This is a genomic window from Mesorhizobium sp. YC-39, assembly GCF_025753795.1.
Taxonomy (GTDB): Bacteria; Pseudomonadota; Alphaproteobacteria; order Rhizobiales; family Rhizobiaceae; genus Mesorhizobium.
In genome coordinates, this window is sequence record NZ_JAOWPS010000003.1 from 773,300 (window position 1) to 826,994 (window position 53,695).

The 53,695-nt window shown below is 63.3% G+C and carries 60 protein-coding genes, 3 tRNA genes and 1 pseudogene (2 of these 64 cut by a window edge); 29 read left to right on the forward strand and 35 right to left on the reverse strand.

What is annotated here, in order from left to right; all coding sequences use genetic code 11:
- Positions 1-108 carry the 5' portion of an anion transporter gene (locus OHD62_RS20560; protein WP_263785857.1) on the reverse strand. The gene continues 1,119 nt to the left of window position 1, outside the view, so the window shows 108 of its 1,227 coding nt (coding positions 1-108); the start codon lies at positions 106-108; its stop codon lies off the left edge, out of view.
- Between the two features lie 224 nt (positions 109-332).
- A tRNA-Gln gene (locus tag OHD62_RS20565) sits at positions 333-411 on the reverse strand.
- Between the two features lie 99 nt (positions 412-510).
- Here OHD62_RS20565 and OHD62_RS20570 point away from each other — a divergent pair.
- On the forward strand, positions 511-843 hold the full coding sequence (locus tag OHD62_RS20570) for a hypothetical protein (protein WP_263785859.1): 333 nt from the start codon (positions 511-513) through the stop codon (positions 841-843).
- A gap of 136 nt (positions 844-979) precedes the next feature.
- On the opposite strand, the gene OHD62_RS20575 is transcribed toward OHD62_RS20570, so the two are convergent.
- Together OHD62_RS20575 and OHD62_RS20580 are read right to left on the reverse strand one after the other, a co-directional pair.
- A tRNA-Arg gene (locus OHD62_RS20575) sits at positions 980-1,056 on the reverse strand.
- A 62-nt stretch (positions 1,057-1,118) separates the two neighbouring features.
- The gene (locus OHD62_RS20580) at positions 1,119-1,424 is read right to left on the reverse strand and encodes an ETC complex I subunit (RefSeq protein WP_263785862.1); all 306 of its coding nucleotides are present in this window, start codon (positions 1,422-1,424) and stop codon (positions 1,119-1,121) included.
- A gap of 251 nt (positions 1,425-1,675) precedes the next feature.
- Here OHD62_RS20580 and OHD62_RS20585 point away from each other — a divergent pair.
- Positions 1,676-1,752: transfer RNA gene (locus tag OHD62_RS20585), tRNA-Pro, on the forward strand.
- Between the two features lie 232 nt (positions 1,753-1,984).
- Here OHD62_RS20585 and hdaA read toward each other — a convergent pair.
- From hdaA to OHD62_RS20600, 3 genes are read right to left on the reverse strand one after another with little or no spacing between them, the layout of a single operon-like run.
- Positions 1,985-2,689, reverse strand: a complete 705-nt coding sequence (gene hdaA / locus OHD62_RS20590; RefSeq protein ID WP_263785863.1) for a DnaA regulatory inactivator HdaA — start codon at positions 2,687-2,689, stop codon at positions 1,985-1,987.
- Between the two features lie 5 nt (positions 2,690-2,694).
- A complete protein-coding gene (locus OHD62_RS20595) occupies positions 2,695-3,882 on the reverse strand; it encodes an AI-2E family transporter (protein WP_263785865.1) in 1,188 nt (395 codons plus the stop codon).
- Positions 3,854-4,411, reverse strand: coding sequence for a CDP-alcohol phosphatidyltransferase family protein (locus OHD62_RS20600; protein ID WP_263785867.1), 558 nt, complete (start codon positions 4,409-4,411; stop codon positions 3,854-3,856). Before OHD62_RS20600 ends, OHD62_RS20595 begins: the two co-directional genes overlap by 29 nt.
- Positions 4,412-4,595: 184 nt before the next feature.
- Here OHD62_RS20600 and OHD62_RS20605 point away from each other — a divergent pair, with 184 nt between their 5' ends.
- From OHD62_RS20605 to OHD62_RS20620, 4 genes are all read left to right on the forward strand, one after another.
- Positions 4,596-5,012 (forward strand): hypothetical protein, encoded by a 417-nt coding sequence (locus OHD62_RS20605; protein WP_263785869.1) that lies wholly within the window; start codon positions 4,596-4,598, stop codon positions 5,010-5,012.
- 85 nt (positions 5,013-5,097) lie between these two features.
- A complete protein-coding gene (gene purM, locus OHD62_RS20610) occupies positions 5,098-6,180 on the forward strand; it encodes a phosphoribosylformylglycinamidine cyclo-ligase (protein WP_263785871.1) in 1,083 nt (360 codons plus the stop codon).
- The gene (gene purN, locus OHD62_RS20615) at positions 6,177-6,887 is read left to right on the forward strand and encodes a phosphoribosylglycinamide formyltransferase (protein ID WP_263785873.1); all 711 of its coding nucleotides are present in this window, start codon (positions 6,177-6,179) and stop codon (positions 6,885-6,887) included. Before purM ends, purN begins: the two co-directional genes overlap by 4 nt.
- 16 nt (positions 6,888-6,903) lie before the next feature.
- Positions 6,904-7,428: a SixA phosphatase family protein gene (locus OHD62_RS20620; protein ID WP_263785875.1), complete on the forward strand. Its 525-nt coding sequence runs from the start codon at positions 6,904-6,906 to the stop codon at positions 7,426-7,428.
- 160 nt (positions 7,429-7,588) lie between these two features.
- On the opposite strand, the pseudogene OHD62_RS20625 reads toward OHD62_RS20620, so the two are convergent.
- The 6 genes and pseudogenes from OHD62_RS20625 to OHD62_RS20650 form a co-directional block, all read right to left on the reverse strand.
- Positions 7,589-7,681: pseudogene (locus OHD62_RS20625) on the reverse strand (DUF680 domain-containing protein); the annotation flags it as partial.
- 27 nt (positions 7,682-7,708) lie between these two features.
- Positions 7,709-7,945, reverse strand: coding sequence for a DUF680 domain-containing protein (locus OHD62_RS20630; RefSeq protein WP_263785877.1), 237 nt, complete (start codon positions 7,943-7,945; stop codon positions 7,709-7,711).
- Between the two features lie 365 nt (positions 7,946-8,310).
- The gene (dapB, locus tag OHD62_RS20635) at positions 8,311-9,078 is read right to left on the reverse strand and encodes a 4-hydroxy-tetrahydrodipicolinate reductase (protein ID WP_263785879.1); all 768 of its coding nucleotides are present in this window, start codon (positions 9,076-9,078) and stop codon (positions 8,311-8,313) included.
- 14 nt (positions 9,079-9,092) lie between these two features.
- Entirely contained in the window at positions 9,093-11,198 is a 2,106-nt protein-coding gene (locus tag OHD62_RS20640) for a molybdopterin-dependent oxidoreductase (protein ID WP_263785881.1), read from the reverse strand.
- Positions 11,199-11,319: 121 nt separating this feature from the next.
- Positions 11,320-13,197, reverse strand: a complete 1,878-nt coding sequence (locus tag OHD62_RS20645; protein ID WP_263786831.1) for an ABC-F family ATP-binding cassette domain-containing protein — start codon at positions 13,195-13,197, stop codon at positions 11,320-11,322.
- 184 nt (positions 13,198-13,381) lie between these two features.
- Positions 13,382-13,633, reverse strand: coding sequence for a hypothetical protein (locus OHD62_RS20650; RefSeq protein ID WP_263786846.1), 252 nt, complete (start codon positions 13,631-13,633; stop codon positions 13,382-13,384).
- Positions 13,634-13,790: 157 nt separating this feature from the next.
- On the opposite strand from OHD62_RS20650, the gene OHD62_RS20655 reads away from it, so the two are divergent.
- The 3 genes from OHD62_RS20655 to OHD62_RS20665 all read left to right on the forward strand — a co-directional run bounded on the left by OHD62_RS20655 (position 13,791) and on the right by OHD62_RS20665 (position 17,043).
- On the forward strand, positions 13,791-13,961 hold the full coding sequence (locus OHD62_RS20655) for a hypothetical protein (protein WP_263785883.1): 171 nt from the start codon (positions 13,791-13,793) through the stop codon (positions 13,959-13,961).
- 142 nt (positions 13,962-14,103) lie between these two features.
- A complete protein-coding gene (locus OHD62_RS20660; protein WP_263785885.1) occupies positions 14,104-14,907 on the forward strand; it encodes a sulfite exporter TauE/SafE family protein in 804 nt (267 codons plus the stop codon).
- 54 nt (positions 14,908-14,961) lie between these two features.
- Positions 14,962-17,043, forward strand: a complete 2,082-nt coding sequence (locus OHD62_RS20665) for an ATP-dependent helicase (protein WP_263785887.1) — start codon at positions 14,962-14,964, stop codon at positions 17,041-17,043.
- 34 nt (positions 17,044-17,077) lie between these two features.
- Here the strand turns inward: OHD62_RS20665 and OHD62_RS20670 are convergent, their stop codons facing one another.
- Positions 17,078-17,977 carry a LysR family transcriptional regulator gene (locus OHD62_RS20670; RefSeq protein ID WP_263785889.1) on the reverse strand — a complete coding sequence of 300 codons (900 nt, stop codon included), beginning with the start codon at positions 17,975-17,977 and terminating at the stop codon, positions 17,078-17,080.
- Positions 17,978-18,333: 356 nt separating this feature from the next.
- On the opposite strand from OHD62_RS20670, the gene paoA reads away from it, so the two are divergent.
- The 6 genes from paoA (at position 18,334) to OHD62_RS20705 (ending at position 24,601) form a co-directional block, all read left to right on the forward strand.
- Positions 18,334-18,981 (forward strand): aldehyde dehydrogenase iron-sulfur subunit PaoA, encoded by a 648-nt coding sequence (gene paoA, locus OHD62_RS20675; protein WP_263785891.1) that lies wholly within the window; start codon positions 18,334-18,336, stop codon positions 18,979-18,981.
- Positions 18,978-19,928 (forward strand): FAD binding domain-containing protein, encoded by a 951-nt coding sequence (locus tag OHD62_RS20680; protein ID WP_263785893.1) that lies wholly within the window; start codon positions 18,978-18,980, stop codon positions 19,926-19,928. The genes paoA and OHD62_RS20680 overlap by 4 nt, the downstream gene beginning before the upstream one ends.
- A 4-nt stretch (positions 19,929-19,932) precedes the next feature.
- The gene (paoC, locus tag OHD62_RS20685) at positions 19,933-22,134 is read left to right on the forward strand and encodes an aldehyde oxidoreductase molybdenum-binding subunit PaoC (protein WP_263785895.1); all 2,202 of its coding nucleotides are present in this window, start codon (positions 19,933-19,935) and stop codon (positions 22,132-22,134) included.
- Between the two features lie 220 nt (positions 22,135-22,354).
- Positions 22,355-23,344: an aldo/keto reductase gene (locus OHD62_RS20695; protein ID WP_263785897.1), complete on the forward strand. Its 990-nt coding sequence runs from the start codon at positions 22,355-22,357 to the stop codon at positions 23,342-23,344.
- Between the two features lie 28 nt (positions 23,345-23,372).
- Entirely contained in the window at positions 23,373-24,131 is a 759-nt protein-coding gene (locus tag OHD62_RS20700) for an SDR family oxidoreductase (protein WP_263785899.1), read from the forward strand.
- Positions 24,132-24,298: 167 nt separating this feature from the next.
- On the forward strand, positions 24,299-24,601 hold the full coding sequence (locus tag OHD62_RS20705; protein ID WP_263785901.1) for a DUF982 domain-containing protein: 303 nt from the start codon (positions 24,299-24,301) through the stop codon (positions 24,599-24,601).
- Positions 24,602-24,649: 48 nt separating this feature from the next.
- Here the strand turns inward: OHD62_RS20705 and OHD62_RS20710 are convergent, their stop codons facing one another.
- Positions 24,650-25,462: a sterol desaturase family protein gene (locus OHD62_RS20710; protein ID WP_263785903.1), complete on the reverse strand. Its 813-nt coding sequence runs from the start codon at positions 25,460-25,462 to the stop codon at positions 24,650-24,652.
- Between the two features lie 163 nt (positions 25,463-25,625).
- The gene (locus tag OHD62_RS20715) at positions 25,626-26,414 is read right to left on the reverse strand and encodes a GGDEF domain-containing protein (protein ID WP_263785904.1); all 789 of its coding nucleotides are present in this window, start codon (positions 26,412-26,414) and stop codon (positions 25,626-25,628) included.
- 183 nt (positions 26,415-26,597) lie between these two features.
- Between OHD62_RS20715 and OHD62_RS20720 the strand changes: the two genes are divergently transcribed.
- Entirely contained in the window at positions 26,598-26,867 is a 270-nt protein-coding gene (locus OHD62_RS20720; RefSeq protein WP_263785906.1) for a hypothetical protein, read from the forward strand.
- Between the two features lie 75 nt (positions 26,868-26,942).
- Here OHD62_RS20720 and OHD62_RS20725 read toward each other — a convergent pair whose 3' ends face one another.
- Positions 26,943-27,455 (reverse strand): DinB family protein, encoded by a 513-nt coding sequence (locus OHD62_RS20725; protein WP_263785908.1) that lies wholly within the window; start codon positions 27,453-27,455, stop codon positions 26,943-26,945.
- Between the two features lie 67 nt (positions 27,456-27,522).
- On the opposite strand from OHD62_RS20725, the gene OHD62_RS20730 reads away from it, so the two are divergent.
- The 3 genes from OHD62_RS20730 to ndk all read left to right on the forward strand — a co-directional run bounded on the left by OHD62_RS20730 (position 27,523) and on the right by ndk (position 29,472).
- Positions 27,523-28,218 (forward strand): glutathione S-transferase family protein, encoded by a 696-nt coding sequence (locus OHD62_RS20730; RefSeq protein WP_263785910.1) that lies wholly within the window; start codon positions 27,523-27,525, stop codon positions 28,216-28,218.
- 104 nt (positions 28,219-28,322) lie between these two features.
- Positions 28,323-28,958, forward strand: coding sequence for a 5,6-dimethylbenzimidazole synthase (gene bluB / locus OHD62_RS20735; protein WP_263785912.1), 636 nt, complete (start codon positions 28,323-28,325; stop codon positions 28,956-28,958).
- Between the two features lie 91 nt (positions 28,959-29,049).
- Positions 29,050-29,472, forward strand: a complete 423-nt coding sequence (gene ndk, locus OHD62_RS20740) for a nucleoside-diphosphate kinase (RefSeq protein ID WP_008875017.1) — start codon at positions 29,050-29,052, stop codon at positions 29,470-29,472.
- A gap of 73 nt (positions 29,473-29,545) precedes the next feature.
- Here ndk and OHD62_RS20745 read toward each other — a convergent pair whose 3' ends face one another.
- Positions 29,546-29,926, reverse strand: coding sequence for a hypothetical protein (locus OHD62_RS20745; protein ID WP_263785922.1), 381 nt, complete (start codon positions 29,924-29,926; stop codon positions 29,546-29,548).
- Between the two features lie 183 nt (positions 29,927-30,109).
- Here OHD62_RS20745 and OHD62_RS20750 point away from each other — a divergent pair, with 183 nt between their 5' ends.
- Positions 30,110-30,910, forward strand: coding sequence for a helix-turn-helix domain-containing protein (locus OHD62_RS20750; RefSeq protein WP_263785923.1), 801 nt, complete (start codon positions 30,110-30,112; stop codon positions 30,908-30,910).
- 93 nt (positions 30,911-31,003) lie between these two features.
- Positions 31,004-31,612, forward strand: a complete 609-nt coding sequence (locus OHD62_RS20755) for a class I SAM-dependent methyltransferase (protein ID WP_263785924.1) — start codon at positions 31,004-31,006, stop codon at positions 31,610-31,612.
- A 72-nt stretch (positions 31,613-31,684) separates the two neighbouring features.
- On the opposite strand, the gene OHD62_RS20760 is transcribed toward OHD62_RS20755, so the two are convergent.
- From OHD62_RS20760 to OHD62_RS20785, 6 genes are all read right to left on the reverse strand, one after another.
- Positions 31,685-32,443 (reverse strand): YbaY family lipoprotein, encoded by a 759-nt coding sequence (locus tag OHD62_RS20760; RefSeq protein WP_263785926.1) that lies wholly within the window; start codon positions 32,441-32,443, stop codon positions 31,685-31,687.
- Positions 32,444-32,521: 78 nt separating this feature from the next.
- Positions 32,522-33,004 carry a molybdenum cofactor biosynthesis protein MoaE gene (locus OHD62_RS20765; protein ID WP_263785928.1) on the reverse strand — a complete coding sequence of 161 codons (483 nt, stop codon included), beginning with the start codon at positions 33,002-33,004 and terminating at the stop codon, positions 32,522-32,524.
- Positions 33,005-33,009: 5 nt separating this feature from the next.
- Entirely contained in the window at positions 33,010-33,267 is a 258-nt protein-coding gene (moaD, locus tag OHD62_RS20770; protein ID WP_263785930.1) for a molybdopterin converting factor subunit 1, read from the reverse strand.
- Position 33,268: 1 nt separating this feature from the next.
- Positions 33,269-33,865 carry a CDP-diacylglycerol--glycerol-3-phosphate 3-phosphatidyltransferase gene (gene pgsA, locus OHD62_RS20775; protein ID WP_263785933.1) on the reverse strand — a complete coding sequence of 199 codons (597 nt, stop codon included), beginning with the start codon at positions 33,863-33,865 and terminating at the stop codon, positions 33,269-33,271.
- Between the two features lie 158 nt (positions 33,866-34,023).
- Positions 34,024-36,087, reverse strand: a complete 2,064-nt coding sequence (uvrC, locus tag OHD62_RS20780) for an excinuclease ABC subunit UvrC (RefSeq protein WP_263785935.1) — start codon at positions 36,085-36,087, stop codon at positions 34,024-34,026.
- Complete coding sequence (locus OHD62_RS20785) at positions 36,084-36,848, reverse strand: SDR family oxidoreductase (protein WP_263785938.1); 765 nt, start codon at positions 36,846-36,848, stop codon at positions 36,084-36,086. Before OHD62_RS20785 ends, uvrC begins: the two co-directional genes overlap by 4 nt.
- 410 nt (positions 36,849-37,258) lie before the next feature.
- On the opposite strand from OHD62_RS20785, the gene OHD62_RS20790 reads away from it, so the two are divergent.
- Positions 37,259-37,909, forward strand: a complete 651-nt coding sequence (locus OHD62_RS20790; protein WP_263785940.1) for an outer membrane protein — start codon at positions 37,259-37,261, stop codon at positions 37,907-37,909.
- Positions 37,910-37,995: 86 nt separating this feature from the next.
- Here the strand turns inward: OHD62_RS20790 and OHD62_RS20795 are convergent, their stop codons facing one another.
- Positions 37,996-38,601, reverse strand: a complete 606-nt coding sequence (locus OHD62_RS20795; RefSeq protein ID WP_263785942.1) for a Pr6Pr family membrane protein — start codon at positions 38,599-38,601, stop codon at positions 37,996-37,998.
- Positions 38,602-38,904: 303 nt separating this feature from the next.
- Between OHD62_RS20795 and OHD62_RS20800 the strand changes: the two genes are divergently transcribed.
- The 5 genes from OHD62_RS20800 to OHD62_RS20820 all read left to right on the forward strand — a co-directional run bounded on the left by OHD62_RS20800 (position 38,905) and on the right by OHD62_RS20820 (position 44,212).
- Positions 38,905-39,837 carry a sugar ABC transporter substrate-binding protein gene (locus OHD62_RS20800; protein ID WP_263785944.1) on the forward strand — a complete coding sequence of 311 codons (933 nt, stop codon included), beginning with the start codon at positions 38,905-38,907 and terminating at the stop codon, positions 39,835-39,837.
- A gap of 67 nt (positions 39,838-39,904) precedes the next feature.
- A complete protein-coding gene (locus OHD62_RS20805) occupies positions 39,905-40,960 on the forward strand; it encodes an ABC transporter permease (RefSeq protein ID WP_263785946.1) in 1,056 nt (351 codons plus the stop codon).
- A gap of 3 nt (positions 40,961-40,963) precedes the next feature.
- Entirely contained in the window at positions 40,964-41,752 is a 789-nt protein-coding gene (locus OHD62_RS20810; protein ID WP_263785948.1) for an ATP-binding cassette domain-containing protein, read from the forward strand.
- Positions 41,749-42,708 (forward strand): cyclase family protein, encoded by a 960-nt coding sequence (locus OHD62_RS20815; RefSeq protein WP_263785950.1) that lies wholly within the window; start codon positions 41,749-41,751, stop codon positions 42,706-42,708. The genes OHD62_RS20810 and OHD62_RS20815 overlap by 4 nt, the downstream gene beginning before the upstream one ends.
- A gap of 25 nt (positions 42,709-42,733) precedes the next feature.
- Complete coding sequence (locus tag OHD62_RS20820; RefSeq protein WP_263785952.1) at positions 42,734-44,212, forward strand: amidase; 1,479 nt, start codon at positions 42,734-42,736, stop codon at positions 44,210-44,212.
- A gap of 201 nt (positions 44,213-44,413) precedes the next feature.
- Here OHD62_RS20820 and OHD62_RS20825 read toward each other — a convergent pair whose 3' ends face one another.
- The 3 genes from OHD62_RS20825 to OHD62_RS20835 all read right to left on the reverse strand — a co-directional run bounded on the left by OHD62_RS20825 (position 44,414) and on the right by OHD62_RS20835 (position 47,206).
- Positions 44,414-45,685: an ROK family protein gene (locus OHD62_RS20825; protein WP_263785954.1), complete on the reverse strand. Its 1,272-nt coding sequence runs from the start codon at positions 45,683-45,685 to the stop codon at positions 44,414-44,416.
- Positions 45,686-45,840: 155 nt separating this feature from the next.
- Positions 45,841-46,269 (reverse strand): GFA family protein, encoded by a 429-nt coding sequence (locus tag OHD62_RS20830; protein WP_263785956.1) that lies wholly within the window; start codon positions 46,267-46,269, stop codon positions 45,841-45,843.
- Positions 46,270-46,609: 340 nt separating this feature from the next.
- Positions 46,610-47,206: a glutathione S-transferase family protein gene (locus OHD62_RS20835; RefSeq protein WP_263785958.1), complete on the reverse strand. Its 597-nt coding sequence runs from the start codon at positions 47,204-47,206 to the stop codon at positions 46,610-46,612.
- A gap of 331 nt (positions 47,207-47,537) precedes the next feature.
- Between OHD62_RS20835 and OHD62_RS20840 the strand changes: the two genes are divergently transcribed.
- Positions 47,538-47,915 (forward strand): hypothetical protein, encoded by a 378-nt coding sequence (locus tag OHD62_RS20840; protein ID WP_263785960.1) that lies wholly within the window; start codon positions 47,538-47,540, stop codon positions 47,913-47,915.
- Between the two features lie 542 nt (positions 47,916-48,457).
- Here the strand turns inward: OHD62_RS20840 and OHD62_RS20845 are convergent.
- Positions 48,458-49,015 (reverse strand): DinB family protein, encoded by a 558-nt coding sequence (locus OHD62_RS20845; RefSeq protein WP_263785962.1) that lies wholly within the window; start codon positions 49,013-49,015, stop codon positions 48,458-48,460.
- Between the two features lie 114 nt (positions 49,016-49,129).
- Between OHD62_RS20845 and OHD62_RS20850 the strand changes: the two genes are divergently transcribed.
- A complete protein-coding gene (locus OHD62_RS20850) occupies positions 49,130-49,723 on the forward strand; it encodes a TetR/AcrR family transcriptional regulator (protein WP_263786832.1) in 594 nt (197 codons plus the stop codon).
- Between the two features lie 31 nt (positions 49,724-49,754).
- Here the strand turns inward: OHD62_RS20850 and OHD62_RS20855 are convergent, their stop codons facing one another.
- The 6 genes from OHD62_RS20855 to OHD62_RS20880 all read right to left on the reverse strand — a co-directional run.
- Positions 49,755-50,591, reverse strand: a complete 837-nt coding sequence (locus OHD62_RS20855) for a DMT family transporter (RefSeq protein WP_263785964.1) — start codon at positions 50,589-50,591, stop codon at positions 49,755-49,757.
- Positions 50,588-51,163, reverse strand: a complete 576-nt coding sequence (locus OHD62_RS20860) for a TetR/AcrR family transcriptional regulator (protein ID WP_263785966.1) — start codon at positions 51,161-51,163, stop codon at positions 50,588-50,590. The genes OHD62_RS20855 and OHD62_RS20860 overlap by 4 nt, the downstream gene beginning before the upstream one ends.
- Positions 51,164-51,305: 142 nt before the next feature.
- Entirely contained in the window at positions 51,306-51,758 is a 453-nt protein-coding gene (locus tag OHD62_RS20865) for a hypothetical protein (protein ID WP_263785968.1), read from the reverse strand.
- A gap of 128 nt (positions 51,759-51,886) precedes the next feature.
- A complete protein-coding gene (locus OHD62_RS20870; RefSeq protein ID WP_263785970.1) occupies positions 51,887-52,750 on the reverse strand; it encodes a 23S rRNA (adenine(2030)-N(6))-methyltransferase RlmJ in 864 nt (287 codons plus the stop codon).
- A 104-nt stretch (positions 52,751-52,854) separates the two neighbouring features.
- Entirely contained in the window at positions 52,855-53,478 is a 624-nt protein-coding gene (locus OHD62_RS20875) for a hypothetical protein (RefSeq protein WP_263785971.1), read from the reverse strand.
- A 38-nt stretch (positions 53,479-53,516) separates the two neighbouring features.
- A protein-coding gene (locus tag OHD62_RS20880) for a DNA polymerase III subunit chi (protein ID WP_263785973.1) crosses the window boundary here: on the reverse strand, positions 53,517-53,695 show its 3' end. The gene runs 271 nt beyond the window's last position; the window shows 179 of its 450 coding nt (coding positions 272-450); the start codon falls outside the window, past its right edge; the stop codon is at positions 53,517-53,519.

Here is a 53,695-nt window from a genome sequence, read left to right on the forward strand (position 1 = left end):
CAGCGCAATGCCTGCCCGGTCGAGGCGCAGCCCGGGGATCCTGCCGATGGCGACGCCGGCATAGGTCAGGATCAGGATCAGCAGTGCCGCCGCGCCCATCAGTGTCATTCGCAGAAAAGCCCCATTCAGATCGGCCCGGACCCGCCATTGGTGAATACGGTCCACCCCTCTTCGACTGCGGACAGGAATGAACGCAAGCACATGAGGTGTCCGCGACGCCGGCGAATCCTGCCCGCCAACCGGACGATTAGCGATATCCGAAAAAAGACAGGCTTTGCCAGCCTTTCCGATGCAAACTGGAACACATGTGTCCAGAATGGACCGTTCGGAAGTGGCGCACCCGACAGGATTCGAACCTGTGACCTCTGCCTTCAGAGGGCAGCGCTCTATCCAGCTGGGCTACGGGACCGCTGCACCGACCGCTGGATTATCAGCCATTGCCGAGCTGCGGATAGAAATGCGGGCGCGTCTTCCTTCGTTTGCATGCTTCGGCGATATTAGCGATGGTGCATGTATCTGAAGCCGGAGCCCCCCACCCCCAACCGGCGAGGCCCGGTGCCGAAATCTGTCCGCACCGGAGCGGGCACCGGGCCGCTGCCCTCGCCCTTGCCAACGGTCGTGATGCCAGCACCAAGTCAATTTCTTGACGCCGAAGATAGGGCACTCTGCCAACGGGTGGCCGATCAAGTAACCGCCGATGCAAAATGGTACAGCACATCAATCGACAAGCATGTTCTAGCTTCGACCATACTGAGCCTCTTTCAGCATGGCGTCGTCAACGAAGCGAATTTGCTCGCACATGTTCGCGCGCGTCGCCACGACTTCACAAAGCAAACCGGCTAGGGCCACTGATTGGCCCGCCATGGGCGCCGCGCGCATAAGCTGAAGCATCTGCGAAATTGTCGAAGCTCTTGACCTGAATGTGGCGTCCCGCAAAAGCGCCGCTTTCGTGTGGGTCCACATAAACCATTGAAAAAATTGGCGATCCCGACAGGATTCGAACCTGTGACCATCGGCTTAGAAGGCCGGTGCTCTATCCAGCTGAGCTACGGGACCGCTGCGCCGACCCCAGGGGCCAGCTGAAATTATGCGCTGGAATCAACTCCCGGCGTTGCCGGTCAATGCGTCCAGGGCGTCCTGCGGTCATAGCGAAAATTCTCCGCATAGGAAATCTGCCGGCGCTTGGTTTCCTTCGGCTCCTCGACGCGGAAGGCCAGCCCCTCCTTTTCCGCGTAGGCGACCGCTTCTTCCCTGGTGTCGAAGGTAAGCCTGATCTGGCTGCGCATGTCGCCCGACGTGGTGTAACCCATCAGCGGATCGATCTTCTTGCGCTGCTCTGGATCGAATTCGAGCACCCAATGGCCGGTCTTGGCCTTGCCGGATTGCATCGCGGTTTTGGCTGGGCTGAAAATGCGCGCGGACATGGCCACCTCGTTCTAACGTGCAAGCGGCACCGCCGCCACCAGAGCGCCGCGCGTCCTTTGGACGCGCAAAGGACGCTCTGGCACTTTTGAATCGACGCATGATCCTTTCCGAAACCCGATTTCGGGTTTCGGGGTCATGCGTAAGCCCCGTCATTACTGCGCAATGCTGCCTGCGGCAAGGTGGATGGTTTTTGTGTCGACGGTTTTTGGACTTGCGTTGCCGGGCCGAAATCACTAGGCAACAGACCGTTCGGAGTGTAGCGCAGCCTGGTAGCGCATCTGGTTTGGGACCAGAGGGTCGGGAGTTCGAATCTCTCCACTCCGACCATCCAATCTCGAATGTCCCCGGAATCGAACTGTCTGAAGGCAAGCTCGCCGGGCGAGGACCCCAACCGCCTCCCACTCCCGGCGAGCCTACTACCTGATCAGGAACGCGATCAGGACCGGGATTAGCCGGCAAGCTGGTATTGCAAGACGAATGCCAGTTATATTTTCCCAAAATGGGACAGCAGCTGCTGGCCCTTTTTCTCTCCCAGGGAAGAAGAGGGTTCTTCCGCCACCTAAATATCTAACTCGGCCTGCCCCTCATCCATGGCGCTGACGGTCTCGGCGGCGAGCGCGCGGGTGATCGGCGTCTTGCGTTCGAGTGCGGTGCGGTCGAGCCGTTCGACGACCCGCATGGCGGTCGCCAGCGAGCGCTCGATGCGGCGCACCAGATATTGCACGACATGCGGCTCGACCTCGACCTGGCGGTCGGCGAACAGCTTGGTGATGACGCCGGCCAGCAAAAGATCGTCGGGTTCGTCGATCTCGATTGTCGCCGCCGCCTTCAGCCGCGAGACAAGGTCGGGCAGCCGGACACCCCAGGCGGATGGGAAGCGCCGCGCGGTCAACAGCAGGGTCGAATGGGCGCCGCGCACCGCATTGATCAGATGGAACAGCCCCTCTTCATCGACGGGGCGGGCATCGACATCATCGATCAGAGCCGGGCGAGCGCCGAGCTCGGCGATGCAGCCGCCGATGCGGCCGGCATCGACCGTCACCGCGCCGGCACGAGCCTGCCAGATGGAGACCAGATGCGTCTTGCCCGAGCCGGCAGGTCCGGCCAGCACCACCACCGGCGAGGGCCAGTCCGGCCAGCGGTCGACCAGCGCCACCGCCTGGCTGTTGGTGCCGGAGACGACGAGATCATCGCGCGAATAGCCGGTGCCGTGGCCGAGATCGAGCGGCAACTGGCGTGGCGGATCGCTCTTGTTGTCGGTCATCCCTGTCAGCCGCGCGGCGCCCCCCTGCGGCGGCTGGGCGGCAGCGGCGGAACAGGCTCGGTGCTGCGCCCCTTGTAGAGCGGCGATTCGAGATAACGGGCAATCGCAAAGCGCACCAGAACGGCGACCGCCGCAGAAGCCGGCACCGCGATCAGCAGGCCGACAAAGCCGAACAATGCGCCAAAGGCAAATAGCGCAAACATCAGCCACACCGGATGCAGGCCGACGCTTTTGCCGACCAGCCGCGGCTGCAGGATGTTGCCCTCGATGAACTGGCCGACGAAGAACACGCCGGCCACCGCCGCCACCATAGTCCAGTCGGGCCAGAACTGGACGAAGGCGACGCCAACGGCCAGCACCAGCCCGGTCAGCGAGCCGACATAGGGGATGAAGGAGATCAGCCCGGCAAACAGGCCGATGAGGATGGCGAAATTCAGTCCGGTCAGCGTCAGTCCGGTGGCGTACATGGCACCCAGCACCAGGCAGAGCGTGCCCTGGCCGCGCACGAAACCAGCGGTCGCGGTGTTGATGTCGTTGGCGATCGTCCTGACCGTCTTGACATAGTCACGCGGCACCCAGCTGTCGACGATTGCCACCATGCGGTCCCAGTCGAGCAGCATGTAGAAGGCGACGACAGGCGTGACCACGAACAGGCTGACCACCGACACCAGCGCCACGCCGGAGCTCCAGATCGACGTGAACACCGTCGTCAGCAGGCCGAAACCGGAGGTGAGCAAGGAGTTCAGCCCATCGCGCAGGCTATTGGCGTCGACGCCGAATCTCTGCTCCAGCCATTGCGGATCGAAGCTGGTGATCAGCGACTGCAGCCGGGTCAGATATTCCGGCAACTTGCTGGCGAAATCGGCCATCTGCGAGGCCAGCACCGGAACCAGGATGACGAAAGCCAGCACCAGAACGACGATGAAGGCAATAAGGATGACCACCGTTGCCATGAGGCGCGACAGGCCGAGCCGCTGCAGCCGGTCGGCGACCGGATCCAGGAAATAGGCCAGCACCATGCCGGCGACGAACGGCAACAGGATGCCGCTGAAGACATAGAGGAACAGCGCCAGCAGGACGGCGGTCGCCAGCCAGAAGAAGATCTGCCGGCGCAATACGGCAGACGCCGCATAGTCGGCCGCCGCCGCCGCGGCGGCTTCCTCGTCAGGTGCCCGGTGTGGAGCCTTCGCCATAGCCGCTCATATGCCTCAGCCAAGCCACGAGATAGGCCGCGGCCGAAGCTACGGTCAAGACCCCGGACAGGATTATGAGCGCCGGCCTCAGCGGGTCGAGCTGAATGCCGAAGGCGAGCTCGCCCAGCACCACGGCCGCCAGCACGATCTGGATGGCGGTGTTGGCCTTCGACACGAACAGCGGCTTCATCTCGACCGGATGGCTCATGACGCTGGACAACAGCACGGCGAAAACGATCAACGCGTCGCGCGACACCATCATCACCACCAGCCACAGCGGCAGTTCGCCGATGAAGCCCATGACGACGAACACCGAGACCAGAAGCAATTTGTCGGCCATCGGGTCGAGATAGGCGCCGAGCTGCGACTGCTGGTTGAAATGGCGGGCAATGAAGCCGTCGACGCCGTCGGAAATGCCGGCGATGAGAAAGCCGGCAAAGGCCCAGTCCCAGCGCATGTTCAGCATCGCCAGCACCACGGCCGGCACCAGCACCAAGCGCATGATCGTGATCAGGTTGGGGATGGTCAAGGCGATGTCCCGTCGCTTTTATTGGCTGATACATGATGGAGATGGCGGGTGGGCGCAAGAACCAAGAGCGAAAGGCAAGCTGCCCATGGTTTTGCCTAGCCGGGAAAAGTAGGTATTTTCCAGCAGTGCTCGGGCATTGTTTGGTCGCAGCAATCCGGCATGGGAGAACAAAGCGAAGATGAGGATGGCACAAAGAATCACCATTATCCTGCGTGTCACGCTCTGCTATCTGGCCGGAGTGATCGAAAGTCTGCTGACTTTCGCACTTTTCGCATCATTCGCAACTCCCCAGCGCTACGCCGCCTTGACTGACCATTTGGCCGGTTTCGCTCTTGTGCTGGCCGCTGGCCTTCTGGTGTCTTGGCCCCTCTGGTTGACGGCCGTCGTCGTGGCCTTTGTTTTCGCGCGGTCAGTTGCCGCGAGGCCGGGTCTTTGGACGGCGGCGGCAACCTTGATCGTCGCCGGTTTCTCGTATGGGGCCCTGCCGTTTGATGGAGAAATCAGATCGGTGGCGACCGTCGGTACCCTCGCCGCCGCGCTGGCAGGCATTTCTTTCTACTGCTGGAGTGTATCGAGCCCGGTTCGCCCAGTTTCCAACTGAAACACCAGCATCGCCTGCTTGCCTTGCGGGGCAAAACCGTTCATGCGAAGAGCCCGCAGGGAACAGCGATGGGCAAGCGCAACAGATGAGCAAAGCGCCAGACATGAACAAGCGCAAGAACGGGCTCACCTATGCCGAGGCGGGCGTCGATATCGACGCCGGCAATCTGATGGTCGAGAAGATCAAGCCGCTGGTGCGCGCGACGCGCCGGCCCGGCGCCGATGGCGAGATCGGCGGCTTCGGCGGCCTGTTCGACCTCAAGGCGGCCGGCTTCACCGACCCGGTGCTGGTCGCCGCCAATGACGGCGTCGGCACCAAGCTGAAGATCGCCATCGATGCCGGCAAGCATGACACGATCGGCATCGACCTCGTCGCCATGTGCGTCAACGACATTGTCGTGCAGGGCGCCGAGCCGCTGTTCTTCCTCGACTATTTCGCCACCGGCAAGCTCGACCCCGACCAGGGCGCTGCGATCGTCGGCGGCATTGCCGCAGGTTGCCGGCAGGCCGGCTGCGCGCTGATCGGCGGCGAGACGGCCGAGATGCCGGGCATGTATCACGGCAAGGACTATGACCTTGCCGGTTTCGCCGTGGGCGCGGCCGAACGCGGCCAGCTTCTGCCCACGGACGACATCGTCGAGGGCGACGTGCTCCTGGGCCTAGCCTCGTCGGGCCTGCATTCGAACGGCTTTTCGCTGGTCCGCCGCATCGTTGCCACCAGCGGCCTTTCATGGAGCGATCCAGCACCCTTTAATGACGAGGCGACATTGGCGGAAGCGCTGCTCGAGCCGACCCGCATCTATGTCAAGTCGATCCTCAAGGCGATCCGCAACACGCATGGCATCAAGGCGCTGGCTCACATCACCGGCGGCGGCTTTCCCGAGAATATCCCACGCGTCCTGCCGAAGGATTTTTCGGCTGAACTCGACCTCAACGCGATCGAGGTGCCGCCGGTGTTCTCTTGGCTGGCGAAGACCGGCGGCGTGGCACCTGAAGAGATGATGCGCACTTTCAACTGCGGCGTCGGCATGATCCTCGCCGTTGCCTCCGGCCAGGCGGCGCAGGTCGCCGCCGTCCTGCAGGAGGCCGGCGAGACGGTAACGCCGATCGGCCGCATCGTACCGCGCCGCGACGCCGGCGTGATCTATCGGGGCTCGATCGACCTATGAACGCGCGCAAACGCACCGTGGTGCTGATTTCGGGACGTGGTTCCAACATGACCGCGCTGATCGCTGCCGCCAGCGATCCGGCCTATCCGGCCGAGATCGTCGGCGTCATTTCCGACCGGGCCAATGCGGCCGGCCTCGGCATCGCCGCGGCGCGCGGCATTCCCACCAAGGTGATTTCGCGATCCGACTATGCCAGCAAGGAAGCGCATGACGGCGCGATCGATGCCGCGCTGGCCGCCTTCGGCGCCGAGATCGTCGCGCTGGCCGGCTACATGCGCATCCTCGGCGCGCGCTTCGTCGAGAAGTGGCAGGGGCGGATGGTCAACATCCACCCTGCCCTGCTGCCGGCCTTCAAGGGGCTGGACACGCATGCGCGCGCGTTGCGCGCCGGCATGCGCATCCATGGCTGCACGGTGCATTTCGTGACGCTGGACATGGATGACGGCCCGATCATTGCCCAGGCGGCGGTGCCGGTGATGGTGGGCGACAATGAGGATACGCTGGCAGCGCGCGTGCTCAAGGCCGAGCACCGGCTGTATGCGCTGGCGCTAGGCCTGGTCGCCGAGGGCAAAGCGCGCATGGAAGGCGGCCGCACGGTGCTTGCGCATTTCGCCGACGATGCCGACAACGGCACGTCGGTGGTGATGGCGCCCGACCCGCTGCGCGAGGAGACCGACCTGGAACATCTGGCGCGCATCACGCCCTGAGCAGATGGAGGCCGGCATGGCGACAACGAAGCAACTTCTGCTCCTGCGCCACGCCAAGTCGAGCTGGGATGATCCGGCACTTGCCGATTTCGACCGGCCGCTCGGCCCGCGCGGGCTGAAGGCGGCGCCGCTGGTTGGACGCGCGCTGGCCAAGCGCGGCTGGTTGCCGGACCTGGCGCTGGTGTCGCCAGCGCTGCGCACGCGCGACACATGGCGGCTGGTTTCGGCGGAATGGAAGGCGAAAACGCCAGCCGAATTCGTCCTGGCGCTCTACGAGGCCACGGCTGCCGATATCCTCGCCAAGGTGCGGCAGGCAGATGCTGCCGCCGGCACCCTTCTGGTGGTCGGCCATAATCCCGGGCTGGAGGAGTTTGCGCGCCGGCTTGCGGGCGTTGGATCGGATGCCACGGCGCTGAGGAAACTCGAGGAAAAATTCCCGACCGCAGCGCTTGCCCGTTTCGTCGTCGACAGCAACTGGGCCGGCCTCGCTTTTGGCGCTGCCCGGCTGACGCATTGCCTGCGGGCGAAGGAGCTGGGTTGAATTCGCTTCGGCCGGCCGCAATTTGAAAAGCTCATACAGAACAATGAATTGGCTCAGGCTGCTGCCGATCTGATTCAAGTTCCGCCCGCTATAGCTGGCCCACGAAGACAGAGCGGCGGGACAAGCCCGCCACTTTGAGGTCTCGAGAACCGGTGACCGTTCACCGGTTGCCGAACAGGTCGCGGTCGCTGCCCTGGGTCACAGGCTTCTGGACAGTCGTATCCGACTTCTTGATCGAAGCGGTGAACGAGTTGTCGACCTTGGGTAATCAGGTCCGCGCTTAGCGGCCCCAGATGCCCCGGCCGGATTCCGGCTGGACGACATCGGACGTCGACTTGGCACCGTTGTGCTCGACCGGCTTGCGGATCGAAGCCGTGTACGAATTGTCGATGTTGGCAGGCGCGGTAACAGCGGCAGCCGGCTGGTTGACGTTATCCGAACCATAGTGGTCGCTGCCAGCGAAAGCGCTACCCGTGGCAACGAGGATGACGGCGGCGGTAAGAGCGATCTTGGTCATTTCAATTACTCCAGTATTCTTATGTTCTGTCCGTCTAGTGGCGTACCTTGGGAGGAATTCGCGTCGCTCGGACCACCCCGAGATGGGTCGGCAGTGCTGAAGTTTCCAGTCACGAAGTTGTGCCTGAAAACCTCCAGAACGGCGCTTGAAATCCGGCGAGGAGCTCCTCCGCCACAATCTTTCCATGCAATATCAGATGGCTAGGAGAACATTCCCGGCGCTGACGCCAAAATTTACCAAGCCGGCGTTCACAGCCTGTTGCACAGTGCGTCAACATAAATCGAACCGAACGGTTCGGTTTCATGTCAAATCATTACCGATGGGGAGGATCTGCGAAGCGCGGATGACTCGGCAGGGCTTATTGTTCAGCCAAACCCCAGCACATCGCGCATATCGTATTCACCAGGCCGACGCCCGGCTACCCACAACGCGGCGGCGATGGCGCCGCGCGCGAACATCGAGCGGTCCTGCGCCGCATGCGCGAGCGTCACGATCTCACTTTCGGCGCAGAAGGAGACACTGTGCTCGCCGACAATGCCGCCGCCGCGCAGCACCGCAAAGCCGATCTCGCCTTGCGGGCGGGCGCCGGTGATACCATCGCGCCTTGTGACTGCGTCCAGTTCGACGCCGCGTCCCCTGGCGGCGGCCTCGCCCAGCATCAGCGCCGTGCCGGACGGCGCATCGACTTTGTGACGATGGTGCGCCTCCAAGATTTCGATATCGCAGTCGCCGGGGCCAAGTACCCTCGCCGCTTGCTCGACCAGGCCGACCAGCATGTTGAGGCCGAGCGAATAACTGCCGGCGCGCACGATAGCGATCGTTTTCGACGCAGTTGCGATGGTGGCAAGCGCGGCGGCGTCGAAGCCGGTCGAGCCGATGACCAGCGCCGGACCGCCACGCGCGGCGCAGCTCTGCGCCAACGCAGCCGAGGCGGCAGGCGTGGTGAAGTCGATAACCACATCGGCGGCAGCCAGCGCCTCGTCTCGGCTGACCAGTCCGTCGCCGGCAACATCGGGCCGATGGAAGCAGGCGGCAAGCGTCAGCCGCCGGTCGGCCTCGACGGCCTCGATCATCTGCCGGCCCATGCGGCCGCGAGCGCCTGCGATGGCGATCCTGATCGGCGGTTGGTACAAGGCAGGCGATCCCGTCAAAGCGCCCGCAGCCAGACCTTGTTGTCGTGCACAGCAGCACCACCATAGGGCGCCGGCGCGTCGGCGCCAGTCAACACGTTGATGCCCTCGCCGCGCTCATGGGCGCTGTTCGGCCAGATGCCTTCTGCCACCACCACGCCGCGCTTGATGCCGTCGAACAGTTTTGCGTGCAACACGATTTCGCCGCGCTGATTGCCGACCTCGACGCGGCCGCCCTCGGCGAGCCCGAGGGCGGCCGCGTCGTCCGGATGCAGCAGGAGTTCCGGCCGCCTTTCCCTGGCTTTGGACACCGGCGTCTCGGCAAAGGTCGAGTTGAGGAAATTGCGGGCCGGCGAGGTCGTCAACCGGAAGGGATGCGCCTCGTCCGCGACTTCGATCAGGTCGACATGATCGGGAAATTCCGGCAACTGCTCCACAGGCCCGAACAGGCCCATGCTTTTCGGCGGCCGGTTGGGCGCCGCCTGCCCGGTCCAGTTGGCGCGGAAATGGAACTTCCTGTCGGCGTGGCCGAAACCGGTGATGAAATGCGCGTCCTCGAAATCCGGCTGCAGGTCGACCCATTTGTCTTCCTTCAGACTGTCGAAACTGCCCAGCCCACGCTTACCCAGGATGATGTCGATATGCTGCTGCTCGGTCAGGCCAAAGCCCGGCATGTCGGCGACGTCGAGGCGCTTGCCCAGCTCCTCGATGACGAAATGGTTGGTGCGCGGCCCTTCCGGCGGCTCGATCAGCTTCGGCCCCAGCGTGATGTGCTGGTTGCCGCCGCCCTTGTAGATGTCGTCATGCTCCAGGAACATCGTCGCCGGCAGCACGACATCGGCGAACTTCGCCGTATCGGTCATGAACTGCTCATGCACGCAGGTGAAAAGATCGTCGCGCAGGAAGCCTTGCTTCACCAGCCGCTGTTCCGGCGCGACATTGGCCGGATTGGTGTTCTGGATCAGCAGCGCCGTCACCGGCGGGCCGCCATAGAGCGCATCCTTTGCGCCGGTCAGCACTGGTCCGATGCGCGAATGGTCGAGGTGGCGGATCGACGGATCGCGCATCTTCGTGCCTTCCAGCACCTCCTGGTTAAGCTTGAAGATACCCGAATTGGAATGGAAGGCGCCGCCGCCCTCATACTGCCAGCAGCCGGTGACCGCCGCGATAGAGGCCGCGGCATGCATGTTGACCGAGCCGTTGCGCTGGCGCGAAAAGCCGTAGCCCAGGCGGAAATAGGTCTTCTTCGTCGTACCGACGAGGCGGGCAAAGGCTTCGATCTCGGCGACTGAAAGCCCGGTGATCGCGGCTGCCCATTCCGGCGTTTTTGTCCGCAGATGCGCTTCCAGCCCCTTGGGATCGTCCGTGTACCTTTCCAGATAGGCGCGGTCGGCAAGATCCTCGCGGAACAGCACATGCATCACCGCGCAGGCCAGCGCGCCATCGGTGCCTGGCTTCAGTACCAGGCCCAGATCGGCCTGCTTCATCGTCGCGTTTTGATAGACGTCGATGACGACGATCTTGGCGCCGCGTTCCTTGCGCGCCTTGATGGCATGAGTCATGACATTGACTTGAGTGACCACGGCATTGGTGCCCCAGATCACCACGCAGTCGGATTTGCCCATCTCGCGCGGATCGGGGCCGCGTAGGGCGCCTGCCCCCATCATCCAGCCGGTCCAGGCCAGATTGGTGCAGATCGATCCGAAGAAACCAGAATATCTTTTCGCATGGCGCAACCGTTCGATGCCGTCGCGCTGCACCAGCCCCATCGTGCCGGCATAGTAGTATGGCCAGACCGTCTCCGAGCCGTACTTCGCCTCGGCGGCAATCAACTTCTCGGCGACGAGGTCGAGCGCCGCCTCCCAGCTCGATTCCTTCCAGGCGCCGTCGCCCTTGGCTCCGGCCCGCACCAGCGGCTTCAGCAGGCGGTCGGGGTGATGGATGCGGTCGGCATAGCGGGCGACCTTGGCGCAGATGACGCCTGATGTGTAGCTGTTGGCCTTGGCGCCATGGATGCGGCCGATGCGCCTTGCATCGAGCAACTCGACTTCGAGCGCGCAGGTCGACGGGCAATCATGCGGACAGGCCGAATGGCCGATCCTGAGCTTGGCATGCTGATTCATGATTCCACGTTTAGCGACTTTGGCAGGGCACGTGTAGGGCCAGTTTTGCTCAACAGTCCGCCTTTGAAGATGAGTTTTCTACCTCACAATCGTGCCACGCCCTTGCGGGGACAAGGACCTCCTACTCCGCCGTGCCTTCCTCGTACTCGGCCGACATCGACAGCCATTTCTCCTCGTGGCCAGCCAGTTGTTGCGCGAGCTGCGAACGTTCCTTGGCCAGCCGCGTCGCCGTCGACGGATCCTTTTCATAGACCGCCGGATTGGCGAGCTCGTCCTCGATCAGGTCGATGCGCTTGCGGATGCGGTCCATCAGCGCTTCGGTGGCGCGGATTTCCTTGGCCAGCGGCTCGAAGGCAGCACGGCGCGCTGCCGCATCGCGGCGACGGTCGGCCTTCGAGGCCTTTTCCGCCTCGCGCTTGCCGCGGCGGTCGCCGGATACGCCTGTCACCAGCGTCTTATAGTCCTCGAGGTCGCCGTCATAGGGATTGACCGCACCGTCCTTGACCAGCCACAGGCGGTCTGCGGTCGCCTCAAGCAGATGGCGATCGTGCGAGATCAGGATGACGGCGCCGGGAAACTCGTTCAGCGCATGGATCAGCGATTCACGGCTGTCGATGTCGAGATGGTTGGTCGGTTCGTCGAGGATGAACAGGTTCGGCCCCTCGAAGGCCGAGAGGCCCATCAAGAGCCGCGCCTTTTCGCCACCGGAGAGGTCCTTGGCGGCGGTGTTCATCTTTTCGGTGGTGAGGCCGAACTGGGCGACGCGGCCACGCACCTTCGATTCCGGCGCCTCCGGCATCAACCGGCGGACATGCTCATAGGCGTTTTCCTCCGGCCGGAGATCGTCGAGCTGGTGCTGGGCGAAGATCGCCACTTTCAAGCCTGGCGCCACCGTCATGGTGCCGGTCTCCTGCTTCAGACGGCCCGACAAAAGCTTGGCGAAGGTCGACTTGCCGTTGCCATTGGCGCCGAGCAGCGCGATGCGGTCGTCGGCGTCGATGCGCAGTGTCATCTTCTTCAGGATCGGCTGACCCTCGGTGTAGCCGACATTGACACCGTTCAGCGCAATGATCGGCGAGGCCACTGTCTTCACCGGCTCGGGAAAGGAGAACGGCCGCACCGTGTCGTTCACGATCGCGGCGATCGGCTTCATCTTCTCCAGCGCCTTGATGCGCGACTGTGCCTGCCTTGCCTTCGAAGCCTTGGCGCGGAAGCGCTCGACGAAGGATTCCATATGCTTGCGCGCCGCTTCCTGCTTGACGCGGCCCTTCTCCTGCAACTCGCGCTGCTCGGTGTATTGCCGCTCGAACTGGTCGTAGCCGCCACGCCAGAAGGTCAGCTTCTTCTGGTCAAGATGGACGATCGAGTTGACGGCGCGGTTGAGCAGATCGCGATCATGCGAGATCAGGAGCACGGTATGCGGATATTTCGAGACGTAGTTCTCCAGCCACAGCGTGCCTTCGAGGTCGAGATAGTTGGTCGGCTCGTCGAGCAACAGCAGATCCGGCTCGGAAAACAGCACCGCGGCGAGCGCCACACGCATGCGCCAGCCGCCGGAAAAGGACGAGGCCGGGCGACGCTGCGCCGCGTCGTCGAAGCCGAGGCCAGCAAGGATGGTGGCCGCGCGCGATTCGGCGGAATGCGCGTCGATGTCGGCCAGCCGCATGTGGATGTCGGCGATGCGGTGCGGATCGGTCGCCGTTTTTTCCTCTTCGAGCAGCGCCGTGCGCTCGACATCGGCCTTGAGCACGATCTCGATCAGCGGCTCTTCGGTGCCCGGCGCTTCCTGCGCGACCTGGCCGATGCGGGTGTTCTTCGGCAGGCTGATCGAACCGGTCTCGGACGGAAAATCGCCGGTGATCGCCTTGAACAAAGTCGTCTTGCCGGTGCCGTTGCGGCCGACAAGCCCGGCCTTGGTGCCGGCCGGCAAGGTCAGCGAGGCATGGTCGAGAAGCAGGCGTCCGGCCATGCGCAGCGAAAGGTCATTGATGATCAGCATGGCCGCGCTTTCGCACAGGACGTCGGCGCTTCGCAAGGCCTTGCGCGCCGGTTCGGTCGCATAGTGCGTGAAAACGACCGACGCAGACTGTTCGACGCCGTCGGATTCCCATCTCCGAAGCTTGTTACCGGTGGAAGGCGGCTGGTCTTCCGCGATCACGCCATGACGCAGGGGCAAGACTCAGCTATCTCTGCTGTGCGGCGGATCTGATACCCGCCTGGCCGGCGCCATCCATCCCCTCCCAAGCGGCGCCGGCCATCGTTCTCACTGTAGTCACTGTGCCGGTGGCGTCACCGCCGGTTGTCGACTTGGGCACCGGGTTCTTGTCAACTTGCGGGTTTTGATCGACGGGGGCCTTGGTCGGCGGAATGTTATTGTCGCAAGCCGCGACAGCCAGCGCAGCCGTCAAAGCCAGCGGGATTGAGAACTTCATCATCGCAACCTCCTCTCGCCCAACCTCTTCCTTTGGGGGCAAACGAGACGGTACCGATTTGGTTGCGTCGCCTTGTTTGGAGAAACCTGGCCTCGTTTGGAGAAACAGGGAACAAAACGCCGCCTCTCCGGTTGGTTCATACCAATGGAGGAGTGCGATCATGATCCGCCTGCTCATAGCCGGAGCTATCGCCTACGCGGCCTACCGCATCACCAAAAAGGTGATTGACGAGGTGCCCGACGATTTCGATCCGTTCCTGCCGCCGCCGCAGGATGATCGCGAGGCGCTGCGGCGCCAGTCGGCGGCGATGGGGGTAGAACCCCAGCGATAGGAGCGATGCTCGCGCAGCCATAGATTCTCTCCGCCAAGAGCTTCCTTCGGTGAATGCAAGTCGTGTGCCTCCTACCGAAAAACCGATGGGTTGCTGCAGCGCGCCCATTGAAAGGCTCATTGGCGTCGCTGCATATAGGCTGATGGCTCAACGCGGCGTGTTATCATTCATCGTTGGAACTGGCGTTGGTTCGCTCGGCGGGCTGATCGGACTTGGCGGTGCCGAGTTTCGCCTGCCGTTCCTGATCGGCCTGTTTCGCTTCGCCGCGCTTGAAGCGGTGATCTTGAACAAGGCAACCAGTCTTGTTGTCGTCGCAACGGCGCTGCCGTTCCGGGCCGCCACGGTGCCGCTAGGCGCTGTTGCGGGACAATGGCCCATCATCGTCAACCTGTTGGCCGGCAGCCTTCTAGGTGCATGGTTCGGGGCAGGATGGGCAACGCAATTGAAGTCTGAAACGCTCTACAAGGTGATTGCCGGCCTGCTGATGTTGATCGCTGTCGTTCTGGTCTTTGGTCACGATCCGGGCGCGACAGGATCGCCACTATTCAATGGCGCGACACTGGTCGTTGCCGGCATCATCGCAGGCTTTGCAATCGGCGTGGTCGCGTCACTCTTGGGCGTGGCTGGCGGCGAATTGTTCATTCCGACGCTGGTCCTTCTGTTTGGTGCCGATATCAAGCTGGCGGGCTCACTGTCGCTCGCCGTGAGCCTGCCGACGATGCTGGTAGGCTTCACTCGCTACAGCCGAGATCAAAGCTTTTCTGTCATCGGCAGAAACAAGGTGTTTCTGGTTGTCATGGCAGCCGGTTCAATTGTCGGAACATTCATCGGGGGCTTGCTGCTTGGCATGGCGCCCGAGCAAGTCCTGTTGCCAGCCTTGGCCGCAATCCTGGTCGTTTCGGCATATAAGGTTTGGCGGCACAATAGTTCGCAGATTTCAAACTGAACCCGCTACCGCTGAAACCGTTGCGAACAAAGCAGAAACGATGCTTGATGGGCAATGAACCTCGCTGCCCGTGATTCGACCTTCATGCCTGCCTATCTTGCCAAGCTGAACGCCGAGCAGCGGCTGGCGGTCGAATATGGCGACGGCATGGTGGCCGGGCCGCTGCTGGTGATTGCCGGCGCCGGTTCCGGCAAGACCAGCACGCTGGCGCATCGCGTCGCGCATCTGATCGTTAGGGGTGCCGACCCGCGCCGCATCCTTTTGATGACGTTTTCGCGCCGTGCCGCTTCCGAAATGGCCAAGCGCGTCGAGCGCATCGCCGGCGAGGTACTGGGCCGCGATGCCGCAGTCATCACCGACGCGCTGAGCTGGGCCGGGACGTTCCACGGCATCGGCGCCAGGCTGTTGCGCGACTATGCTTTGGAGATCGGCCTTGACCCGGCCTTCACCATCCATGACCGCGAGGATTCAGCCGACCTGATGAACCTTGTCAGGCACGAACTCGGCTTCTCCAAGACCGAAGCCCGTTTCCCGACAAAGGGCACGTGCCTGGCGATCTATTCGCGCGCCGTCAACGCCCAGGCGCCACTTGGCGAGATTCTGGGTTCGGTGTTTCCGTGGTGTGCGGGCTGGGCCGATCAGCTGAAGACGCTGTTTGCTCGCTATGTCGAGGCCAAGCAGGCGCAGAACGTGCTCGATTACGACGATCTGCTGCTCTATTGGGCGCAGATGGCCAGTGAGCCTGAGATCGCAGCACATCTCGGCAGGCGTTTCGATCATGTGCTGGTCGACGAATACCAGGACACAAACCGGCTGCAAGCCTCGATCCTGACGGCGCTCAAGCCCGACGGGTCGGGCCTGACGGTGGTCGGCGACGACGCGCAGTCGATCTATTCGTTTCGCGCGGCGGAAGTGCGCAACATCCTCGATTTCCCCAAGCAGTTCGCGCGGGCCGCCGAGATCGTCATGCTGGAGCGCAACTACCGCTCCACCGTGACCATTCTGGCCGCCGCCAACGCGGTCATCGGCGAGGCGTCGGAGCGTTTTACGAAGAACCTGTGGTCGGAGCGCAAATCGGCGGAAAAGCCGAAACTGGTCAATGTCCGCGACGAGACCGAGCAGGCGAGTTACGTCTGCCAGGCGATCCTGGCCGAACGCGAGGCCGGCACGGCGTTGAAGGCGCAAGCCGTGCTGTTCCGCGCCTCGCACCACAGCGGGCCGCTGGAGATCGAGCTGACGCGCCGCAACATCCCGTTCGTCAAGTTCGGCGGCCTCAAGTTCCTCGATGCCGCCCATGTCAAGGATATGCTGGCCGTGTTGCGCTTCGCTGAGAACCCGCGCGACCGCGTCGCCGGTTTTCGCGTGCTGCAACTTCTGCCCGGCATCGGGCCTTCGGCGGCCAATGCCATCGTCGAGACGATGGCAACCTCGCTCGACGAAGCAATGGGGCTTGCCCGCTATCGGCCACCACAAAGGGCCGCCGACGACTGGCCGGGTTTCGTCGCGCTGTTCTCGCAACTTCGGGCCGGGTCGAAGAAATGGCCGGCCGACCTCGAACAGATCAGGCTCTGGTACGAACCGCATCTGGAACGCATCCACGAGGATGCAACGATGCGCCGGGCCGACCTTTTGCAGCTCGAACAGATCGCCGCGGGCTATGCCTCGCGCGAGCGCTTCCTCACCGAGCTGACGCTCGATCCGCCGGACGCGACCAGCGACGAGGCCGGCCAGCCGCATCGCGACGAGGATTATCTGATCCTGTCGACCATTCATTCGGCCAAGGGCCAGGAGTGGAAGAATGTCTTCGTGCTCAATACCGTCGACGGCTGCATTCCGATCGACCTCGGCGTCGGCTCGAAGGAAGAAATCGACGAGGAGCGTCGCCTGCTCTACGTGGCGATGACGCGGGCCAAGGACAGCCTGCACCTGGTCATGCCGCAGCGTTTTTTCGTGCATGGCCAGGCGGCGCGCGGCGACCGCCATGTCTTTGCCGCGCGCAGCCGCTTCATCCCAGCCTCGATCCTCGGCGCCTTCGAGCAGACGGCGTGGGCAAGTGTCCAGGCAAAAGACGATCCGCGCCGCCAGCCGCAGGTTCGCATCGATCTCGGCGCCCGCATGCGCGGCATGTGGAAGTAGAGGTGAGTAGTGAGTAAGATCCGATAACTATTCACTACTCCCCTCCCCGATACCGCAATGCATCGACCAGCACGGCGAAGGCCGGCGACTGCTGCCTGCGGCTCGGGTAATAGAGATGGCAGCCTGAAAAAGGCGGACACCAGTCGGCGAGCACGTGAACAAGCCGCCCTTCCGCGATGTGAGCCCGCACCTGATCCTCGGGCAGGTAGGCCAGACCGAACCCGGCCAGCACCGCGTTCAGCCTGAGCGCAGAGGTGTTGAAGACTAGCTGCCCTTCCACCCGCACCTTGATCTCGCGCCCGTTCTTCTCGAACTCCCAGGCATAGAGCCCGCCATGGGTCGGTAGCCGCAGATTGATGCAGGTGTGCGCTGTCAGGTCCTGCGGCGTCTTTGGTGGCTTGCGCCTGGAGAAATAGGCGGGTGCGCCGACGACCGCCATGCGCATGTCCGGTCCGATGCGCACGGCGATCATGTCCTTTGCCACCTGCTCGCCAAGACGGACGCCGGCGTCATAGCGCTCGGCGACGATATCGGTGAGGCCGTAGTCGACAATGATCTCGACCTTGATATCGGGATAGTCAGGCAAAAGTCTCGCCAGAGCAGGCCAGAGCACCGTGTCGGCGGCATGTTCGCCGGCCGTTATGCGGATGGTGCCGGCAGGCTTGTCGCGCAGCTCGCTCAGCGCGGCGAGCTCCGTCTCGATCTCCTCAAACCGCGGGCCAACGGTTTTAAGCAGGCGCTCGCCGGCTTCAGTCGGCGAGACGCTGCGTGTGGTGCGGGTCAGCAACCGGAGCCCGAGCCGCTCTTCCAGCCCTCGAACCGTGTGGCTGAGCGCGGACTGCGAAACGCCGAGCTGCGCTGCCGCCCTGGTGAAACTCCGCTCCTTCGCGACAGCCAGGAAGGCGATGAGATCGTTGACGGTCCGGCGCGGCATATATGAAGCATCCTCATGAGTGTGTACGCATTATACCACCTCACCCCTTCGCCGCCGCAGCCGTTAAATCCGGCCATGGGTCACGAGACAAGGTCGCCGCAAGCCGGACGAAGGTATGCCTCCATTATCTAAGGGGCATCGGCCCAGTCTTTCATGAGCCAGATTCATAAGACCTATCGCTGATCGACCACTAATCAAAAGTGGAGGAGAACCTAAGTGAATGAACGTCCGGTGCAATGACCTCCCGGCGCGCGAAAACCGGCTTTGCCGGCAGGATCAGAACCAACCTGCTGTAACGGCCTGTCCCAACGACGATATCGAGCAGCTCGACGATATCCAAACGCAGGGAACACAATATGCCCGAGAAACTCGAAATAACCCGACGCGACCTGTTGATTGTCGGAGCCGCGACAGCGGCTTTGACAGCGACGCCATCCGTGGCCAATGCACAGGCTGCCGCTGACAAAGTGCCGTCGTCCGCCGGAGCGCCTGCGATGTCAAAGGTGACCTTCACCGTGAATGGGGCGGACCGGGAACTTGCGCTCGACACGCGCACCACTCTGCTCGATGCGCTGCGCGAGCATTTGCACCTTACCGGCACCAAGAAGGGCTGCGATCACGGCCAGTGCGGTGCATGCACGGTGATGGTCGACGGACAGCGGATCAATTCGTGCCTGACGCTGGCGGTGATGCACGAGGGCGACACTATCACCACCATAGAAGGGTTGGGCACGCCCGAGAACCTGCACCCGATGCAGGCCGCCTTCGTGAAGCATGACGGCTATCAATGCGGCTATTGCACGCCCGGGCAGATCTGCTCGGCCGTGGCCGTCCTCAACGAGATCAAGGCCGGTATACCGAGCCATGCAAGTGTCGACTTGACTGCCCCGCAGCAGACGACGGCCGCCGAACTGCGCGAGCGCATGAGCGGCAACATCTGCCGTTGCGGCGCCTATTCCAACATCGTCGATGCAATCACCGAAGTCGCCAGGAGCGAGGCATGAAACCCTTCACCTATGAACGCGCGCACTCGCCTGCCGAGGCCGCGGCGGCCGCGGCGCGCACTGAAGGCGCCAAGTTCATTGCCGGCGGCACCAACCTGCTCGATTTGATGAAGCTCGAGATCGAGACGCCGATGCATCTGATCGACGTGAACGGCCTTGCGCTCGACACGATCGAGACCACGCCCGAGGGCGGCTTGCGCATAGGCGCGCTGGTACGCAACACGGCCCTTGCCGCCGATGAGCGCGTGCGGCGCGACTACGGCCTGCTCTCGCGCGCGCTGCTCGCGGGCGCCTCCGGCCAGCTTCGCAACAAGGCGACGACCGCTGGCAATCTGCTGCAGCGGACCCGTTGCCCCTATTTCTACGACACCAACCAGCCGTGCAACAAACGCCAGCCCGGCAGCGGCTGCGCCGCCATTGGCGGGTTCAGCCGCCCGCTGGCGGTGATCGGCGCCAGCGATGCCTGCATCGCGACCCACCCCAGCGACATGGCGGTGGCAATGCGGGCGCTCGACGCGACGGTGGAAACGGTGCGCTCCGACGGCACGACGCGCGGCATCGCGATCGCCGACTTCCACCGCCTGCCCGGTGACACGCCGGACATCGAGACGACGCTGGTACCCGGCGAGCTCATCACCGCGGTCACGCTGCCCAAGCCGGTCGGCGGCAAGCACATCTATCGCAAGGTCCGCGACCGAGCCTCCTACGCCTTCGCGCTGGTCTCGGTTGGCGCGATCGTGCAGCGCGACGGGACCGGGCGTGTGGCGCTCGGCGGCGTGGCGCACAGGCCCTGGCGCGTCGAGGCGGCGGAGGCCGAGATGCCGCGCGGCGCCAAGGCCGTCACCGGGCGGCTGCTCGCCGAGGCCAGGCCAACCCAAGAGAACGCATTCAAATTGCCTCTGGTCGAGCGCACGCTCGGCGCGGTGCTGGCTGAAGCGAAAGGCTGAAGCGATGAGATTCGATACCCCCGCCACCACCAACCCGATCGATCAACTCAGGATCGTCGGCCAGCCCGTCGACCGGATCGATGGTCCGCTCAAGACCACCGGCACCGCGCCCTATGCCTATGAGCGTCACGACGTCGTGCCCAACCAGGCCTATGGCTATGTAGTCGGCTCGGCGATTGCCAAGGGGCGCATCGCCTCGATCGATCTGACAGCCGCCAGAGCCGCGCCCGGTGTGCTCGCCATCGTCACGGCGGACAACGCCGGCAAGCTCGGCAAAGGCAGGTTCAACACCGCCAAGCTGCTGGGCGGTCCCGACATCGAACATTACCACCAGGCGATCGCCATCGTGATTGCCGAGATGTTCGAACAGGCGCGCGCCGCCGCGCAGCTGGTCCGCGTCGACTATGTCCGCACGGATGGCATGTTCGATCTGGCGGCGGCGAAGGACTCATGGAAGCCCGCCGCTGGCTTCGATGCCACGGCTGATTCCGGCGTCGGCGACTTCGCCGGTGCGTTCGCCGCAGCGCCAATCCAGCTTGATGCAAGCTACACCACGCCCGATCATTCTCATGCGATGATGGAGCCGCATGCCTCGATAGCCGCCTGGGAGGGCGACAGGCTCACCCTCTGGACCTCGAACCAGATGATCAACTGGACCACGGATGACCTGGCCCAGACTCTCGGCATCGCCAGGGAGAAGGTTCGCCTTGTTTCTCCGTTCATCGGCGGCGGCTTCGGCGGCAAGCTGTTCCTGCGCGCCGATGCGGTGCTCGCCGCGCTCGGCGCGCGCGCTGCCGGGCGGCCGGTGAAGGTGGCGCTGACGCGGCCCCTGATTGCCAACAACACCACGCACCGGCCGGCAACGATCCAGCGCATTCGCATCGGTGCGACGCGTGACGGCAAGATCACCGCGATCGGCCACGAAAGCTGGTCCGGCGACCTGCCGGGTGGCGGACCGGAGAATGCGGTCCAGCAGACCCGTCTGCTCTATGCCGGTGCGAACCGGATGACGGCGACGCGGCTCGCGACCCTCGACCTGCCCGAAGGCAATGCCATGCGCGCGCCGGGCGAGGCACCTGGCCTGATGGCGCTGGAGATCGCGATGGACGAGATGGCCGAAAAGCTCGAGATCGATCCGATCGAATTCCGCGTCCTCAACGATACTCAGGTGGATCCCGAAAATCCTAGCCGACCCTTCTCTCAGCGTCAGTTGGTCGAATGCCTGCGCACCGGCGCCGAGCGCTTCGGCTGGAAAACACGCAACGCAAAGCCCGGCCGGCTCCGCGAAGGGCGCTGGCTGATCGGCATGGGTGTCGCCGCCGGGCTACGCAACAATCTGTTGACGACGTCTGCCGCCCGCGTGCGTCTCGATCATCGTGGCGTCGTCACGGTCGAGACCGACATGACCGATATTGGCACCGGCAGCTATACGATTATCGCCCAGACTGCCGCCGAGATGATGGGCGTGCCACTCGACAAGGTGGTGGTGCGGCTTGGCGACTCGAGCTTCCCGGCCTCGGCCGGCTCGGGTGGGCAATGGGGTGCCAACAACTCCACAGCCGGCGTTTATGCCGCGTGCATCAAGCTGCGTGAGGCGGTGGCGCAGAAGCTTGGATTCAACTCCGCCGACACGATTTTCGCGGAAGGGCAAGTCCGCTCGGGCAACCGTACCGGATCGCTGGCCGAAGCTGCAGGCGATGCGGGCCTCGTCGCAGAGGACGCGATAGAATATGGCGACCTTGGCAAGCAATACCAGCAATCGACCTTCGTCGCGCATTTCGTCGAAGTCGGCGTCGACGTCGCAACGGGCGAGACCCATATCCGGCGTATGCTGGCAGTGTGCGCCGCAGGCCGTATCCTCAATCCCAAATCGGCGCGCAGCCAGATCATCGGCGCCATGACCATGGGCGTCGGCGCGGCGCTGATGGAAGAGCTTGCCGTCGACAAGCGCCGCGGCTTCTTCGTCAACCATGACCTCGCCGGCTATGAGGTGCCGGTCCATGCCGACATCCCGCACCAGGAGGTGATCTTCCTCGACGAGACCGATCCGATCTCATCGCCGATGAAGGCCAAGGGTGTCGGCGAGCTCGGCCTGTGCGGCGTCGGCGCGGCGGTCGCCAATGCGATCCACAACGCCACCGGCGTGCGCGTGCGCGACTATCCGATCACGTTGGACAAGCTGCTTTCGGGTTTGCCCGAGGTATGAGCGGCACTGCCGTTTCGCCGCCGGGACGCAACGAAGCGCTCGACGGCAAGGTCGTCGATTGGATGGAGAAGGTCAGCGACGAGCAATATCCAGGCTGATCCGCGGAGGGCGTTCAGGCTGGAAGAACGGCATTCAGGCTTGTGTCGGGCACCGGCGACAGCCCTCTTTTGGCCAACCCATCCGCCGGCCGTTTTATCATTTCCACCACAAGGAGAAGACAATGCAAAAGCGCACACTTGGCAACAGCGGCCTGGAAGTCTCGGCCATCGGACTTGGCTGCATGGGGATGAGCCACTCCTACGGGCAGCCGATGGAGACGGCGGATGCGGTCCGTCTGATCCGGGCGGCGTTCGAGCGGGGCGTTACCTTCTTCGACACTGCGGAGGTCTATGGCCCGTTCAAGAACGAGGAGGTCGTCGGCGAGGCATTGCAGCCAATCCGCGACCAAGTGGTGATCGCCACGAAATTCGGCATCGATATCCCCGGCACAGCCGGACACAGCGGCATGGACAGCCGGCCGGAGCATATTCGCGACGTCGTCGAGGCGTCGCTCAAACGGCTGAGGACCGACCGCATTGACCTCCTCTACCAGCACCGCGTCGATCCGGTCGTGCCTATCGAAGAGGTGGCGGGCACGGTGAAGGACTTGATCCAGCAGGGCAAGGTGAAGCATTTCGGCCTCTCCGAGGCGGGCGTGCGCAATATCCGGCGCGCGCATGCGGTGCAGCCGGTCGCCGCGCTGCAAAGCGAATACTCGCTCTGGTGGCGCGAACCCGAGGAGGCGATCTTGCCGGTCCTCGAAGAACTGGGGATCGGCTTCGTGCCCTTCAGCCCACTGGGCAAGGGCTTCCTCACCGGCGCCATAAACGCCGACACGACGTTCGACAGCAGCGACTTCCGCAACACTGTCCCCCGCTTTGCGGAGGAGGCGCGCAAGGCGAACCAGGCGCTGGTCGATTCGATCGGCGCGATCGCGACCGAGAAGAAGGCGACATCAGCACAGGTCGCGCTCGCCTGGTTGCTGGCTCAGAAGCCCTGGATCGTTCCGATCCCCGGCACCACGAAGCTCCATCGCCTCGAGGAGAACATTGGATCGACCGGTGTTGCGCTGACGGCAGAAGATCTTCGCAATATCGAAAACGCGGTTTCGGCGATTGCCGTGCAGGGGGAGCGTTATTCCCCGCAACAGGCCGCGAGGATCGATCGCTAAGCAAACCGAAGTTCAGAAAGAAAAGATCATGACACAAGGGATTGAAAACAAGGTGGGGATTGAAAACAAGGTGGTCGTCATCACCGGCGCCAGTAGCGGGCTCGGCGAAGCCACGGCGCGCCTGCTTGCCAGTCAAGGCGCCAAGCTGGTGCTCGGTGCCCGGCGGCTGGACAGGCTGCGGGCACTCGCAGCGGAGCTGTCGCTCGGCGAGGATGCCGTCGTGCAGACGGACGTAACGCAGCGCGACCAGGTCCAGCATCTCGTCGACACAACGGTGAAGGCGCATAGCCGCATCGACGTCATCATCAACAATGCCGGCCTGATGCCGCATTCGCCGCTGGAGCGCGGCAAGGTCGAAGACTGGGACCGCATGATCGACGTGAACCTGAAGGGCGTGCTTTACGGCATCGCCGCGGCACTCCCGCACATGAAGGCACAAAAGAGTGGCCACATCATCAACGTGTCGTCGGTCGCCGGCCATAAGGTCGGCCCGGGCGGCGCGGTCTATGCCGCGACCAAGCATGCGGTACGCGTCATCTCGGAAGGGCTGCGGCAGGAGGTGAAACCCTACAACATCCGCTCCACTATCATTTCGCCAGGTGCGGTCGCGACAGAGCTGCCCGACAGCATCACCGAAGCCGACGTCGCCAAGGATGTTCGCGAGCGGTATGAGCGGTGGGCCATTCCAGCCAGTTCCTTTGCCAGCATGGTGGCCTTCGCGATGAGCCAGCCGGAGGAGGTCGACGTCAACGAGATCCTGTTTAGGCCAACAAGGCAGGATTATTGAGTAAGGGAGTAGGCAGTAGGCAACGGGGAATAGGAGCCACTGCCCTACTACTGCCTACTCCCTCATATTCCATGGAACCTCCCGGCCCCTTTCGCGTTTCCTCGCGTCCGATCCCCAGCCCGAAGAAAGGCGTCCGCCTTCTTCTTCGCCCAAATCGAGAGGCCCGTATGCACGACAGGATGTTCTTCACCCCGGTTGCCGTCAGCGTCGGCGCCGGTCACAAGCGTATGATCGCGTCGCTGTTCGACATGCACGAATTCCTGACCGAATTTCCACCGTCGCGGCGGCGGCTGAGCTATGGCGCGGCGGTGAGGGCCTGCGAAGCGGCTCGCGCCGGCGAAATCTCGATCGAGGCGGCGCGCGATGCGCTGATCACCTTTGCAGTGACGGCAGGCATCCTGTGGCCGGGCGCCCAGCCCGCCGTCTCGGTCAAGCCGGTCGCGCGCGGCTTCGGCGGCTACGCCGCCTGACATCAGGCAATCAAGTCTCTGGGCTCAGCCGCGGTTCGGCGCGGAAGATCACTTCGCCTCGCCGGCGGGCAAGGGATCGGCCACCGGCGCCAGCGGCTCGGCACTGCCAACGAATGGATAGGCAAGCTGTTGATGATAGAGCGACGGCACCGGATCGTCGGTGCCATATTTCTCCGGCATCCGGTCGGGCATGAATAAGGTGCCGCCCAGCATGTCGAGCAAGGGCAGCTGGCCGGCGAAATTCTTGTCATAGGCCTGGCGCTCGTTGGCATGATGCCAATGATGGAATTGCGGCGAGGCCAGCAGCCATTTCAGCGGGCCGAATTTGATGCGCGTGTTCGAATGGATGAACAGCGACTGCCACTGATAAAGCAGCGTGAAGATCAGGATTGCCGGGCTGGAGAAGCCGAGCGCGAAGACCGGCAGGAACGAGGCCGACTTGGTCAGGATCTGGTCGATGGGATGAACGCGGTGGGCGGCCAGCCAGTCCATCTCCTCGATGCTGTGGTGGATGGAATGGAACCGCCACAGGAACGGCACGGCGTGAAAGGCGCGATGCGCCAGGTAAAAACCAGTGTCGGCCAGGATCACCACCTCGATCGCCTGCAGCCAGATCGGCTGCGACTGCACCGCCTGCGTAAGCTCCGTGGGAATAAACCGGCGCAGCACCAGCATGGCAGTGCCGACCACCACGAGCAGGCCGATCTTGATCACGATGCCGTTCACCAGGAGATAGACAAGGTCGTTCAGCCAATGCCGCCGCGTCAGCGGTTGCTCTTCGTGGAGGGGCAAGAGCCTCTCCAACGGAATGAAGATAAGGGCGATGATGAGTATCGCCTTGAGATCGATCAGGTCGGACATCGTTGCTCGCTTTGTCTGATGCCTGCCAATGCGTTCGATCGGCCTGCCTTAGATTAATGACCAAGGGATGAATGGATCGTTGATGGGCCAGGGCGAGCTGACCCGCCGATCCCAGCGGGCTTTCGGTCGGACGCAGCACTACGCCCAAAGCCTAGGGAAGAGCTCAATGGACCGTCATCAGGTCGCCGACCGGCAAACCGCTCGACCCTGCCGCTTCGAAGCTGACCTGGTCGCGGCCGTTCGATTTGGCCTTGTAGAGATGTCTGTCCGCCACCACGAACATTTCGGCATAAGTGGTCGGCCCGCTGAAGGCGACGCCGCCGATGCTCACCGAGAGCGGACAAGGCTGCCCGTCGGGGGAAAATTCAGCTTCCCGGATTCGCCGTCGTATTCCCTCCGCGACGAGCTGGGATTGTGACGGGTCGGCTCCGGGAAGGAATACCGCGAATTCCTCGCCGCCAATGCGGCCGACGATGTCGGCGCCGCGAAGCTGTCCCTGGATCGTCCTGGCGATCAGCTTCAGCGCCTGATCACCGCAGTCGTGACCGAGGCGATCGTTGATGGTCTTGAAATGGTCGGCGTCGACGATCAACAACGCGCCGGCGTCGACGACGGAATGGGCACGGGCCTGTTCAAGATAAGCTTCGACGAGCATTGAAAACGCACCACGGTTGAACACCGCCGTCAGGCTGTCGGTCGCCGCGACGATGGTAAGCTCCTTTTTGGCAATGGCCAGTTGCCGCATCTTCCACATCAGGAAAGACAGGAACGACCCGGCCAGAACCAGGGGCAGAAGAAGGTCGGTAAGTTGTGCCCTGAGCAACGCTTCGGGCGACAGATACGGGAAATTGAAGGAGTCGACGAAGAAGGCGGCGGCAATGCAGACAGCCGTGCCGGCAACGGTCACCGCCACCACCCTGCCCCAACTCGTGGGAGACAAATCGATCCGCATGCCGTTGCTCCGGCTTCACCCAGCTTAGAGCAGGATGAAATTCAAATTGAGTCGGTCATCCTGCTCTAAGTCTTTGTTTTTCGCGCATGATCTTGTCCGAAAAGTCTGCAACTTTTCGGGACCTTGCTCTATTGTGAAGCGGGAGCGCAAACGAAGTCCTAAGACTTTGCCTTCAATTCGATCATGATCAGCCTGGACGATGCGGGCCTGTTGGGTGCTGATGCCAGGCTAGATCAGGCGCTTGCTGACGCTAAGCCAGGTCACCGCCGTCACGAGAATGGCGCCGACCATGAAATACAGGGTCGCGATCATGTCGCCCTGGTGGAAGTGGTATCCGGAATTGAGAAGCGCCAAAACAACGGCAAGGAATGCCACGAGGCGCAAGGGTTCATTGGTCATGCGTGCCAACTTTCGCTGTTGCTGCAGGCGGCCACCCTCAAGGCCGCGCGCTGAATATGATGTTTTGGCGCGTTTTGCAATCGCCAGACGACCCCGTCCCCTGGAGCACTGGCGCGTTCCGGCGCAGAATTATGCGAAGGCCCTGCCCTCCTCGGTGCGCTGGAACAGCATCAAGTCCAATCCCAGGCTTGGGCGGCCCAGAATGGTCAGGATCGCATGCGCCTGGCCGCGGTGATGGGTCTGGTGGTTGAAGACATGACCCAGCGCCGGCGCCAGCCGCTGCGAAACCGTGCGCATGTCGGAGACGGTCATGTAGGTGAAGCGGCCGGCCAACGCCTTCTCGCTCAAGGCCCCGACCCAGTCGATGATCCTCTTGTCTTCGGCCTCGCGCGCCATGCGCAACACGGGCAAGGCTCGGTGCAGGATGGCGTCGAGACTGGTCGGCGCGTCGCCCTCGCCGGTGAAGCGTTTCATCCAGATGCGGTCGGCAGTAAGCAGATGGTTGAGCGTTCGCATCATCGATCCGAAGAACGCGCCGACATCGCGATTGAACTCCTCGTCGGTTAGGTCGTCGGCAGCATCGTAGATGCGGCCATTGGCCCATTGATTGTAGGCCGCAAACATCATGAAATGCTGCTTCATCTATTTCTCTCGACCCCACGAAATCCCGTTTCGGGTGCTTAACTAGACCGCAAGGACGCTGCCGCCAATGACCATTCTGCTCTATGACCTCGTCGGACGCGATACCGCGCGTCCGTTCAGCCCGCATTGCTGGAAGGCGGCAATGGCGCTTGCCCACAAGGGGCTCAACATCTCGACCGTGCCGACGCGCTTTCTCGAGGTGTCTACCGTCGAAGGCGGAGTTTCGAAACTCGTTCCGGTGATCCGCGACGGCGAGAGGGTGGTCGCCGATTCCTTCGCCATCGCGCTCTATCTCGACGAAGCCTATCCCGAGCGGCCGACATTGTTTGCCGGCGATGGCGGCAAGGCGATGGCGCGCTTCATCGAACGCTGGTCGCAACTGACCATCCATCCCTATGTCACCACCGCGGCGATCATGGACCTGCACGCCATGCAAGACGAGGCGAACGCCGCCTACTTCCGCCAGAATCGCGAACAACGCTTCGGCAAGAGGCTGGAAGAGGTCATGGCGGCGCGCGACGCCGGGCTGGCCGCCTTCCGCGCCGCGCTGGAGCCACTGCGCTCGATGCTCTCCTACCAGCCATTCATCGGCGGCCAATCGCCGCTGTTCGCCGACTATATCGTCTTCGGCGCACTGCAATGGGCGCGCATCGCTACACCCTACCAGTTGCTCGACGACAGCGATGTCGTGGCGCAGTGGTTCGAGCGCTGCCTCGACCTGCATGGTGGCCTCGGCCGCAAGGTAGCGGCGGCGGCCGCATAAGGCAGTAGGCAGTAGGCAGTAGGCAGTAGGTATACGCGCCGCAGTCACTTTCCCTACTGCCCTATTGCCCTACTCCCTACTCCCTTAGCGAAGGCAGCGACGCGATGACGCCAGGTCCGCAATTCCCCGACGATTTTCGCGCCGCGCTCGTCAATCTCTTCCTGTGGCGCCGGGATGTCAGGCGGTTCAAACCGACGCCGCTTCCGGAAGGCGCGCTGGAGCGGCTGCTCGGCATCGCCAGCATTGCGCCCTCCGTCGGGCTGAGCCAGCCCTGGCGCTTTGTCGTGGTCGAGAGCCCGCAACGCCGTGAGGCCGTCAAGGCCTGCTTTGAACGCTGCAATGCGGAGGCGTTGACAGCGTTCTGCGGCGAACGTGCCGCGCTCTATGCCCGCCTGAAGCTCGCCGGCCTGAATGAGGCGCCTTGTCAGTTCGCGGTTTTCGCCGACCACGCCACCGAGCAAGGGCACCGGCTTGGCCGCATGACGATGCCCGCCACCATCGAGTACTCGGCCGTGATGGCGGTCCACACGCTGTGGCTGGCGGCGCGCGCCGAGGACATAGGCATGGGCTGGGTCTCGATCCTCGATCCGGCCGAGATGGCAGCGATCCTCGACACGCCGCCGCAATGGACATTGATCGGCTACTTCTGCCTCGGTTACCCCTCGCAGGAGCACAGCGTACCCGAACTGGAACGAGAGGGCTGGGAGGTCCGGCGACCTCCGACCATCATAGTGCGCTGATCCGCAAGCGGTCCTCCCCTTGGCAATGGGCCGGGCGGCTTGTATAGAGCCCGCCACCTCAAGTTCAATTTCTCATCACAAGGACCATCGCATGGCGCTCGAACGCACCTTTTCCATGATCAAGCCGGACGCGACGCGGCGCAATCTTACCGGCGCCATCACCAAGATGCTGGAAGATGCTGGCTTGCGCGTCATCGCCTCGCGCCGGGTATGGATGAGCCGCCGCGAGGCGGAAGGCTTCTATGCCGTCCACAAAGACCGTCCGTTCTTCGGCGAACTGGTGGAGTTCATGTCGTCGGCACCAACCATCGTTCAGGTGCTGGAAGGCGAGAACGCCATCGCCAAAAACCGTGAAGTGATGGGCGCCACCAACCCGGCGAACGCCGCCGAAGGTACCATCCGCAAGGTGCATGCTTTGTCGATCGGCGAGAATTCCGTGCACGGTTCCGACGCTCCGGAGACCGCCGCGCAGGAGATCAAATACTGGTTCTCGGACACCGAGATCGTCGGCTGAGCCGACACCGTCAAATCTGATCGAAAAGGCCGGCATTTCGCCGGCCTTTTCATTGGCTCTAGCTTTTTCGCGATCATGGTCTGGCCGGGAAGAACTGGTAGTCGACGAGGATGCGTCCCTCGCCGTCGACCGACAAATATTCGAGCCCGGTCGCCGGCACCGTGTCGCCGTCTGCAGGCAGCATCTCCCAATAGAAGGTGACAACGTCGTGCAGCAGCCGGGCATTCGAGGCCGCGCGGAACCGGTTGCCATCGTCGCGGACATTCTTTTCGTGCGAGCCGCGAATTCGCTCTTCGAGCGCCTCATAGCCTCGCGCCTCGCGGGCTCCGACATAATGCTGGCCATCCGGCACCCACAGGGCCGCAATGGCCTCGCGCCGGCGCTCCTCGTCCGTTTCGTTCCACACGGCGACATAGCGGTCGGCCAGTGCCTGGGCGTCTATGGTCTTCTTCATGGTCCTTGCTCCATCCGAACTCGTAGACTTGAGCGGCACAGCGCCGTCCCAAGGCCTTGAGAATTCGGCTGGAAGGCAGCCAAAATCCATGACCTCGGAGGTCAAAAAGCGACGGCCCGGTCACGGCGAATTTGACCTCGGGGGTCATTGAACCGATGTGACGCCAAGGATTAGGCTCGTTGAATGACAGTGCATCAGATCCCTTTCGGCGTGCTGCTTCGCCGCTGGCGCGAGCAACGCAGGATGACGCAGACCGATCTCGCCCTGGCAGCGCAAAGCTCGACCAGGCATCTGTCGTATCTCGAGACCGGACGCTCGCAGCCGAGCCGCGACATGATCGCCCGGCTGGCCGAATGCCTCGCCGTGCCGCTGCGCGACCAGAACACGCTGCTGCTCGCCGCCGGCTTTGCGCCTGGCTTCCAGGAGCGCCCGTTGGCGGAGTTGGAGGTGGCCGTTAAGGCCATCGACAGCGTATTGCAGGCGCACAAGCCCTACCCGGCCTTCGCGGTCGATCGCCATTGGAACGTGGTTCTGTCGAATTCCGCCCTGCCCCAGCTCTATGAGGGCTGTTCGGCCGATCTCATGCGCAGCCCAGTCAACGCCGTGCGTCTCACCCTGCATCCGGCCGGAATGGGTCCGCGAATCCTGAACTTCGCGGCCTGGCGCGCCCACACGGTGCATATCCTGCGCCAGCAGATCGAGACGCGCGCCGATCCGGTCATTCGCAGCCTGCTGGCCGAGGTGATGGCCTATCCCTTGCCCGTCAATTCCGAAGCGATGGACGGTCTCGACCCGGGGCATCGCCTGGCCACGCCGCTGCGCATCGCGACGCGGCTGGGCAATGTCTCTTTCCTCAACACCACAACCGTTTTCGGAACGCCCAACGACGTGACCTTGGCGGAGCTTGCCCTGGAAATGCTGTTCCCGGCTGATGAGCGCACAGTCGAGATCGTCGAGACCATGGTCCGGGAGGCGCCGTCCTGACGTTATGCGATTGAAGGGCGAACGAATTGCGCACTCCCCGACGGCCAGTGGCTGCGTTAAGGTCGGGTCACAGCACAGTGGAATCGACATGACATGACCAGCGCCATTCCTGGCTTCTTCCAGGGCACGGAGATGCCAAACAGCGGCTGGTGGGAAGCGCTGTGGCCCGACCCCGCTGGCGTGCTCGCTGCAACCGGGTTGAAGCCCGGCATGGATGTGGTCGACCTCTGCTGCGGTGACGGCTGGTTCACCCTGCCGATCGCCAGGGCGGCCCGCTGCGTCATCGCCATCGATATCGACACCGGTCTGCTCGAGGTCACCCGGCGCCGGCTGATCGACGCCGGCGTGACCAATTGCGAATTCATCGCGGGCGACGCCTACCAACTCGCCAGCCTGGTATCCCGACCGGTCGACTTCGTCTTCATGGCCAATGCCTTCCACGGAGTGCCTGACCGGCCGCGACTGGCGCGCGCGGTGGCCGCGACGCTTGGCCCGGCCGGGCGCTTTGCCATCGTCAACTGGCACCAGCAGCCACGCGAGACAACCACGGTGCTGGACGAGCCGCGCGGACCGAGGACCGAATTGAGGCTGTCACCGGAACAGACCATCGCGGAAGCCGAAGCAGGCGGCCTGCGATTTGCCGAACTGGTCGACGTGCCGCCCTATCACTATGGCGCGTTGTTCGAAAAAACGACGGCTTGAGTGCTGCTGAAAACCGATTTTCGGTCTGACGCCGGGATGTGTTGAGATTTAGGTCAGGCCGTGCCGCACATCCTAGCTCGCCGCGTTGAACCGCAAAATATCTCGGCCGTCCTTGTCGGCGATGGTGAGCTTGCCGGCATCGACATGGTAGGACGCCGCCTTGGCCAGCGCCTCGAACAGCGCTTTCTCTTCGGCCATGACATCAGGTGCGCAGGCCTTGAAGGTCGAACCGATGCCGCTGATGGCGATCGTCGAACCATCGAGCTTGGCGGTGGCGAAATAGACGTTGCAGGGGCCACTGCCGCCGGCCTTGCCGGCCTCGCTGATCCTGAACGTCGCCTGCGGCTCTGAAATCACGCCGATGCCGTCGATATATTCGACAAGCCAGCTCTGTCCGAACACCGCGGCCGGTTTGTCGCTCGGCGTCACCATCTTCAGCATGACGGTCTGCGGCGCGTCGCTGAGCGGGTCGACCTGATGGCGCGTGTCGGTGACGAACAGCAGCCGGTCGTCGGCTGTAATGCGCGCCTGCAGCGCATAGGTCATATTGGGCTGGATCACCTGCGGATCGAAGCTGATCTCGAACTTGATCGGTACCTGGCCGGCCGGCACCTTGCGCTCGCCGAGGATTGCGGCCGGTGCATCGGTCAGCGACACGTCGGCAAGCTGGACCGAGAGCACGGCGTTGGGCGGCAAGGCGATGCGCTCGCGGTACAGCACTTCGCCCTTCAAGACTTTCTCGGCGGCCACGGACAACTCCGGAACGGCCAGCATGCCGACGACCAGCGGCACAAAACCGAAGATGAAGAACTCGGCGATCCTGTCCAGCATGATCCTGCTCCCCTTGCCATGCCTAACCGGCCAGAAGGTCTCGCAGGATTGCGGTGGTTCCGTGACCACCGCAGAGCATTATTCTTGCGGCGGCGCCTTCCAGCGGCTGGCTGCCTTGTCGTCGCTCTCCTTGGCCTCAACCCAGCCGCCTTCGGAGCCGTCGCCATGGTGTTCCTTCTTCCAGAAGGGCGCACGCGATTTCAGATAATCCATCAGGAAATTCGCCGCCTCGAACGCGGCCTGCCGGTGCGCGGATGCCGCCACCACCAGCACGATGTTCTCGCCTGGCCGGACCTTGCCATGGCGGTGGATGACGGTCAGCCCCTGCAGCGGCCAGCGTTCGGTTGCCTCGCCAGCAATACGGGCGATCTCGGCCTCGGCCATGCCGGGATAATGTTCGAGTTCAAGCGCCGAAAGCCTGCCCGCCTCGTCGCGGCAAAGGCCGGAGAACGTCACCACGGCGCCGATATCGGCGCGGCTCCCGGTCAGCCGCGCGATCTCACCGGCGACATCGAAATCCCCGGCCTGGATGCGCACGACAGGCACGACCGCGGCCGGCATCGGGTTCAGCCTCCGGTCATCGGCGGGAACAGAGCTATCTCGCGCGCGCCTGATATCTTCTCGCGATGCTCGACATGTTCCTGGTTGATGGCGACACGGATTACATCAGGATATTGCAGCGCATGCTCATATTCCTCGCCGCGCGATTTCAGCCAGCGAAGCAAGTCGGCGACCGTCTCGATGCCATCAGGCAGTTCGACATCCTCCTCCGGCTTGCCGATCCGCTCGCGCACCCAGGCGAAATAGATGAGACGCGTCGACATGCTACTCGTCCATGATGTGCTTGAGGCCGGCACGGAAATAATCATAGCCGGTGTAGAGCGTGACCAGCGCCGCGATCCACAGCAGCACCAGCCCCGTCTGGGTGGTGAGCGGGAAGATCTTGTCGCCGGCCGGCCCGGCAAGCAGGAAGGCGATAGCGACCATCTGGATGGTGGTCTTCCATTTTGCCAGTTGCGTCACCGGCACCGAGACCTTCAGTGCCGCCAGATATTCACGCAGGCCCGAGACCAGGATCTCGCGGCACAGGATGATGATCGCCGCCCACAGCGACCAGCCGGCGATGCCGGCGTGGCGGTCGGTGTCGGCGGCAAGCAGCAGCAGGCAGGTGGCGACCAGCAATTTGTCGGCGATCGGGTCGAGCATCTTGCCGATATTGGAGGTCTGTTGCCAGGCGCGCGCCAGATAGCCGTCGAAATAATCGGTGATGGACGCCAGCAGGAAAATGATCAGCGCCGACCAGCGGGCGAAGTCACTCGACTTCAGATGCCCCTCGAGAAAGAAGCACAGCACAACCAGCGGCACCGCGATAATGCGGGCGTAGGTGAGCATATTGGGCAGGTTGAACGCGCGCTGGGCCATATTTTTGGGACTCTTTCTGCCTGCGTACTCAAATCAGAAGCGAATGTGGGGGGTCAACTGGCGATAGTCGATGGGCCAGCCGAAAATAGCTGGCAAACGCCTTAAAGTGCGATGCATGTCGTTGTCCCAAAACCGCTGCCCACTTTTGGCGACATGCATCAACTCTCGTGAAAATGATTGTACACCAGCTTCGCGACCTGTTCGGAAATACCGTCGACCTTGACCAGATCCTCAACCGCGGCCCGGCTGACCGCCTTGGCGGTGCCAAAATGCAGGAGCAGCGCGCGCTTGCGGCCGGGACCGATGCCGCTGATCTCGTCGAGCGGGCTCTTGACCATCTCCTTCTTGCGGCGCGCGCGATGCGAACCGATCGCAAAGCGGTGGACCTCGTCGCGCAGCCGCTGGACGAAGTAGAGGACGGGATCGCGCACGGGCAGTGAAAACGAATCCCTGCCCTTGACGAAGAAGCGCTCGCGGCCGGCATCGCGGTCCTGGCCCTTGGCGATGCCGATCGCCACGACCCGATCCTCAATGCTGAGATCGGCGAGGATCTTGCGCACCGCCGTCATCTGGCCCTGGCCGCCGTCGATGAGGATAACGTCGGGCCAGGCCGGGAAACCGCTGACGCCCTCGATGTCGTCCTCCGCCTCGCCCTCGGTTTCGGCGCTTCGCGGTGTATCGCCATGTTCCTTCAGCAGCCTGGAGAAGCGCCGCTCCATCACCTCGCGCATCATGCCGAAATCATCGCCCGGCGTGATCTCGGTCGAGCGGATGTTGAATTTCCGATACTGGTTCTTGACGAAGCCTTCCGGTCCGGCAACGACCATGGCGCCGACAGCGTTGGTGCCCATGATGTGCGAGTTGTCGTAGACCTCGATGCGCACCGGCGGTTTTGCCAGACCGAAGGTCTCGGCGAAACCGGTAAGCAGCCTCCCTTGAGTCGACGTCTCGGCCAGCCGGCGGCCGAGCGCCTCGCGGGCATTCTGCAGCGCATTGTCGGTCAGGTCCTTCTTCTCGCCGCGCTGCGGCACCGAGATCGACACTTTGCGGCCGGCGCGGGTGGAAAGCGCCTCGGCCAGCAGCTCCTGCTCCTCGACGGCGTGCGAGAGCAATATGGCGCGCGGCGTCGGCTTGTCGTCATAGAACTGCGCCAGGAACGAGCCCAGCACCTCGGCTGCCTCTAGTGCCGGATCGGCTTTGGGAAAATAGGCACGGTTGCCCCAGTTCTGGCCGGTGCGGAAGAAGAACACCTGGATACAAACCTGGCCGCCCTCCTGATGGATGGCGAAAACGTCGGCTTCGTCCACCGTTTGCGGGTTGATGCCCTGGTGGCTCTGCACATGCGAAAGTGCCGCCAGCCGGTCGCGATAGATGGCGGCGCGTTCGAAATCGAGGTTCTCCGATGCCTGCTGCATGGCGGCGGAGATTTCCGTCTTCACCTTCTGGCTGCGGCCGGAGAGAAAATCCTTGGCCTCGGCGACCAGCTCGGCATAGTCGGTGTGCGAGATCTCGCCGGTGCATGGCCCGGCGCAGCGCTTGATCTGGTAGAGCAGGCAGGGCCGGGTGCGGTTTTCATAGAACGAGTTGGTGCAGCTCCTCAGCAGGAAGGCGCGCTGCAGCGAATTGATGGTTCGGCCGACGGCGCCCGCGGAAGCGAACGGGCCGAAATAGTCGCCCTTGCGCGAGCGCGCGCCGCGATGCTTGTAGATGCCGGGCGAGACATGGTCGCCGGTCAAGAGGATGTAAGGGAACGACTTGTCGTCCCGCATCAGCACATTGAATCGTGGCCGCAAGCGCTTGATAAGATTGGCTTCAAGCAGCAGCGCTTCGATCTCGGTGCGGGTGACGACGAATTCCATCGTCGCGGTCTCGCGCACCATGCGGCCGATGCGGCTGGTGTGGAAACGGCCTTGCGCGTAGTTGGTCACCCGCTTCTTCAAGCTGCGGGCCTTGCCGACATAAAGCACGTCGCCGGCTGCGTTCATCATGCGGTAGACACCGGGCGCATTGGGCAGCCGCTTGACCAGCGTCTGGATGACCTCGGCGCCGACCATACCGTCGGCATCGCCGGCATGCGGCGTCCAGTCGATGGCGGTAAAGGCCACATCCGGGCCAGCGGGCGCGACGATCTCCTCGGCCGCCTCTTCCTCAAGGTCGATTTCCGGGGGCAGGTCGTCGGCGGCGCCGCTGCGCGGTCTATGCTTTTGGTCTACGGGACTCATTCCACCATGCCTGTCACATCGGGCGTCTGCCATGCAAGATGCTGGCCGCCATCGAGCGCAATCATCTGGCCGGTGACCGAGCGCGCCGCCCAGAGATAGCGGATGGTAGCGCCGAATTCCGGCAATTCCGGGCCGCGTTTCAGGATCAGGCCGGCGACCTGCTTGTCGAAATCATGGTCTTCCTGGCGCGTGTTCTTCAGCGTCGGGCCGGGGCCGATGGCATTGACGCGGATGCGCGGTCCCAGCGCCTGCGCCAGCATCTGCGTCTGCGTCCACAGCGTCGACTTCGACAGCGCGTAGGAGAAGTAGCGCGGAGTCGGTCGCCAGACGCGCTGGTCGATCACGTTGACGATCAGTCCCTCCTGCCCGTGCGGCAAGGCGCGGGCGAAGGTCTGCGCCAGCAACGCCGGCGCCTTGACGTGTATGGCAAAGTGCCTATCCCAGGCAGGCCAGTCGAAATCCTGAACCGCATCGTCCACGAATAGCGAGGCGTTGTTGACCAGCAGCGTAACCGGCCCGAGTGCGGCTTCGGCGCGACCGATCAGGTCGCCGACCGCTTCCACGTCGGTCAGGTCGGCAGCTACCACCGCGGCGCGGCCATTCTGGCCCTTGATCTTTTCCGCCAGCGCCTCCGCCTCGGCCCGCGAGCGGTTGCAGTGAATGGCTACGGCAAAACCGTTTGCCGCCAGATCCTCGACAATTGCCTTGCCGATCCGCTTGCCTCCACCCGTTACCAGCGCCGTTCCCGCGGCCTTGTTCATCCTGTCAATCCTTAATCGGGGCTCGAATTTCAGCCCGCCGGCAAAATATGGCCGGCCAAGGGTTAAATGCCGTTCGTACCTTGGGCAGCATTGTGGCAAAGCGGCTGTATCGGCCTTTCGACTCTGGCCGGGACTCGGCCTGCCGGACCGCAATATAGGGCGATGGACCCCTTGCACCAAGCGGTGTGCAGCGCAGCATGGCAAAGCCTCCTGACACCATCTGTTGCGCAGATGCAACGTCAAGTTTCAGCCTCATTCGTGCCCGGTAATGACCCAAGTTCAGGTTCGCTTCAGCCGCATTTTGACACGACATTTGGAACCGTAGAGCGCCAGATCCGTTTATCCCCCCGGACGGGTTGAGGGCGCTCGTGAAAGCAAGCCTGTGCCTGTGGCTTAAGGAGTAAAGAACAATGCAAGCCAATCTTAAATTCGCGCGACCGCTGGCGGTAGCGCTTGGGCTCTTCGCCCTCAGTGGAACCGCCTATGCCGCGGACGTCGTTTCAGAAGAGCCGCCGGCACCCGCCCCGGTCGCCGAACTTCCCGTTGCCTCCTGGGCCGGTCCCTATGCCGGTCTGAGCGTCGGCTACGGCTTCAGCGGCCATGCCGATGCCGAGGATGTCGGCGTCGACGTTGGCACCAAGGGCTTTGTCGGCGGTGTCTTCGGCGGCTATCAGTGGCAGCAGGAGAACTTCGTCTACGGTGCTGAAGCCGATCTCGGCTACACCGACGTCAAGGGCGACGATGCTGGCATCGAGTCCAAGGGTGGCTTCGAAGGTTCGCTCCGCGCTCGTCTCGGCTACGCCGTCACCCCGGAGATCCTGCTCTACGGCACCGCCGGTGGTGCGCTCAGGAATCAGAAGATCGAAGCTGCTGGCATCAGCGACACCAACACCATGCTCGGCTGGACGGCCGGTCTCGGTACCGACATCAAGATCACCGACAACGTGTTCGGCCGTGTCGAGTATCGCTACACCGATTTCGGCGACAAGGACTTCGACGGTATCGGCAAGGTCAAGTCGACCGACAACCGCGTCACCTTCGGCGTCGGTATGAAGTTCTAAGTCGTTCAAGCCACGACACGAAAAAGCCGGGCCTCGCGCCCGGCTTTTTTTCGCCCGGCACCCGCCCAATCCGCCCATCGGTGCGGTCACGCGCGATCTCGAGGCCAGCGTCGAGCCAGCATTCGGTCAACCAGGACCAGGATCTCGGCTGCTGCAACGAAACCGAGGGCGATCACGACGGCGTTCGACATGACCCCGGCCCAGCCATTCACGGACACATCTATGAATGGGTAAGCGTATTTGCCTTCAGCGACACCACGAGCCAGGGCATAGGCGAGATACGCCACGGGATAGAGCGCCCAAAAAAACGGATCGCGCCCCGAGAGCGTTCCCTTTCGCGTGAACAGCAGCCAGAACAATAAGACAAGAACCGGGTTGAGCTGATGGAGCAGAAAGTCTGCTTCGGCCGTGGCGCCGGCCAGGGTGCGCAGCCCCTGAAGCAGCGTCGCGAAAATCACACCGACCAGGGCCATCACGGCGGCCATCCCAGCTACCAGCCTTGGTTGATCGAAACGCTCCCCGAGAAGGGCAATGGCTGCGAATACAACGGCGACAAAACCGTTGGTGAGGATCGTGAAATATCCAATCAACACCCATAGCGAGCCGAGCATCGAGGCGCCGCCCTTCATCAAGGTGCTGAGCTCAAAACCAACGCCAGCGCAAGCGGACAGACAAATGATCAGGGCAAACAAGCGCCGTATCAAATCGCCCTCTCCGTCGGCTCACCTTTGAGAAGGTCACGATAAGACTGGCTGGGAACGACTGTCGACCAAAATGCCCCTCGGATCACCGCTTCCAGCCTCGCCGGACGGCCCGACGTTTCAGCCTCCCCAAGCGTGCTGAAATTAGCCGTTGCGCCCCGATATGGCCTGTGTCTATAGTTAGTACGTGGCTCGCACGAACAAACAGTTCAACCTGTGACGACCCCTTCAGTCGGAAACTGAGATGCGGTCAGGCTGTGAGCCGGAACACTCGATCAACAGGGGATATGCACAGTGAACCGCTTTCAGAAATTCTCGACCGCGGCGCTTGTCGCGGCATCCTTCGCGCCGGCCGCATTTGCAGCTGACGACAAGCTGACGATCGGCATCGTCACCTTCTCGACCTCCGATGTCGACACCAACCAGATGGTCGACACCATGACCAAGCAAGCCCAGTCCAAAGGCTGGACGGTGGAAACGCTCAATGCCAATGGCGATCCCTCGCAGGCGATCACCAGCATCAAGCAGCTGGCGACCAAGAAGGTGAGCGCCATTATCGTCACGGTGTTCGATTCGACCGGTCTCGCCGCCGGGCTGCAGGCCGCGGCGGATGCAAAGATCCCGGTGCTTTCGGCCGGCGGCGGCATGGCCGACGGTATCGCACTTTCGGCAAGCACGGGTGCGGCGCCGCCGCTGCTCGAATTGATGCTGAAGGACATCGGCTACACCGGGACAGTGCTCGATCTCACCTATCATCCCGGCATCCCGTGCCGCGAGCGCGCCGACGCCTTCGACGCTGCGGTCAAGGCCAATCCGGGGCTCCAGGCGACCTCGCACGAGATCAGCATCCCCGGTGCTGCCGAATCCTCTCAGGCAGCGACCAGCGCCTGGCTTGCCGCCAATGCCAACGCCAAGGGGCCGTTCGCGATATTCAACTGCTATGACGACAACGCCATGGGCGCTATCGCGGCGCTGAAGCAGAACGGCCGCAGCGACGTGAAGGTCTATTCGTTCAACGCCACCGCACCCGCCGTGCAAGCGGTCAAGGACGGCACTATGACCGCCACGCTCGGCGTCGACCTGACCTCGGCCGGCAAGATGCTGGTCGATCAGATTCCCGATATATTGTCCGCCGGCGACAAGTGGCAGCCAAAATCCTTCGTGCCGGGCTACACGCTCGTCACCAAGGAGAATGTCGACCAGTTCATGAAGGACAATCCGCAGTAAGCTCTACAGATTGCGGATCTGGTCGGGGCCTGCCCGGCCAGATCGAAGTCCAATCATGAGAGCCGCCATGCCTGCTGACCGTTCCCTGCCCGAAACCTCCGCTCCGGCAGAGGCAGACCGCGCCTTGCCGTCAACGCAGGCCGGGTATCCATCCCCCGGCGCCCGCGAACGGCGTGCCATGTTGATGCGCCTGCTCGGCACCTACGGCACCATTATCGTGCTGGGATCGATGCTGCTGATCTTCTCGGTGCTGCAACCGGGAACTTTCGCCACGATCGGCAATTTCCGCAACATCATCAACGACATGGCGATCGGCACCATTGTCGCGGCCGGCCTCACCGTGCCGCTGGTGGCAGGCGATTTCGACCTCAGCATCGGCTATGTCGCGAGCTTCTGCGGGCTGCTCGTTGTCGGGCTGCTGAGCTATGGCGGCCTGTCGATCCCGGTCGCCATCATCCTTGTCGTCGGCCTCGGCACGCTGATCGGCATCGTCAACGGCATCGTCGTTTCCAAGATCGGCGTGAACGCTTTCATTGCCACGCTCGGCACCGGCACCATCGTCGTCGGGCTGAACTACGCCTATTCGGGCGGGATTCCGCTGCAGCTCACACAGAGCCGGGAATTCACCGGCATCGCCATCGGCCGGATCGCCGGAGTGCCGCATCTGGTCATCATCATGGCCGCGGTGCTGGCGCTGCTATGGGTGATCCTCAACCGCACGGTTCAAGGCCAGCACATCAAGGCGATCGGCGTCAGCCCGGAATCGGCGCGCCGCGCCGGTGTCGCCGTCGACCGCAGCCGCATTGTCGCCTTCGCCATCGCCAGCACATGTGCTGCCGTCGGCGGCGTGCTGATGGCCTCCAATCTCGGCTCCGGCCAGGTGACTGCCGGCGACGGCTTCATGCTGACCTCGTTCTCGGCCGCTTTCCTAGGCTCGGCGGCGTTGCGCGAGGGTCAGTTCCACATACTCGGCACCCTAATCGGCGTGCTGACGGTGGCTGTTGGCAACAATGGTCTGGCCATGATCGGCGCGCCGATCTTCACCCAGTTCCTGTTCACCGGTTGCCTGCTCGTCGTCGCGGTGGCGCTCGGCGGCATCGGCCGCCGCTACGCGCGGGGTTAGGCCATGACAAAACTGCTCAGCCTGCGCCACATCTGCCGCAGCTTCGGCGGCATCCAGGCGCTCGACAATGTTTCGCTTGACGTTGCCAAGGGCGACATCGTCGGCCTGGTCGGCGACAATGGCGCCGGCAAGTCGACGCTGATCAAGATCCTGGCCGGCGCGCATGATCCGACGTCCGGCGAGGTGGTTCTCGAAGGCCAGCCGCGCAGACTGTCGCCGCCGGCCGAGGCGCAACGGCTCGGCATCGAGACGGTCTACCAGGATCTGTCGCTGATCGGCACCTTCACCGCGGCGGAGAATTTCTTCCTCGGGCGCGAGCTCGCGCTTGGTCGCGGCCCTGCCCTGCTGCGCTGGATTCGCCTGAAGTCGATGGGCGACACCGCGATGCGCGGTCTCGAGGAACTCAACATCGACATTCCCGGTGTGCGCAGCAAGACGGTCGAGCGCATGTCGGGCGGCCAGCGCCAGTTGGTGGCGATCGCGCGCGGCGCCTTCTGGGGGCATAAGCTGCTGTTGCTCGACGAGCCGACGGCGGCCCTTGGCGTGCGCGAATCGCGCGAGGTGCTCGACCTCATCAGGCGGCTGGGCGCCAAAGGGCTGACCATCGTCATGGTCACCCATAATCTCGATCACCTCTGGCAGGTCTGCAACCGCGTCGTGGTGATGCGCCGGGGCCGCAAGGCCGCCGATCTCCCGAGCGCCGCCACCAATATGGAAGAGGTTGTCGCCTACATCACCGGCGCCAAGGAAGCGATGCCGTCCCTCGCCGCCACGCTGGAGGCCGGCGCATGAGTGGAAACAGCGCAATGACGCTCAGCCGGCTACTGGCCGATGCGCCCAACCGTTGGGGGCACTGGGGCGCCGACGACGAGATCGGCGCCCTCAACTATCTGACATCGGACGAGGTCAAGCGCGGACTCTCTACAGTGCGGCACGGCCGCACCTTCACGCTCGGCGTGCCGATCGCCACCCATGAAGGCGATGCGGTGTTTCCCGGCCGCTGGCCGGCCAAACATTTCATGGTTGCCGACAAGGCCGGCTTCGAGAATGGCCATTGGCAGCCGCTGGCCGGCGGCCTCGAATTCGCCGACGACTATGTCACCGGCTTCGCGCAGACCGGCACCCATTGCGACGCGCTGGGCCACATGTGGTTCGACGACACGCTGTGGAACGGATTCCCAGCCAGCAGCACCAATGGCGGCATGACCAGGGCCGGCATCATGCCGATCGCCGAGCGCGGCATCGTCGGCCGCGGCGTGCTGCTGGACATCGCCCGCTTCCGCGGCAAAGCTGCGCTGGAGCGCGCCGAAACCTTTACGCATCACGACCTGATGGAATGCGCGCGGGCGCAAGGCGTCGACATTCTGCCGCGTAGCATCCTTCTTGTCCGCACCGGCTGGGTCGGCGCGCTGGCGGCGGGACACCAGAAAGTTGGCGACGACTACTGGGAGCCGGGCCTGACCTTCAGCCTCGATCTGGTGCGCTGGTTCGACGAGATGCAGATCCCCAGCCTGGTCACAGATACGCTGGCCAATGAGACCACCTATGAGCCGGAGACCGGGCTGACGCTGGTGCTGCACGCGGCGCTGATGCGCAATCTCGGCATCGTCTTCACCGAAATGGCGTCGCTGGATGCGCTGGCCGCCGATTGCGCCGCTGACCGCCGCTACGAAGGTTTCTACTGCGCGAGCCCGGCCAAGGTCAGCAAAGGCACGGGTGGCTCGGCAAATCCAGTGTTCATCAAATAGAACTCAACAAGACGGAATGACTTCCATGACTTCTGCAGACGACCAGCTCTGTTTCCTGCCGGCCACCGAACTGGCCAAGCGCATCCGGCGGCGCGACCTGTCGCCGGTCGAGGTGACGGAGGCGTATCTGCGCCGTATCGAGGCGCGCAATCCGGTCGTCAACGCCTACACGCTGGTGCTTGGCGACGAAGCGATGGATGCCGCGCGCGTCGCCGAAAAGGCGGTGATTTCAGGCATTCCGCTCGGGCCGCTGCACGGCGTGCCGGTCGGCATCAAGGATCTCGACGACGTCGCCGGCGTGCCGACCTCGATGGGATCGCGGGCGGTGCACAACCGGGTGCCGAAAGACAGTGCCACAGCGGTCGAGCGGCTGCTCGATGCCGGCGCCATCGTGCTCGGCAAGACCAACACGCCAGAGTTCGGCCACAAGGGCATCACCGACAATTTGCGCTTCGGGCCGACCAGCACGCCCTTCGCCATCGGCTACAATTCCGGTGGCTCGTCCGGCGGGAGTGCTGCGGCGGTGGCCGACGGCATGGCGGCGCTGGCGCAAGGCACGGATGGCGGCGGCTCGGTGCGCATCCCGGCCTCGTTCAGCGGCACCGTCGGCTTCAAGCCTTCCTTCGGCCGCATCCCCTCCGTAACGCGTCCCGACGGCTTCTTGTGGGGGCACCCGCTGGTCCATATCGGACCGCTCGCCCGCACCGTCGCGGACGCGGCGCTGATGACCAAGATCATGGCCGGACCGCACAGCCGCGATCCGTTCAGCCTGCCTGACGATGGCGTCGATTATGTCGGCGCGGTCAGCGGGCCGGCACGAAAGCCGCGGGTCGCCTACAGCCCGCGCCTCGGCAATTTCCCGGTCCACCCCGATGTCGCCGCGGTTGTTGCCAACGCGGTCGACGTCATGCGGCAGAACGGCATCGAGGTCGACGAGGTCGAACCCGATTTCAAGGCGGATCACAAGGAGCTGGCGGCGCTCTGGGTGCGCACGATCTCGATCCACTATGCGGCGATCGCCGTATACTGGAAACAGGAAGGCATCGATCTGATGGGCGAGCATGCGGCGGCACTGACGCCGCAGTTCCTCGCCATGCTGGAGGGCGCCTACAAGGTGTCGGCGGTTGAGCACGCACTCGACGACCTGCTGCGCACCGGCGTCTATGACGGCCTTCAGGATCTGCTCGAGACCCATGACCTGATCGTCTCGCCGACGCTGGCCATTCCACCGGTCAAAAACGCCACAGACGGCAACACGATCGGCCCGACCTCGATCAATGGCGAGGCGGTCGATCCGCTGATCGGCTGGTGCATGACCTACCCGATCAACTACACCGGCCATCCGGCGATCTCGGTGCCGGCCGGGCTGACGGCACAGGGCCTGCCTGTTGGGCTGCAAATCATTGGGCGACGACACGCCGATGCGAACGTGCTCAATATGGCCGCGCGCTTCGAGCGCATGCAGCCGTGGTTTCAGAGCTATCCGGGGCTGAAGGGGCGGTAGGAGCCGATCTCCCCCCTCGAGGGGGAGATGTTGCCGAAGGCGACAGAGGGGGTCGCTGCGCGTAAAACGCCGGCGCCTTCCACGACGACAGAGGGTGTCGGCGATCTATGCGAGACGACCCCCTCTGGCCTGCCGGCCATCTCCCCCTCAAGGGGGGAGATTACGCACTCGGCCGTTTTCGCCAATCACCAGACCGACACTCTAAATCGGCAGCTGCAGCAATTCCGAAATGACCAGCCCCGCCGCGCCCAGCAGCGCCGCCCCATCACCGGCATCCCCTGCAATGAATTCGATCGCACCGCCTGGCCGCGCCGGGACCATGGCGCGGACGTGGCCGGCAATCGCCTCCAGCAGGCGGTCGCCGCCGAGCACCACATCGCCATGCAGGATGAAGATGTTGGGCGCCACCGTCTGCTGCAGATTGGCGATGCCGACGGCGACGTTGCGGGCGTAGCGGTCGAGCAGCTCGGCAGCCCCCGGCAATCGGTGCTGCGCCATATCGACGAGGCGGGCTGAGTCAATCCGATCCGGCTCTGGCAAGGCCGCGCGGCTGGCCTCGCGCCGCAGCCAGCTCAATGTGGCGATAGTGTCCCAGCAGCCGCGCCTGCCGCAGCGGCAAAGCTCGCCGTCGAGCTGCACGAAAGTGTGGCCGAGTTCGCCCCCTGCCCCGGCAGTGCCACGGTAGAGATGGCCGTCGAAATAGAGCGCGCCGCCCAGCACTTCGCCGGTATAGACGACGGCGAACTGCCTGACGCCGCGCCCGGCGCCGAACCAGCGGTCGCCGACCAGCAAGGCACGGGGATGGTGGTCGAGCTTGACCGGCAGGCCGAAGCGGCGGCCGAGATCGTCGGCGAGCGGATAGCGGTCGAGAGCCGGCGCCAGGTTGACGGTGACGATCGATCCGCGATCGGTGTCGACCATGCCGCCGACGCCGACGCCGATGCCGAAAGGTGTGCGTCGCGCCTTGGCGAGCGTATCGCCGACGCATTCGGCAATGGTTTCGATGATCGGCCCAACCGGTCCCCTGCCGTCCGGCAACGCCATCTTGCGCTCCGCTTCGATCTTGCCGTCGAGCGTCGCCACGCAGGCATGAACGGCGTCCGGCATCAAAAGCACGCCGCAGATTGGACGGGCATTGGGCGAGAACCACAGCGGCCGCGCCGGCTTGCCGCCGCCGGGATTGGCGGGGATCGGGTCGCTCTCGACCAGCACCTGGTCGTCGATCAACGGCTGCACGATGCCGGAAATGGTGGTGCGATTGACGCCGGCAAGCCGCGCCAGATCGGCGCGGCTGGTGGGGCCGAGATCGAACAGCGCCTGCAGCACGCGGCCGCGATTGGTCGAGCCGACCATCGAGGAGGACAGCAGAGCCTTGCGGGGGCGCCCCGCCTTTTCCGTGCTAGCACCATCGCCAGGCGGCGTGAACGCTGCGTTGCGTGCGCCGTTCGGGCTGTCGTCGTCGGTTATGTTCATTGCTGGATTTTCACACCGCCACTCTCAAAAAACCTTTCTAGCCCAGGAGCTTGCTGGTTTCGAGAACTTTGTGCGAGACGGCAACAAACTCGCCGCCAAGTGATGCGTACTTGCCCGCGCGAGCTTCGCTGCCGTCTCGGCGCCTCGCCCGGACCTCAGAGTGTCTCGGCAGATGGGTGGACCGACGGATTTTGCTGGAAACCGTCATGGGTCGGAATCGATGTCAGCCGCTCGAGCCATTTCGCTCGCGAGCGCATGACGACCTGCGCATCCGGCCGGTAGTCGCCCGGATCAGTCATCGTGGCGGCGTGAACATGAATCTCGGTGGGCCATTTGTCGAAGCGGAAATAGAGCCTTGAGCCGCAGGACGGGCAAAAACCGCGAAATGTGTTGGGGCTGCTCTCGTAATGCACGATGTCGCCAGTCCAGCTCAGATGCTCCGGCTTCATCCCCAGGAAGGCCGTGAAGGGAGAGGACGTGGCGCGCTGGCAATCGGCGCAGTGACAGACCAGATTGCGCGTGAGTTGCCCGGAATATGTCCAGGCGACCGCCCCACACATGCAATGCCCCGCCAGAAATGCCATTGCTTCCTCCTGCGTGCCCCGATGCAGTGCAATATAGGTCGCGCGATCAGCTCAGCCGCGTCGCTTTGCGACATTGTTCGATCTCAAGTTGGAGGCGAGGTGCGAACTGCCAATCTCCCCCTTGCGAGGGAGATGGCCGGCAGGACAGAGGGGGGTGCGAAGGAACTCGGCCTCCGTCCCCAGCACTCTTGTTTTGAGCTATGCGCGGAGATGCTACCCAACGGACAGGTTGGCGGGACAGCACCCCCCTCTGCCCTGCCGGGCATCTCCCCCGCAAGGGGAGAGATTGGACGTCACTCCGGCTTTCGCCAATCACCAACGTCGAAGACTAACTCGTTGCTCAGCCCGGAATCGCCGGCTTCAGCTCGGGAAATTTCTCATCAAAACGTGCCGCCCAGCGGATCAGCCGGCTGCGGCCCTTCTCCCATTTTCCGGCAAAGCGCAGCGCGAGATAACCGAGGCAGACGCGCAGCGCTATCTGGCCGGTGTTGATCTTCTTCGGCAGCTTCGGCGGATTGGCGTTGAGCAGATCGAGTGCTGCGGCGATCTTTGCCCACTGGCGGTCGAGCCAGGGCTGGTAGACCACGTCTTCAGGTCGGTAACGCCGCTCATAGACCATCGACAGGGCGCAGTCGCAGATGCCGTCGGCCAGCGCCTCCAGCACTTCAGCTTCAAGGCGCTTGTCGGGATTGCGCGGCAACAGCGCGTTCTTCGACACCCGGTTGAGATGCTGGGTGATGGCGCGGCTGTCGTGGATCGAGCGGCCATCGTCCAGTACCAGCACCGGAATCTTGCCAAGCGGATTGGCGCCGATCAACTCGGCCGGCTTGTCCTCGGTCTTGACGGGCACGAGATCGATGGCGATGCCGGCATAAAGTGCCGCCATGCGCACCTTGGAGCTATAGGGGGAAGTGGACGCATAGAGCAGCTTTGGCATGATCGGTTTCCTGTTTTGCGGACAGTGCGTTTTTACCGCTCGCCGATGACGAAGCAACGGCCACCAACGGGAAAACAAGCCGCCAGAGGCGACATCAATCGTGAGCGTGATCCACGTTGAGACGCAAAAAAAGCCCCACCGGACTTCGCCGCGTGGCGAAGTCCTGGGAGCTGCGAAAGATACCTCCGCCCTCTTTTCGAGCGCCACAATACCGAAGCGCAGAGCGCGGCGCCTTGACGGCATCCGCCCTCATATGTTCCGGCATTGTCCCCGGCGCGCTAAGTGACGCGACTACTTCTTCGCGGCCTTGGCCTTGGCAGGCGCTGCCTTCTTGGCGGCAGGTGCTGCTTTCTTCACCGGCGCTGAAGACTTCGCCGCGGCTGCCTTTAGCGGAGCCTTGGCCTTTGCCGGCGCTGCCTTCTTGGCGGCGGGCTTTGCCGCTGCCTTTGCAGCCGGCTTCTTAGCCGGTGCCGGCTTCTTTGCCGGTGCTGCCTTCTTCACTGCCGGTTTTGCCGCGGCTTTTGCGGCCGGCTTCTTGGCCGGTGCAGCTTTTGCCTTAGGCTTGGCAGCAGGTGCTGCTTTCTTAACCGCAGTTGCCGCTTTCGCCGCCGCTGCCTTTGCTGGTGCTTTCTTTGCCGGTGCCTTGGATGCCGGCGCTTTGGATGACGTCTTAGCCATGCGATGCCCCTTGCGTTGTGCCGGCCATTAGTGACCCGGCTTGTCATGCATATCTGACTCGCGCGTGTCTAGCCAGCGAAGCATTACAATGATTTTCGCAGCTTAAATTTTGGTTACGTCATGCGCACCACCATGCAGATTGTCGCAAAAATCCATCTGGCATCTTCGACCCGGCAGTGAAATTCTGCGACGGAAATTCTCCGCGCTCTATCTTGGTCGGTCTCATCGAGAAGCGCAGGAACTTTTTCGAACGGCCTCCACCGCAGACATCGGCTGCTGGTCGCGACGACCATGAAGAGCTGCAACGCAGCTCACTTCGTCTTGACCAACGCGGCAAACTACAGGCGTGGATAGAAACAACACGACGAGTGCCGCCGCATCACCTTGCGCGATGAAAGTGAGCTTTTAGCTCACATTTTTCGAGATCGGGATTTTTGCTTTCGACAGTGGAGTTGACAATGCAAACATTGGCAATCGTCAGTCAGTCGAGCACCGATGCATCGGTCGGAAATCGGAATCTATTTTTATTTTGTGATCTTTTAGATTCGGAAATAAATAAGCGTATTCAAAGTGTTATAGTGTGCGTGGTATATCCATTTGCATGAACGTCGCTCTAGTCGGCTCGGCCTGCCGCCGGCGTGAAGGCTCGGCCCGATGGAGGTGGACTGCGAAAGTGTCCCATGGCGGCGTAATGGAAAGCTGCGCCAGGATACGGCCGATCTCGCCACGATGATAGCCACCGTGGAGAGCAACATGCATCAACATTTCCTGGCGCGACATCGACCCCTTGTCTCCGTCGGTAAACACGAAAGGCACAAGTTCCGATAGCTGTTCCGGCGAGACGATTTCGAGATAGTCCAGGTACCAGCGATCCGACTCGGCGACTGCCACGCGCAATTCGGCGAGCGCCGGTGTGTCCGCCGTGTTGTCAGTGTCATAGCTGTGGCTCTCGCCGATGAGATGCGCCGAAAATATCCGCGACACCACATGGCAATGACTGATCAGCCGTATCGCGGCGTGCCGTTCTTCATTGTGCACATGCTGATCCAGGCTCGCGATTTTCTCCAGCAATTCGTCGTTGGCCCAGGCCTGATAGGCAAAGAGGCTGCGAAGCAAGATCAAGGCGCTCATGATTCGTTTTCCTTCTGATCCGGAAAATGTGAGTATGTTGTTTATATTTTCATGTTTGTATTTTCACGGGGACAAGCAAACGTGTCTACTCGCATCGCAAAATCGCGTCCGCGCATGCGCAAGCAGCCGCGCCAGGCGCGCTCGATCGCGACCGTCGAAGCAATCATCGAAGCCGGTGCTCATATTCTGAGCGAGCTTGGCTGGACCGGCTTCACCACCAACAAGGTGGCAGAGGCGGCCGGCGTCAGCATCGGCTCGCTCTATCAATATTTCCCCGACAAGCTGGCCTTGGTCGAGGCGATCCGGCGCCGCCATTTCGATCACGTGCTGTCGGTCATCAGCGAAGCGGCAGCAGACGAGAAACCGCTCAGGCAATTTGCGCGTGAGCTGGTCCGCGGCATGATCGCGGCGCATAGCATCCACCCGACGCTGCACCAGGTGCTGCTCGACGAGGCGCCGGGCGATCGCGGCTCGCGGGCCGCCCATGCCGCGTTCCAGTCCCGCTATCTCGATTGCTACACTGCTGCCGTGGCGCAGTATCGCCGACGCAGGAAAGACAACGAGACCGTGGCACGGGTACTGTCATCGGCGGTCGAGGGTGTGATCCACAATGCGGCACGCCGGGGCATGCTGGATGCTGCCGACCTGCAGAGGCAGCTCGTCGAATTGGTCTCGGCCTACTTGTCCGGCGCGGGCCGGACTGCGTGAACAGTATGGTGCAATCGAATCTTTTTCGCCGTTACACCTGATAGCCGAGGCAGATGGCGCCGAGCGCGACGACGGCGCAAGCACCGACGCGCCTCGGCGTCAGTGCCTCGCCGAGGAACAGCCTGCCGATGAAAGCGGCGAAGACGACGCTGGTTTCACGGATCGCGGTGATCGGGCCGGCCGGCCCGAGCGCGAAGGCGGCGACGACGACGCCATAGGCGAGCAGCGCGAACAGTCCGCCGCCAAGCGCCTTCCAGGTTTCCGGCGCGCCAAAATCGACGGCAAGCTTACCGCGCAAGGCGACGAAGGTCGCCGGCAGCAAGGCGCCGTAGAGCACCAGAACCCAGGCCGTATAGGCGCCGCTGTCGGCCGCCGCGCGAACGCCGATCGCATCGACCGTCGCATAGGCGGCGATGATCGCGCCGGTCGCCAGCGCGTAGAGGATCGATGTCGTCGACGCCCTTCCCCTGCCTAGTGAAAGCGCCATGATGCCGCCGGCCACGAGCGCAACGCCGAGGATCTCCGGCATGGTGAGTTGCTGGCCGGCCAGAAAATACCCGCCGAGCGTGACCAACAGCGGCACGCTGCCGCGAACGATCGGATAGACCTGCCCCAGTTCGCCATATCTGTAGGCGGCCACCAGGAAGACGCTGTAGCCGACCTGCAGGCCGGCCGAGAGCACGACATAGGGCCAGGCGGCTGCTGCCGGAAGCGCATGGAAAAGTACGAAGGGGATGGCGACCAGCGTGCTGGAAAAGCTCATGACGGTGACCGTCCACAACCTGTCGGCGCCGGTCCGCAGGAAGGCGTTCCAGCTGGCATGCAGAATGGCCGCGAACAGCGCAAGCGCAATGACAGTCGTGCTCATTGCGGTGTGCGCGCGCTGGCGATGATGGCGGCGGCCGCCTTGCGGGCACCATCGATGGCGGGCTGCCCCATCTGCGCCATCAGCGTCGCGCCCTCGATCAGCATCAGCAGCGCCGCCGCAGCGCTCTCGGCTGCACCGGGCGGCATCATTTCCTCTAGGATCGACTGCATGCGCCGCTTGAGGCCGTTCTTCTGCCTGGCGACAGCCTTGAACACCGGATGGCCTGGATCGCCGAACTCGGCCAGCGCATGTGCGAACAGACAGCCGTGGAAATCGGGGCTGCGAAACCAGCGCTCGTGCCAGTCGAAGATTTTTCCGATCTTCTGCTCGGGCGTGGCGACCTCTTGCGCGAGGCGGTCGAGCTGGCGCTCGAAACGTTGGGCGCGATGCTCCAGCACCTCGACGATCAGCTCGTCCTTGCTCGGAAAATGGCGATACATCGTCATCTTGGCGATGTCGGCTTCGGCGATGATCCGGTCGATGCCGGTGGCGTGGAAGCCGTCGCGTTTGAACAGTGCATAGGCGGTGTCAACGACATGCTGACGTTTGCCGGAAGCAGATGACGGTGCCATGGTCTCTCTCGCCTAGTGATGAGACAGGTCTGTCTCATATCTATGCGACGGATCGCGCCGACTGTCAACACGCCGAAAGAAGCCTGCGGCGATGGCGCCGCAGGCTATAGAGAGGAATTAAATTAGGAGGGGAACGTCGCGCTCAGCGCAGGACGCGGCAGCGGCCGTTATAGACCAGCCAGCGGTCGAAGCCCGAGACGCAGAATTCGACATTGTCGCCGATCGAGGCGAAGCCCTGCCCTTCCTCGATCAGGTACCAGATGGTGCGGGCGCGGCCGTCGGACAGGCTGACAATGGCACCGCAATAGCGGCGGCCGATCGGCCAGGTTTCATCGGCCGGCAGGTAGCGGTGCTGGTGAATGCGCTGGAAATCGACGATTTCGACATCGGGCAGATGCGGCACGTGATGCACCTGATAGCTGAAGCGGTTGGTGATCTTTTTCAGCACCCAGTCCTCGCCGCAGACGCTGCCGTCGTCGTCGGAATAGACGCCAAGGTCGGCCGCGTGCACGGCCTGTGTGACGCCAAGCGACGTGCCGAGCGGTGTGCAAAGGGCAATCAGTGCGGCAAGGGCGGATCTGGCGAAGCGAGTCATGGCAGCCTCTTATGGTCAACTGCGCGCACTGTGCGGATTCGCTCGGCGGCGGTCAAGCGGTTGCGGCGGTGATGGTTTCCCAGTTTGAAACTATCTTTAACCGAGGCAGTCGCGCGCCTCTGTCGTCTCTACGCCTCCCCCGCCAGCCACTCCAGCCTCCAGTCCGCCGGCTTTTCGACGGCCAGCAGCCGGTGCAGGACCGGCAGCACAATGCGCAATTCGCCTTCCAGCGTGAATGGCGGGTTGACCACCACCATGCCGCTGCCATCGAGGCTGGGTTCGGCCGATGCGGGTTTGATCTCGAAGTCTATGTCGAGCAGCTTCGGGATGCCGGATTGCTTGAGCGCCTTCCTGAAGGCGATTACCGCCTTGCGGTCCTTCACCGGATACCACAGCGCATAGATGCCGCCGGGCCAACGCTTGTGCGCCTTTTGCAGCCCGTCGACGAGCCGGCCGAACTCGCCCTGCTCCTCGAAGGGCGGATCGATAAGCACGAGACCGCGCTTTTCCTTGGGCGGCAGATGCGCGCCGAGCGCCAGCCAGCCGTCAAGCTCGATCACCCTTGTCTGGAAGTCGCCGGCAAACAGCGCTTTCAGCTTCGCCGCATCGTCTTGGTGCAGCTCGACCGCCGACAGCCGGTCCTGCTTGCGCATGAGCTGCCTGGCGATCAGCGGCGAGCCCGGATATTTTTTCAACCCGCCATCAGGACCGCCCTGCGGATTGAGCAAACGGACCACATCGAGATAAGGAGCCAGCAGCGCCGCCGCCTTCGCGTCGAGCGAGGCATCAATCAGCCGGCCGATGCCGCCTTGCCATTCGCCGGTCTTCTGCGCTTCCGTCGATGACAGATCGTAGCGGCCGATACCGGCATGAGTGTCGATGACGCGGAATGCCTTGTCCTTCTGTTTCAGATATTCGACGAGCCGGCTCAGCACGACATGTTTGACGACATCAGCGAAGTTTCCGGCATGATAGGCGTGACGGTAGTTCATCTACCTAGAGCCTGTTCCATCCCGATGGAATCGGGAGGGGTTCTATCTCTTTGTTTGAGCATGATCTTCTCCGAAAACCGGATTCCACTTTTCGGGATCATGCTCTAGCTCGACGAACCGTTGCGGCCCCAGCGCGGCGGTGGCGGCTGCGAGTTCGGATTTTGCGGCCGGCGGCCGCCGCCGAAGCGAAACGCCAGCACCAGCCCGATCAGCCCGACCGCCATCAGCGAGAAGCCGACCGGCTGCGCCCGTCGATCGACCTCGCCGGCGCCGGCGCGCAGCACGAGGTCCACGGCGCGCATGGGGATGTCCTCGGCGTCGCCGGGACCGACCGTGAAGGTGTAAGGACCGGGACTGAGCGTCTGGATCACGCCCGCCTCATCGCGAAAGATCTTGTCCGCCGATTGCGGGCTGGGCTGGCGCGGATTTTCGGAATGGTTGAACGCAAGCGTCGAGGCAAGCACGGTCCGGCCGCCGCCGGCGGCGGTCAATGTCAGCACGGTGCGCTGTTGCGAAACGACGATGCGCTCGGCCCTCGCGGTTAGATCGACCAGCACCCTGACCGGGGCATCGCTTTCGGCAAGCGGCACCGTCACCGGCTTGAACCGGCCCTGCTCATAGACCCGCCAGGTGCCGATCTCATGGCCGGAGAAATTGCTTATCGTCCAGGGATAGACGATGCCAATGCCAATGCCGGCGAGCAGGAACAGAAGAAACAGAAAGCGCATCGTTCATTCCATGGGATATGGTTGTGAGCAGCCGCGCGTCACGCCTTGCGTTCCCAGCGCCGGTCTGATGTCTGCTGCCAGTAGGTCACCGTGTGGCCGGCGTCCTTCATCGTCTTCCAGTGCGTGCGTGCCGCTTCGACCTGGGCTGCATCGTGGCCGTCGAACAGGAACACGGCGCGTTCATAGCCGGCAAGTTCGGGCGGCGCCGCGCCATCGA

Excerpts from the sequence above, each read along its gene's own strand:
- OHD62_RS20630 (WP_263785877.1), bottom strand. The coding sequence starts at position 7,945 with ATGACCAAGATCGCTCTTACCGCCGCCGTCATCCTCGTTGCCACGGGT.
- OHD62_RS20825 (WP_263785954.1), bottom strand. The coding sequence starts at position 45,685 with ATGAACATAACCGACGACGACAGCCCGAACGGCGCACGCAACGCAGCG.
- OHD62_RS20875 (WP_263785971.1), bottom strand. The coding sequence starts at position 53,478 with ATGCGCTTTCTGTTTCTTCTGTTCCTGCTCGCCGGCATTGGCATTGGC.
- OHD62_RS20755 (WP_263785924.1), top strand. The coding sequence starts at position 31,004 with ATGACCAGCGCCATTCCTGGCTTCTTCCAGGGCACGGAGATGCCAAAC.
- OHD62_RS20745 (WP_263785922.1), bottom strand. The coding sequence starts at position 29,926 with ATGAAGAAGACCATAGACGCCCAGGCACTGGCCGACCGCTATGTCGCC.
- OHD62_RS20730 (WP_263785910.1), top strand. The coding sequence starts at position 27,523 with ATGACCATTCTGCTCTATGACCTCGTCGGACGCGATACCGCGCGTCCG.
- OHD62_RS20785 (WP_263785938.1), bottom strand. The coding sequence starts at position 36,848 with ATGAACAAGGCCGCGGGAACGGCGCTGGTAACGGGTGGAGGCAAGCGG.
- pgsA (WP_263785933.1), bottom strand. The coding sequence starts at position 33,865 with ATGGCCCAGCGCGCGTTCAACCTGCCCAATATGCTCACCTACGCCCGC.
- OHD62_RS20620 (WP_263785875.1), top strand. The coding sequence starts at position 6,904 with ATGGCGACAACGAAGCAACTTCTGCTCCTGCGCCACGCCAAGTCGAGC.
- purN (WP_263785873.1), top strand. The coding sequence starts at position 6,177 with ATGAACGCGCGCAAACGCACCGTGGTGCTGATTTCGGGACGTGGTTCC.
- OHD62_RS20650 (WP_263786846.1), bottom strand. The coding sequence starts at position 13,633 with ATGATGAAGTTCTCAATCCCGCTGGCTTTGACGGCTGCGCTGGCTGTC.
- OHD62_RS20640 (WP_263785881.1), bottom strand. The coding sequence starts at position 11,198 with ATGAATCAGCATGCCAAGCTCAGGATCGGCCATTCGGCCTGTCCGCAT.
- OHD62_RS20815 (WP_263785950.1), top strand. The coding sequence starts at position 41,749 with ATGAGTGGAAACAGCGCAATGACGCTCAGCCGGCTACTGGCCGATGCG.
- OHD62_RS20700 (WP_263785899.1), top strand. The coding sequence starts at position 23,373 with ATGACACAAGGGATTGAAAACAAGGTGGGGATTGAAAACAAGGTGGTC.
- hdaA (WP_263785863.1), bottom strand. The coding sequence starts at position 2,689 with ATGACCGACAACAAGAGCGATCCGCCACGCCAGTTGCCGCTCGATCTC.
- OHD62_RS20845 (WP_263785962.1), bottom strand. The coding sequence starts at position 49,015 with ATGAGCGCCTTGATCTTGCTTCGCAGCCTCTTTGCCTATCAGGCCTGG.
- uvrC (WP_263785935.1), bottom strand. The coding sequence starts at position 36,087 with ATGAGTCCCGTAGACCAAAAGCATAGACCGCGCAGCGGCGCCGCCGAC.
- OHD62_RS20705 (WP_263785901.1), top strand. The coding sequence starts at position 24,299 with ATGCACGACAGGATGTTCTTCACCCCGGTTGCCGTCAGCGTCGGCGCC.
- OHD62_RS20760 (WP_263785926.1), bottom strand. The coding sequence starts at position 32,443 with ATGCTGGACAGGATCGCCGAGTTCTTCATCTTCGGTTTTGTGCCGCTG.
- OHD62_RS20580 (WP_263785862.1), bottom strand. The coding sequence starts at position 1,424 with ATGTCCGCGCGCATTTTCAGCCCAGCCAAAACCGCGATGCAATCCGGC.
- moaD (WP_263785930.1), bottom strand. The coding sequence starts at position 33,267 with ATGTCGACGCGTCTCATCTATTTCGCCTGGGTGCGCGAGCGGATCGGC.
- paoC (WP_263785895.1), top strand. The coding sequence starts at position 19,933 with ATGAGATTCGATACCCCCGCCACCACCAACCCGATCGATCAACTCAGG.
- OHD62_RS20850 (WP_263786832.1), top strand. The coding sequence starts at position 49,130 with ATGCGCAAGCAGCCGCGCCAGGCGCGCTCGATCGCGACCGTCGAAGCA.
- OHD62_RS20605 (WP_263785869.1), top strand. The coding sequence starts at position 4,596 with ATGGCACAAAGAATCACCATTATCCTGCGTGTCACGCTCTGCTATCTG.
- OHD62_RS20645 (WP_263786831.1), bottom strand. The coding sequence starts at position 13,197 with ATGCTGATCATCAATGACCTTTCGCTGCGCATGGCCGGACGCCTGCTT.
- OHD62_RS20805 (WP_263785946.1), top strand. The coding sequence starts at position 39,905 with ATGCCTGCTGACCGTTCCCTGCCCGAAACCTCCGCTCCGGCAGAGGCA.
- OHD62_RS20680 (WP_263785893.1), top strand. The coding sequence starts at position 18,978 with ATGAAACCCTTCACCTATGAACGCGCGCACTCGCCTGCCGAGGCCGCG.
- purM (WP_263785871.1), top strand. The coding sequence starts at position 5,098 with ATGAGCAAAGCGCCAGACATGAACAAGCGCAAGAACGGGCTCACCTAT.
- OHD62_RS20695 (WP_263785897.1), top strand. The coding sequence starts at position 22,355 with ATGCAAAAGCGCACACTTGGCAACAGCGGCCTGGAAGTCTCGGCCATC.
- ndk (WP_008875017.1), top strand. The coding sequence starts at position 29,050 with ATGGCGCTCGAACGCACCTTTTCCATGATCAAGCCGGACGCGACGCGG.
- OHD62_RS20835 (WP_263785958.1), bottom strand. The coding sequence starts at position 47,206 with ATGCCAAAGCTGCTCTATGCGTCCACTTCCCCCTATAGCTCCAAGGTG.
- OHD62_RS20790 (WP_263785940.1), top strand. The coding sequence starts at position 37,259 with ATGCAAGCCAATCTTAAATTCGCGCGACCGCTGGCGGTAGCGCTTGGG.
- OHD62_RS20750 (WP_263785923.1), top strand. The coding sequence starts at position 30,110 with ATGACAGTGCATCAGATCCCTTTCGGCGTGCTGCTTCGCCGCTGGCGC.
- OHD62_RS20665 (WP_263785887.1), top strand. The coding sequence starts at position 14,962 with ATGAACCTCGCTGCCCGTGATTCGACCTTCATGCCTGCCTATCTTGCC.
- OHD62_RS20865 (WP_263785968.1), bottom strand. The coding sequence starts at position 51,758 with ATGACTCGCTTCGCCAGATCCGCCCTTGCCGCACTGATTGCCCTTTGC.
- OHD62_RS20765 (WP_263785928.1), bottom strand. The coding sequence starts at position 33,004 with ATGCCGGCCGCGGTCGTGCCTGTCGTGCGCATCCAGGCCGGGGATTTC.
- paoA (WP_263785891.1), top strand. The coding sequence starts at position 18,334 with ATGCCCGAGAAACTCGAAATAACCCGACGCGACCTGTTGATTGTCGGA.
- OHD62_RS20570 (WP_263785859.1), top strand. The coding sequence starts at position 511 with ATGTATCTGAAGCCGGAGCCCCCCACCCCCAACCGGCGAGGCCCGGTG.
- OHD62_RS20860 (WP_263785966.1), bottom strand. The coding sequence starts at position 51,163 with ATGGCACCGTCATCTGCTTCCGGCAAACGTCAGCATGTCGTTGACACC.
- OHD62_RS20820 (WP_263785952.1), top strand. The coding sequence starts at position 42,734 with ATGACTTCTGCAGACGACCAGCTCTGTTTCCTGCCGGCCACCGAACTG.
- bluB (WP_263785912.1), top strand. The coding sequence starts at position 28,323 with ATGACGCCAGGTCCGCAATTCCCCGACGATTTTCGCGCCGCGCTCGTC.
- OHD62_RS20725 (WP_263785908.1), bottom strand. The coding sequence starts at position 27,455 with ATGAAGCAGCATTTCATGATGTTTGCGGCCTACAATCAATGGGCCAAT.
- OHD62_RS20715 (WP_263785904.1), bottom strand. The coding sequence starts at position 26,414 with ATGCGGATCGATTTGTCTCCCACGAGTTGGGGCAGGGTGGTGGCGGTG.
- OHD62_RS20670 (WP_263785889.1), bottom strand. The coding sequence starts at position 17,977 with ATGCCGCGCCGGACCGTCAACGATCTCATCGCCTTCCTGGCTGTCGCG.
- OHD62_RS20870 (WP_263785970.1), bottom strand. The coding sequence starts at position 52,750 with ATGAACTACCGTCACGCCTATCATGCCGGAAACTTCGCTGATGTCGTC.
- OHD62_RS20710 (WP_263785903.1), bottom strand. The coding sequence starts at position 25,462 with ATGTCCGACCTGATCGATCTCAAGGCGATACTCATCATCGCCCTTATC.
- OHD62_RS20830 (WP_263785956.1), bottom strand. The coding sequence starts at position 46,269 with ATGGCATTTCTGGCGGGGCATTGCATGTGTGGGGCGGTCGCCTGGACA.
- OHD62_RS20720 (WP_263785906.1), top strand. The coding sequence starts at position 26,598 with ATGATCAGCCTGGACGATGCGGGCCTGTTGGGTGCTGATGCCAGGCTA.
- OHD62_RS20595 (WP_263785865.1), bottom strand. The coding sequence starts at position 3,882 with ATGGCGAAGGCTCCACACCGGGCACCTGACGAGGAAGCCGCCGCGGCG.
- OHD62_RS20660 (WP_263785885.1), top strand. The coding sequence starts at position 14,104 with ATGGCTCAACGCGGCGTGTTATCATTCATCGTTGGAACTGGCGTTGGT.
- OHD62_RS20810 (WP_263785948.1), top strand. The coding sequence starts at position 40,964 with ATGACAAAACTGCTCAGCCTGCGCCACATCTGCCGCAGCTTCGGCGGC.
- OHD62_RS20855 (WP_263785964.1), bottom strand. The coding sequence starts at position 50,591 with ATGAGCACGACTGTCATTGCGCTTGCGCTGTTCGCGGCCATTCTGCAT.
- OHD62_RS20655 (WP_263785883.1), top strand. The coding sequence starts at position 13,791 with ATGATCCGCCTGCTCATAGCCGGAGCTATCGCCTACGCGGCCTACCGC.